Source organism: Synechococcus sp. WH 5701 (assembly GCF_000153045.1).
GTDB classification, from domain to species: domain Bacteria; phylum Cyanobacteriota; class Cyanobacteriia; order PCC-6307; family Cyanobiaceae; genus Regnicoccus_A; species Regnicoccus_A antarcticus.
The window spans coordinates 616594-662168 of record NZ_CH724159.1 but is presented as its reverse complement, the minus strand read 5'-3'; the positions used below and the strand labels follow the sequence as shown (position 1 = coordinate 662168).

The following is a 45575-nucleotide window of genomic DNA, read 5'->3' as shown; positions in this document are numbered from 1 at the left end:
TGACGACGGGCCTGACGCCGGTTGGTTCTTGGTTTGTGGCCAAACACATCACGCACTTGCTTGTGCATCTCATCAATCAGCTTCTCTGTCGTTTCGCGGGCTTCATTGAGAAGAGAGAGATCAGTGGGATAGCGAATATCGCTGGGCACGCATGTGGCGTCAATCAGAAGGATTCCTTGATGCCTCTTGGGCGCCTTCGCATCTTGGCTGGGGCGTTCAAGAGCGGCAGGCACTGATCCGTCACCATCATCAGGATCATCATTGTCGCCTTGTTTATTCTGTGCAATTTGTTGTTTGCCATGCCGGACGATCCGCTCGTTGCAGTCATTGATGGTCTTCTCTGGCAGCCGACGACGGAAATACACCATCATCGAGGGATCAAACGGTGCCTCGAACTGGAAGCCTTCCAAGCCAAGAAAGAACTGAAGATAGGGATTTTCCTTGATCTGCTCAACGAGCTCTTCGTCGGTGACCTGCAAGCGCTCCTTGATGATCAAGGCACCAAGGGCCATGCGAAAAGGCTTGGCAGGCGCTCCGAACCCCTTTGAAAACTGCGAGGCGTAGTGATGCTCCAGCTCATCCCAAGGGATCAGATCCGCCAACTTCACCCAGCGGTTATCCCCCGAGAGCTTCCCGCCGAATGGGAGGAAGAAATCATCAAAGGAGAGCTGATTGCCTTCCTTGCGGCGGTACATGTGGAAAACTTGGTGCAGCTTTTCGGCTCAATCCAGCCGATTTGCGCACATTATACCGCCATAGAAGTGCCCAGATCCACTGCACTGCAAGCGGTCTGGAGATCTTCAGGAAGCCCTATGTGGGCCTGGGACGCATCCTTGGCCCCGTTAGCGGGGAGCCGGAGCACTTCCGGGTACGCCACTGGAGCCCCAGCCAGGGAGACTTCAGCGGCCCTGAAGATGTGGTGCGTGTGCCCCAGCAGCCGCGTGATCGCTACGGCCGCTGGATCTCCACTCCCCGGGGGCTCAGCTCCAATCCCGTGGGCGCCCAGGGGTGGTACCTCTACGGCGCCCCCGACGCCGAGGGGCTGTTCACGGTGCAGGCCATCAAGCCAAGGGCCCTGCACCTGCTCCGCCCCGATGCCGTGCTGCCCGCGGCCCGCCAGGGGATCCCTTACATCCTGCGCGGCAACTGGGCCGACACCCCCCGGCAACGGGGGCGGATCAAGCGGGTGCTGCTGGGCGAGCGCTGGCGGCTGGGGGATCGGGCCCTGCTGATCCACAGCTTCGGCGGCATCGGTGGGCCGGAGGGTGAACGGATCAGCGGCTTCACCGTGACCGGCCACTTCGCCTTCGGGGAAGCGCGGGTGGTGAGCGATGCCATCACCGGCGAGCCGCGCTTCGATCTGCACTATCACCAGATCTATGCCAACAACCCCAACGGCATCGTTGCGGGAACCCAGGACTGGACCGCCTTCAGCGGTGATCTGCAGCGGGGCTGGCTGGGCTCACGGCCGATCTCCGATGTGCTGATCAAGCTGAAGCCCTTCGACGACCTGACGGTGGACGGGCAGCCCCTCTCGCTGCTGCGGGAGCTGGCGATCCAGGCGGAGGTGCTGATGGCTCGCTACCGCAGTGGTGACGGCAGCGGGGTCTCCACGGTGACTCCGTCCACCTCGTGCGTGCAGGATTCGAGCCAGGCGCTCTACATCACCATCGATCGCCTGCGCCGCCGGGCAGCGGACGACCCTGGGCTGCGCCGTTGGCTCAAGGCCCACCCCCAGGAGAACGCCAGCCAGGCCTTCCGCCAGTTGGCGCGCCTCTCCTCCTCCCTCGACCAGCTGCTCACCCCCTTCGGCACAGTGCGCCCGGATTGGCGACACAACGCCGCGGTGGTGGCGGGCGAAGCGTTCGTGCGGGGCGAAACGGGGCTCGATGCCCTGCTGAGCTGGCGCTCGATGCTGCCCCGCCGCGCCCACGACGACATGGCGCGGGTGTTCCTGCAGCACGGCGCCAGCCTCTGGTTCCTGCGCAGCAACCAGCTGGCGGGAGGGGACACCACGATCGAGCCCCTGGCACCCACCCTGCTGCTGGGTCAGATCCCGATTCTCTCCACCCTGCTTCGGCGTCTCAGCGATGCCCTGTTCGCGCCCCTGGGTCCAGCCGCCCTGGGCCGAGCTCTGGCGATCCTGGCGGTCTACGCGGCGCTGGCCCTGCCGCTGGGCTGGCGGTCGGGCTTTCTCAGCCCCTGGAGGCTGGAGGCGCTCGGTCCGGCGCTGCTGGCCATTCCGGGCCTGCTGCTGATGCCGGCCCTGGGCGAGGAACTTCTGTTCCGTGTGGCCCTGCTGCCCCATCCGCTCGAGGGGGATTCCCTGGCTGGGGCAGTGGCCTGGGGAGCCCTGAGCGTGGGCCTGTTCGTGCTGTATCACCCTGTGGCGGCCCGCTGCTGGTACCCACCGGGGCGAGGGGTGTTCCGCGACGGGCGCTTCCTGAGCCAGTGCACCCTGCTGGGGATGGCCTGTGTGCTGGCCTACGGAGCCACCGGCTCCCTCTGGCCGCCGGTCCTTCTGCATGGGCTGGCTGTAACGCTTTGGCTCTGGGGCCTGGGGGGCAGGGCGAGGATGCAGGGACTGCCGCAGCTGACCCCGCGTGACCCTTGATCGCTTCAAGCAGGCCCTGGCGGCCTTGATGGAGAAGGCACCGGCGGATCCGCTCGAGCGGGATGAATTCTTCGAAGTCACCCCCCTGCCGGCCGAGGACGGCCCCTTCGAGGTGGTGGTGGTAGACGAGGAAGCCGCGATCTTTGCGGTGCTTTACCTGGATCGACTCTTTCCAGAGGAAGAGAGCGAGGGACAGCAGGAGGTGGAAGCCCTGGTGCCGGAGTACCTGAGCTCACACTTCCAGCTGGAGGCTGGAGAATGGGCTTCGACCGCGCCGTTTGATCTCGGCTGGAGAAGCCGCGACTTCCTCTGGTTCCAGGAATTCACGGTGCCGGGGCTGACCCCGGCCTGCCGTTACGACTGAGCCGGGGCTGTGGTGATCCTCGGTTTCCTTTCCGCCTGACAATCAGCGGCGACCGTTGACGATCACCGGCGTGCCGCCACCCACCGTGCCGGGCAGGGCCGGAACGACGGAGGTCTGCCCGTCCCATTTGTCGAGGAAGAGCTTGAAGAGCACCTGATCATCCAGGCTGGAGTTGAGGATCTGGTAACGCTTGGCTTCCTGCTCAGCGATCTTCACTTCGGTCTGGGCGCGCAAGAGCCGTTGATCGGCGATCTGTTTCTGCTCAATGGCCGAGCGATATTCCTCGGCGATCTGCAATCCGGTGAGGTCAAGTCCCTGCACCTTCACGTAGTCGAACTTGCTCAGTTCCTGGGCCACCATGTCCTGAACAAGCTCAGAGATGCTGTTCCACTCGGTGGCGATGGTCACCAGCTCGTACTGGGAGAACACAGATTTAAGTGCTTTCAGCAGCGATGGCTGAATGATTCGCGGATAGATCTGCTGGTTTTCGGTGGCGATCGTCTCGAAGATCCGACCTGCTTCCTGCGGCTTGATCGAGTACTTCACCGTGGCGGTGGCTTCGATCACCTGCAGATCCTTGGTGAGGGTGGAGAACTGCTCAGGTCGAACCTGGGTGCGCACATCGAAAAAGGACGTGGCCTGAATCAGCGGCACCTTGATGTTGGGGCCCGGGCTGCGCTGACCGCCCGTCACCCGACCAAGGGTAGTGACGACGGCCACGGTGCCGGCGGGGACGATGAAGATGGTTTGAGTGAGCAGGATCAGCAGCGCCACGGCCACGGCTGCGATCAGTTGAAAGCCAGCTCCTGGTCCATCACCTCCGGCCGGTCGCATCGAGCTCTGCATCAAGGAGTTGGGACTGGGGGCCCAAACCCTAGGGCCATGGCCTCGTGAGCTGCGCAGCGGCAATGCTGCGGCAGCACCGATCTAGGCTTGGGTCACGGCCGACCACCCCATGCAACCCCTGGATCTGATCGACCACCCAGAAGGGGGCCGGTTCCGAGAAGTGTTTCGATCAGGCAATCGCGTGAGCACCCCCACAGAGGATGATCGCCGCGCTCTCACCCACATCTATTTCGAGCTCCGGACGGGTGAACGCAGCCTGTTTCATCAGGTGGCCTCTGATGAGGTCTGGAACCTCTACCGGGGCAGGGGGCTGAATCTCTACAGCTGGGATGGCACAAGCCAGGCCCCCAGCTGCATCACGCTTTCAGCTGAAGCCAACACCTTCTGCCATGTGATTCCAGCCGGACACTGGCAGGCGGCGGAACCGATCAGCGAGGCTGTCCTGGTGGGGTGCAGCGTGGCGCCGGGCTTCGAATTCGCTGATTTCCAGCTGCTTCAGCCCGACTCCGCCCAAGCCCGGGCACTGGTGGGGTGCGATCCGGCTCTGACCCGGTTTCTTCCTGATTGCGATGGGACTGATGCTCTTCCGTCCCAGGAGCCTGGCGGGAGGAGAGCCCCTTGACATGCAGCGAGGCCGAAGCGACCGACGGAACGTATCTTGAAACTGACGGAGCGTACCTTGAAATGGACGAAGCGTACCTAGTGTCCTGTCCCGGAGATTTGTGCACAAAGCCGCTGGAGCTTCTCCAGGATTGAATCCGCTGTTGCCGTCCAGTTGAACGGTACCTTGGTCTTGTTGTAGGCGGCCACGAACTGCTCGATCTTGGCGATCAGCTCCTTGACGCTGGAGAAGCTGCCGCGTCGGATCGCCCGCTGCGTGATGATCCCAAACCAGCGCTCGACCTGGTTGAGCCAGGAGGCGTAGGTGGGGGTGTAGTGCACGTGGAAGCGGGGCCGCTGGGCAAGCCAGGCACGGACCTTGACGTGCTTGTGGGTGCAGTAGTTGTCCACGATCAGGTGCACGTCCAGATCCTCGGGGACGGACTTCTCGATCTGCCTGAGGAACCCCAGGAACTCCTGGTGCCGGTGGCGGGGTTTGCACTGGGTGATCACTTCTCCTGTGCCCACGTCCAAAGCCGCGAACAGGGTGGTGGTGCCGTGGCGGATGTAGTCGTGGGTGACGCCTTCCACGTAGCCCAGGCCCATGGGCAGCAGCGGCTGGGTGCGGTCGAGAGCCTGGATCTGTGTCTTTTCGTCGACGCAGAGCACCATCGCCTTGTCGGGCGGGTTCAGGTACAGGCCAACGATGTCGCGGACCTTTTCGACAAAGAACGGATCCGTCGACAGCTTGAAGTGCTTTTGCCGGTGGGGCTGCACCGAGAAGGTCTGCAGCCAGCGGTGAACCGTGGTCTTGGAGATGCCAGTCGCTGCAGCCAAAGTCCGAGCACTCCAGTGGGTGCTGCCATCGGTTGGCTTGGTCTGCAGGGCCCGGTTGATCACCTCGGCCACCCTGTCGTCCTCGTAGGTGCGAGGTCGGCCAGGCCTGAGCTCGTCGTGCAGTCCCTCGATGCCCAGATCGAGGTAGCGCTGGCGCCACTTGCCCACCGTTGAGCCCCTGACGCAGAAGCGTTCTGCCACGGCTGTATTGGTCTCACCAGCAGCACAGGCCAAAACGATCTGGGCGCGCTGAACGATCGAATGCGGCAAGGTCCGCGATCCAGCGAGGCTCTTGAGTTGACTCACCTCGTCTGCCGACAGCTCCAGCGGAGCCATGGGGCGACCCACAGGCATGGAACTACTCCCAGAGGAGACACTCCATATTCTACCGGCTATTTCCGGGACGGAACACTAGAAATGGACGGAATATCTGGTCGTGGTTGCTTGAAAAGCTTCGTCTTCATCATCTGCGCCGTCGTGACAGCAACAGGATTGCCTGCGACCGCACAGACTCAGGAGTGCATCCAGCGTTCAGAGCAGCTCTTGAAGCAACTCGGCAGTGCCCCCGCCCGATCGACGGATGCCATAGCTGAGAAACATCGCCAGGACCTCCGCTCAGACAACTGCGACCCACAGAGAACTGGGTACGACCTTGGGGTCGAGAGCATGAAGCTGAACCAGGAACTGGGGACCAGACCCGATGAGAAGACGCCCTTCCGCTTCGACCAACTGATCCGTATTCAGTATTGAGAGACCCCAGCAGCCCTCAACCACGCCTCAACCAAGGCCTATAGCTGGACGGACATCGATGCTCTGGAGGATGGCGATGAAGGACCCAGGAGCATCAATCCAGGCCCGGGCCCTGGAGCTGCTGGCGGAGCTCACCACGGCCGAGAAGCTGGAGCTGCTCGACGGTGACACCCCATTCTGGTCCGGCATGGCGGACATCGCCCTCCATCAGGCCTCCCACCGCCATCCGTGGCCGGCGGGGCAGGTGCCCCGTCTTGGCCTGTCCGGGCTTCAGTTCGTCGATGGCCCCCGCGGCGTGGTGCTGGAGGGTGGGGCCACCACCTTTCCCGTGCCGATGGCCCGGGGTGCCTGCTGGGATCCCGATCTGGAGGAACGCATCGGTGAGGCCATCGGCCGCGAGGCCCGTTCCTTCAAGGCCAACTGGGTGGCCGGGGTGTGCATCAACCTCCTCCGCCACCCCGGCTGGGGGAGGGCCCAGGAGACCTACGGGGAGGACCCGGTGCACGTGGGCGCCATGGGGGCCGCCATGACCCGGGGGCTGGAACGCCATGCCGTGGCCTGCGTCAAGCACTTCGCCCTCAACTCGATCGACAGCTCCCGTTTCCTAGTCGACGTACAGGTCAGCGAGCGCGTGCTGCATGAGCTCTATCTCCCCCACTTCCGCGACTGCGTGGACGCCGGCGCCGGCTCAATGATGAGCGCCTACAACCAGGTCAACGGCCTCTGGTGCGGCCAGCATGCACAACTGCTGCGGCGGATCCTCAAGGAGCGCTGGGGATTCGGCGGCTTCGTGGTCAGCGATTTCATCTTCGGCGTGCGTGATGGCGTCGCCGCAATGCTGGCCGGGCAAGACCTGGAAATGCCCTTCCGCATGGTCTTTGCCGGGTGCCTGCCCGAGGCCGTGGCCGACGGCCGTGTGCCGATGCAGTGTGTCGACGAGGCCGTGCTGCGGCTGCTGCAGGTGCAGCTGGGCGTGCCCCCCGGGACGTACCCCGCATCGCTCCGCTCCTGCGAGGCGCATCGGGCCCTGGCCCGCGAAGCGGCCACCAACTCGATCGTGTTGCTGCGCAACGAGGGGCAGGTGCTGCCCTTCACCGGCCTGACCTCACTGGCCGTGATCGGCAGCCTGGCGTCGATGGCCAACCTGGGGGATCGGGGATCCTCAGACACCAGACCCCTGCCCGGAGCGGTGCTGACGCCACTGGAGGGCTTGCGGGCAGCCGCTCCGGATCTGCGGATCGAGCAGGCCAGCGGCAGCAGCCCCCAGGCAGCGGCGGAGCTGGCGGTGCACTGCGACGCCGCCGTGGTGGTGGCCGGTCTGGACTGGCGCCTGGAGGGGGAGCACATCCACCCGGGGGACATCGCGCCGATCCTGCGCCTGGTCCCGCCTCCCGACTGGATGGTGCGCTTGCTGGGGCGGCGCCGGTTGATGCCGCAGTGGCGACCAGTGGCCAACCTGCTCGCCTGGATCACCAGCTTCGCCTCAGCCCGCCAGGGTGGTGATTTTGCCGCCGGTGATCGCACCGACCTGACCCTTCCCGCGGATCAGGTGGCCCTGATCCGCCAGGTCGCCGCCGCCAATCCACGCACCGTGGTGGTGCTGATGGGCGGTGGCGCCATGCTGATCGAGGACTGGCGGCAGCTGGTTCCAGGACTGCTGATGCTCTGGTATCCGGGCGAGCAAGGGGGCGCGGCCCTGGCCGATGTGCTGCTCGGCCGGATGTCGCCGTCCGGCCGCCTGCCCTTCTCCGTGCCGTCCCAGGCCTCCCACCTGCCGCCGTTCGAGCCCCGAGCCCCAATGGTCGTCTACGACCTCTGGCATGGCTACCGGCGCCTGCAGCGTGACGGCCATCCTGCGGCGTTTCCGTTCGGCTTCGGGTTGTCCTACAGCCAGTTCATGGCGTCGCACCTGACAGCCGAGATCCAGCGCGCTGATGGCCGGATGACTCAGCTGCAGGCGTGCGTGACCATCACCAACACAGGCGACATGGAGGCGGGGGAGGTGGTCCAGCTGTACCTGGAACCACCCGCTCGGGAGGTGGAGCGTCCGGCTCGAACCCTGGTGGCGTTTCAGCGCCTGCTCCTGGCCGCCGGTGAAGCCCGCCGCATCACCCTGGCCATCCAGCTGCGCGCCTGCGCCACCTTTGATCCGGCCCAGGATGGCTTCGTGACCGAAGAAGGCGTGCACCGGCTGGTGGTGGCCAGGCACGTGGAAGACGAGGGCCTGGCGGTGGCCCTGGAGTTGGAGGCTGAGCTCGTGTGCCGTTGACGGGTGCAGCCGCTGGTCAGGGCTGCCGGCTCGAGAGGCGCTAGCTCGAGAGCCTCCTCAGGGTCCTGCAGAGGCGCAGGCGGTTGTAGCGCTGCAGCAGCAGGCACGGCAGGTTGAACAGGGTGGCGAAGATCAGGTTGATCAGCACCCCGGCCGGCGGCAGCCACAGGGCGGTGACGATCCAGGCGGGCCAGAGCGCCCAGTGCACCAGCTCCGCCCGCCTGGTCTCCAGGCTCAGCCGTTGCAGGGCCAAAGGGTCGCGACGGGCCAGGCTCGCCTTGCGGATACCCCCCGGCAGGGCATCGCCGGCATCCGGAATCCAGGGCTTCCAGACCCGGATCCCCAGCCATCGTTCGTAGATCCGCAGCGGCTCCGCACCCAGGTGATCAGACTGATGCGGGTCATGCCGGCCAAGCAGCCGATCCGGCAGCTGATTGGCGAGCGCCCCGATCACGACCGACCAGAGGAGCCACAGGCTCACTGAGGCGGCCACTGCACCGAAACCGCTGAGCGATGCCATCAGCGCGTACTGAATAGGCGACCCTTCCAGCGCACCTGGCCCCGCTTGAGGTTGAGGATCGCCATCAGGAACACCCCGAGGAAAAACAGCACCGGAATGGGGAACAGCAGGTTGATCCAGCCGAAGCGCCCAACGGGCCGGGTGATCACCAGCAGCTGAAGCACATAGGCCCCGTAGACCAGCACGTTGCTGAGCAGGGCGCGGTCACCCACCAGCGGCCAGCCCAGCAGGGAGGCCGGCAGGCACCAGGCGGCCCAGAACAGTCCGGAGAGCCAGAGCACCACCGCCAGCATCCAGCTCCAGCGCACTTCACCGGCCGCGGTGGCGAAGTTCTTGTCGAACCCCACCACCATGTCGTTCAGACCGCCCGGATACATGCGGTAAGACATCTGGCCATAGCCAAGGAAAGCACTCACCGGCAGATCGACCTTTTCATAGGCATGGGCCAGAAACCAGTCTTCGACCACCTTGCCAGCGACGGCCGCGTGACCGCCGCTGCGGTCATAGTCGGCGCGGCTGGTGGCCATCGCCGGCCCGAAGGCCACCCCACAGGCGGGTCCCAGGGGAACGGCCAGCAGCCCCACCAGGTTGAACAGCAACGAGAGCTGCTCATAGGGCTTCTCAGTGCGGTGATACGGCTGCACCGACACCAGCCCACCGAGCTGCTGATGAACCGCCACCAGCCGCTCAAGGAACTCAGGCCCGGGTTCGGTGTCGGCATCGAGGAAGACCAGCAGCTCGCCGCGGCTGGCCAGCACACCGTTGTGCAACGCCCAGGTCTTGCCGCACCAGCCTTGCGGCAACGATGGCGAGGGCAGCACACGGACGGGCAGACCAGAGCGGGGCTCGGTGGCGATGGCGGTGGTGCGATCACTGGAGTGATCGTCGATCACGATCACTTCCAGGGGCCTGAGACTCTGTCGGGCGAGACCATCGAGCAGATGCGGAAGCGTCGACTCCTCGTTGCGGGCGGGGATCAGCACCGACACCGAGAGCGGTTCAACAGGCGAGCCGGCCGGAAGAACGGGTAGGCGCAGACCCAGGACCCAGCCCAGCAGCCAGCGCACCAAGATTGAAACGGCAACCCAGCCCATCAACAGTTCAGCCGCCGTACTGATCAACGCTATTGGCGGGTGGCCTTAACAGGTCGGCATCAGGCCCGGAGCAATTCCTGGGCCAGGGGCCTGATGGCGGCCTGATCACGCAGCAGCTGGGGATGGGTCGCCACCGGCAGCTCCGTGCGAGCGCCGATCGGCAGGACGGCGCGCCATCCCGGCAGCACGGCCAGATCGATGGCGGAGTAGAAGCTGTGGCACTCGATCCGGTGGAGGGTGTCGAGGTTGCTGTTGAGGCGCTCCAGCAGGCCGCTGCCCCACTTCAGACCAGCGATGCCTTTGAACACGCGCCCAGGCCAGGGCTGAGCCGTGAGCGTTCCCTGCTGGGGACTGCCAACGCTGATGAAGCGCCGGGTGCGCTGGTGTCCCTCCAGCAGCTGGATCCAGCTGCGGGCAATGACCCCACCGATCGAAAAGCCCAGCAGGTCGATCGGCTGCTCCATCCCGAAGGTTGCCTGAATGTGGCCACCGAGCAGCTCAGCCGCCTGTTCGATCGGGGTGAGGCCAAAGCGCAGGGGAAGGGCAGGGATCAACAGATGCGGTCGTCGCTCCCCCAGCGCCTGCCGGAGCTTGTTGAACACCGCTGGGCTGTCGAGCAAGCCGTGAACCAGAACCAGGGGAGGACTCGTGATCGGGAACCGTGCTGATGCCAAGCCCAATTCAAGACCATGGCACCTCCAGGCTGCGAGGCTCGATGGGTGGATCTCCCCCCTCAGCTTTGTTCAGCCTCTTCAATGGAGCTGGCCTCCTCCTCGAGGGGACACAAGGCCCGAAAACGCAGGGCCATCAGTTCCTCATACAGGGGGTTGATCTTGCACATCGGTGGGATGTGCAGGAGCTTCCTGCCGAAGATGGCCACATCCCGCTCGAGGAGACACTGTGGGGGGATGAGGCGAATCAGAAATCGGGCGACCGACGGCTCATCAGGCTGCAGGTCGTCGAGCCAGTGTCGCAGCGGCTCCTGTCCTGCCTCGAGAACATCCCCCAACGCCTGAGCAGGGCCACTTCCTCCACGCTGAGCAGCCCATCGGAGAGCGCCACGGCCAAGGCCGTGCGAATGAAATCGTCTGTGGGAGGCATGCACGCTGCGCCAGACACGGTTTGATCACACGTTTAGGCAGGCCTGGGATCCGCCTGAGCAGGTGATTGGCCGGAATCCGCTTCTCGCTCAAGACGTCGGTGAATAGAGAGCCTCTGCGCTCCTGTTGACCTCGCATCACAACTGGGTTATTGCCCAATTTTCAAAGAGGGGATGGGATTTTTCAGCGAACTCTTAAGGAACCCCTGAAAAACCCGCTAAAATCAGTCCAGATCCAAGACTGAGACTGGAACGGATGGCCGACCCTCTCCAGCTGGGCTTCACGGACTACGAGCAGATCTACGCCAAAAAGAGGACGCGCCGCCAGCGCTTCTTGGATGAGATGGAGGCCACGGTTCCCTGGGAAGCGTTTCTGGCCTTGATTGAGCCCGTGTATCACAAGCCCTCCAGCAAAGGAGGTCGTCCGCCGATTCCTTTGGAGGTGATGCTGCGGATCCATCTGCTGCAGCAGTGGTTCACGCTTTCAGATCCATTGATGGAGGAGATGCTGATCGATACGCCCTGCTTCCGCCGCTTCGCAGGGATCGAGACGATGGATGGCCGGATCCCTGATGAGACGACGATTCTCAACTTTCGCCATCTGCTGGAAGAGCACCGGATCGCGGAGCAGATTCTTGAGGGTGTGAACCAGATGCTTAGCGAGAGAGGAGTGATGCTGAGGGAAGGAACGATCCTTGATGCCACGATAATCAATGCCCCCAGCTCCACCAAGAACAAGGCCAAGGAGAGGGATCCTGACATGCACTCAGTGGCCAAGGGCAAGCAGTGGTTCTTTGGAATGCGCTGCCACATCGGAGTTGATGCCGCATCTGGCCTGGTCCACTCTGTTGAGAGCGCCGCCGCCAATGTTCATGAGCTGAACACAGCAGCTGAACGGCTCCATGGGGATGAACGCCTCATCTACGGCGATGCCGGCCACATCGGCATCGAGAAACGAAACGACTTCCAGGACTGCGAGGCTGAGTTCAGGATTGCGATGAAGCCCGGCCAGCGCAGAGTGCTTCCAGAGACACCTGAGGGCAGGCTTCTTGATCTGATTGAGACGGCGAAAGCCCACTTCCGCGCCAAAGTGGAACATCCCTTTCGAATCATCAAATGTCAGTTCGGCTTCCGGAAGGTCTTCTACAGAGGTATCCGCAAGAACGACCTCAAGCTGAAGTTGCTCTTTGCCCTGGCAAACCTCTGGATGGTACGGGAACGGATACCTGATTCAGCGTAAAGCAAGGGTATAGTGTGTCTAAAGACCGATAATCATCCAGAAATCAAGCCAAAACGAATGGTGGGAACTGCCTGAAGTCTTTTCAAGGGCTTCTCTGAGCGAAAAGTGGGCTAAATCTGCTCAGTATCGTCTCATTGATGAGAATGAGACTAGATTATTCGGATTAAGGCGTCTTGATCAGAGGTTCCTTAAGGCGTCTTGATCAGAGGTTCCTTAAGGCGTCTTGATCAGAGGTTCCTTAAGGCGTCTTGATCAGAGGTTCCTTAAGGCCGCTGAGCTTCCGGGTGTCGCATTGACTGATCGTCGATCCCCAGCTAATATTCAATCTAGGTAGTAGCGGTTGAGTTTCCCTTTCGCCTGTCTGGCAATCCCGAACCTCGGCACTTCAATGGCATGAAGAAGCGCTTCTGAGATGTCTTTGTACGCCTCCAGCCTACTTTCAAAAGAGACTATGACATGAATTTTACCAAAGCACTTTCCACCGTTACCACTGCATTTCTCCTGACGGTCGGAGCAAATACCGCAAAAGCAGATACTTACCGATATGAAGTGAAGGCAGAAATCGATTTCAGTGGCGTCGATCCGGCGATACTGAGTCGTGCCGGCCTTGGAAGCAGCGAAACGCTCTATTTAATGATGGAGATCGACTCCCCGCAATACCCCAACACGTCCAGCACCACCCACAGCCATACCCCTGATCAGGTGAAATTCGAGATCGGTGGGAAAACGGCGAGCGCACCAGGAAGCACATTCGGAGCCGGCGGAGTGCTTGGGCTCATGGCTGTTGGAGACCAGCCACTAGGTGCATTCTACAATGATTTTCTTGGCTTCAACATTGAACCCCGCGCACTGCCCGGCCTTCCGTTCGGCGATTTAGGAAAACTCTATATCCAAACCCGATACACCAACAACACTTTCGACTCGGTGAAGTTACCGGATTCAAGTAACTTCATGGCAAACCTGATACGTACGAGTACTGGCTACAATTCCGCCCCTCATGTAGAACTCTACGTGTTCCGGAACGGGCCCGGGACGGGGTTCGACTGGGTTACCGCCCCGATCCGAGACATCGATATCTCTGTGAGGGTATCTCCGTGATTGAGAGCAGATGGAACCTGCATCTTCAGTTTGGGAAGGTCCTACAGAAGCTATCCTGACTGGAAGGTTGTGGCCGGCTCTCGCCGCCAGCCCAGCAGCCTTATCAGCCCCATGATGTCGTAGGCCAGTCATGCCCTCAGCCATCGACCAGATCCCCTCCAGCCGCAGGGCGTTGATGTTCAGGCTGAGCAGCAGGGGGCTTGATGCTGGTGCGCAGACTCGTTAAGCAGTATCGGGTCCCGTCTGCTGCCCTGCCGTTGCGGATGCTCTGGTTGCGCACGGCGATGATCTTGGCGCTTCCAGGCCACTGGTCAACCACCATCTAGGGATTCCTGGCGGCATGGCACGCAGGCGTTCGGGTTGCGGCCACTCCCCCTGACAGCGCTCAGCGGCGAGTGCCACCAGGCTGGGATCCTGCAGAAGCCGGCTGCGCGGGATCTCCCCGAGCGGTGAGTCGTTGAGAATCTCCATCACCGGCAGACCCTTCACCACCACCGTGGCCGGATCGCGGACGGTTTCAAGCAGGGCAACGGCCGACCTGAGGGGACGACGCCGCAGGGTGTGGTCAATTCTCATCGTTGGACGCCTCAGCTCGGATCCGTCGCTCATCATGACGGGCTCCAGTGCGCTCAGCTTTGGAGGCCTGCCGCTCCGCTTGGATCTGGACCGTCAGGTGCGCCGCTATGACCTCCAGCAGATGCACCGCCAGCGATGGTCCTGACCCTGATCCTCGGCGATCAGCTGCACCGCGAGTGGTTCCCCCCCTCACCGCTGCAGCTCGCTGCCGGGAGCCGAGTGCTGATGATCGAAGACCTTGCGGTGGCCTCCACCTACCGGTACCACCAGCTGCGCCTGCTCCACACCTTCGTGGCGATGCGCAGCTTCCGCGACGCCCTGGTCGAGCGGGGGCTGGCGGTGCGCTATTTCGAGCTGGCGGCTTCGGCGGGTGTTTCGTTCTGGGAGCGGCTGGCGGCGGAGCTGGGCGAAGGCGGGGAGCTGCAGGTGGCGGAGATCGCCGACCGCAGATTCGAGCAGAGGCTGCATCGCTTCTGCCGGAAGCACCTGGTGCGGCTGACCGTGCTGCCCTCACCCGCATTCCTTGAATCCGTTGCCGAGAGTCGGGCCTGGTTCGAAGGACGTCGCCGCCCCTTCATGAAGACCTTCTACGAGCGGCAGCGCCGGCGCCTGGGGCTGCTGCTCGAAGCCGACGGGACCCCCAGCGGTGGCCGCTGGAGCTTCGACGCCGAGAACCGCCGCCGACTGCCGAAGGGCTACCAGGAGCCGACCCTGCCGGCTGTGACGGCCAGCCCCCATGAACCGGCGGTGCGGCAGCTGATCACCAGCCACTTCGCCGCCCACCCCGGAGTGCTGGGGGAACTCTGGATTCCTTTCGATCACGCCGGGGCCGACGCCTGGCTGCAGCGGTTTCTCCAGGACCGGCTCGAGGGATTCGGCCCCTACGAGGACGCTCTGAGTGCGCGTCTGGGCACCCTGCACCATTCGCTGCTCTCTCCCCTGCTCAACATCGGTCTACTCAGTCCAGCTGGAGTGATCGAGGCCACCCTGGCCCACGTGCAGCGACGGCAGAACGGTGAACAGCCGGTGCCGATCGCCTCGCTGGAGGGGTTCCTGCGCCAGGTGATCGGCTGGCGTGAGTTCGTGCGCGGCATCGATCGCGTGCATGGCGAGACCCAGGCCAGCCGCAACTTCTGGAACCACCGGCGCCGGCTGGCGCCCTGCTGGACCGACGGCAGCACCGGCCTGCCTCCGCTGGATGCGGCGATCGAGCGGCTGAACCGCACGGGCTACAACCACCACATCGAGCGGCTGATGGTGATCAGCAACCTGATGCTGCTCTGCGAGATCCACCCAGCAGAAGTGCAGCGCTGGTTCATGGAGCGCTACCTGGATTCCTATGAGTGGGTGATGGGTCCGAACGTCTACGGCATGGGCCAGATGAGTGACGGCGGCATCTTTGCCACCAAGCCCTACATCTGCGGCTCCAACTACATCCTCAAGATGGGAGATTTCAAGCGCGGACCCTGGTGCGAGATCTGGGACGGCCTCTACTGGCGCTTCATCAACGGCCACCGCGCCTTCTTCCAGGCCAACCCCCGCCTCTCGATGATGGTGCGCCTGCTGGATCGGATGGACCCGCAGCGGCGGGATGCATTGAGCTCCAGCGCCGAGGCGTTTCTGGAGCGCGCCACCATGGTCCTGCCTTGACCGTCGCGTTCCCTGTGCCCAGCTCCGATCCCACGACCGCCGATCCAGCCGGCAGCGAGGCATGCCCGCCTGCACCTGCTCCCCTGCTTGAGCGGCTGACGGGAGTAGACGGGATGGGGCGTGGCCAGCGCCGACTCGTGCTGCTGCTCAGCCAGCTGGGGGATTTCGACAGCCTCGAATACGCCCAGGCCCTGGTGCCGGTCCTGCCGAAGCTGGAGTCTGCCGGCATCGCCGTGCTGGCGATCGGTATCGGCGACGAGGCGGGCCGCCAGCGCTTCTACGCCTTCACGGGGTTTCCACTCGAATGCCTCGAGGTGGACGCCGAACCCCAGCTACATCGGGCCCTGGGGCTCTACGAGGGGCTCCAGCAGATCGGCGGGCCGTGGCCGAACCTGCTGCTGATGTGCGCCGGCATCGGGTCCCCCGGCACCCTGGCCGAGGTGCTGCGTGGCTACACAGGTGATCGCAGCGCTCCCCAGCGGATCGCCGACGAGGAGACCATCCAGGCGGGACCCCTGCCGCCGATCAAGGGGTCGTTCTTCGCCAGAGCAGGCGGGACCGGGTTCCAGCGACCCTTCGAGCTGGCTACGGTGCGCCTGCGCAACATGACGGAAGTGCTGGGCCACTGGAGCACCTACGTGTCGCGCAACGACTTCCTCACCCAGCGGGGCGGCACCTTCCTGCTGGACACCGACGACACGCTGCTCTACAGCTACCGGGACCGCGGCATCCTCGGCTTTTCGGCGACCATGGCAAGGCCGCTCAGCTTCCTGGATCCATTGCTCAGCTGATGGTTCTGCTGATCGGTGGATGATCACGTGAGACAACACACGAAGGTTCTGGATAATGCGCCTCATCACGCTTGATTCATTCATGCCTCGTCCCCGTGTTCGGCTTGCGCTTGGCCTGTTTGTGGCTCTGCTGATCGGCCTGGTCAGTCATCCACAGCTGGCTGCTCAAAGCGCTGAGCCCGGAACGGTCCGGGCCGCTCCTGTGCGGGGTTCCGTGGCGATGATCAAGGGAGAGGGAGGAAATATCGGAGTGCTCACCGGCTCGGAAGGCACCCTGCTGGTGGATGCCAAGTTCGCCCGGTTGGCCACACCGGTGCGGGCGGCCGTCAGGTCTTTGGGTGGCACAGATCCGTCCTGGCTGATCAACACTCACTTCCATCACGACCACACCGACGGCAACGCAGGCTTTGCCCGCAGTGGCGCCACGATCGTGGCCCAGAAGAATGTGCGCAAGCGTCTGGCTGAGGGCTCCAGGATCCCGGCTTTCGAGAGGGTGACCCCGCCGGCTCCGCCCGAGGCCCTGCCGGTGCTGACCTTCGAGAACACTCTGCGGCTGCATCTCGATGACGAGACCATCGATCTGTTGCACCTGCCTGGCGCCCACACTGACGGAGATGCCATCGTGCACTTCAACACAGCCGACGTGATTCACACCGGTGATGTGTGGTTCAACGGCATGTACCCATTCATCGACACCGCCAATGGCGGCAGCCTCTCTGGGGCGATCGCCGGAGTGGATCGTGTGCTTGCCCTTGCAGGACCAGAGACCCGCATCATCCCGGGGCATGGGGTCGTGGGGGGAAAAGCTGAGTTGGAGAGCTATCGCACCATGCTGGCCACCTCCCGGAAGCGTCTGTCAGCCCTGAAACAGCAAGGATTGAGTGCCGAGCAGGCTGTAGCCGCTCAACCCCTGGTGGATCTGGAGGAGAGCTGGGGGAAGGGTTTGTTCACGGGCGACCGCTGGATCGCAGTGATCTGGGAGGGTGTGTGAGGTCATGCCTCATCCGGAGGAGTCCAACCGCGCTGGCGAACCCTCTGGGCTCTAGAACCTCCTGATCGAGACAGGGGCACTCTTTGGTGTTTCTTCTGATTGTGCTGTAGCTGGTCTTTCCTCTGGCATCTATCTGGCAGAGGGCAGGGCTGAAGGCACCTCGATTGGCCTGCCATGATCAGCCTTGAAGAGGCGACAGGCCGGCAGCTTACTCTGCGTCAGAGGTGTCATCACCTTTCCCGAAAGTAGGTCGGGAACAGAGAGAACTAGCTCAGATCAGCAGTCTAATCCTAAAATCAATTGCTCAACTCAAATAAAATGGAATTGTACAGCACACAGATCCTTGAAACAGTTGCCGTCTTGCTTGCCTCCGCCGTGGCAAGACGAATCATCGTCGCCGCGATCAAAGCCGCTCAGCGAAAATACTCATACGGAAATCCCAGGACCACAGTGATCGTGAAGATCCTAGACTTTCTACTCTTCTTTATAATTGTTGGCGGCTTTCTCTCAATCTGGGGCGTTGAACGATCTGAGTTGATCTTCTTCTTATCATCAATGCTGACAATTCTTGGAATCGCCTTCTTTGCGCAATGGTCAATTTTGTCAAATATTACGTCAACGACAATTATCTTCTTTGCTCATCCCGCCGGCATTGGCGATAAGGTGAAAATTCTTGATGTGGAATTTGCCGTAGAAGGCACGATCATCGATATTGGGCTATTCTTTATCATTTTACAGGGTGAAGACGGATCCGTGCTCTCAATTCCAAACAACTTATTCATGCAAAAAGCAGTTGTCAGAGAAGACAGATCGAGACCCAGTTCAAAGACGAAAGAGGCTTGAGACAAAGATTGCCTCAGTATCAGTCGATGCGGCGACGGGATCTCTCCATGACGAGAACAGCAGCGCACTCCATTAGCAAAGCAGCTGGTGTCTATGCCAGCTCCCGTCAGAAAGAGGATCAGCTCGAGGTGAACAATTTGCCCTTCGACCTTGCCAGGCCGGAGGTCTGTTCCTAGAGCAAGTGCATCTGCTGTGAATGTCCATGCAACTCCAAGCCAAAAACCTTTCCCAACGCCTCGTTCTCGGTGGTGTTGCGGCCCTGCTGTGCGCGACGTTGCCGATCCAGGCCCAGGACCGCGTGCCGGTCGAAGCGGTGCGCGCCATCAACATGGCCCGCACCCGTGCCGTGAAGATCAACGGAGGGCTCGAGGCCTACCGCCCCGCCAGTTGCATGTTCGCCACCGCGGACCCAGACAACCCCTGTCTGGTCAGCAACGACAGCGATGGTTTCATCTTCCGCTTCCTGGGCGGCCCCCCCGCCTGGCAGGAGCGGGATCTGCCTCCCACCCTGGAAACGGAGATCAAGATCTCCCCGGACGGCCGCGAGGTGGAGGAGTTGATCTATAACGGGCCACCCCGTTGATGGGGCCGCTCCTCTATAGCACCCTGCTGCCTTACTTGCGTGCTTCGAGAATCAGGTTGAACGGCGTTTCAGCGGCGCGTCGAACACGTCTGAAGCCAGCCTCCCGCAACACCTCGGACAATCGTGCCTCGCCCGCCTGGGCGCCAAGGGCCAGACCGACATCCTGCGATTTGGAACAAGGCGTGCACACCGCCGTTGACGCGGCGTAGTACAGACGACTGACCGGATTGAGATTTCAGATTGGAGTGCGAGGTCTGTGGCCGGCGGCCTGCGTTTCAGCAGGTCCCACGCCGCCTGATCGTATAGAGCAATTGAACATGGCAAGACCTGGATCATCCCGACCCACAATTTTGGCGAAGGTGGTCCACGCACTGGTACCAGTAGGGCACAATGATCTGGAGTCCCAGATTTGATCTACACCACAAGAACGGCATGCAATGGCAGACTATCGCTTCCGGTGGACACGACTTCTGACCATGACCAAGACCAAAGAGACAACGGTTGAGCCATTTCAGCCATTTTCAGGCCGTCGGATCGCTGGCCTTGGTCTGGCGGTCGCCGGCGGCCTGCTGCTGGGCTGGCCTGCCGCTGGCCTGGCCCAGGCCGAGCCCCGTTGTACCTTCCTCAACCCGATCGGGGGCAACGGCATGAGCCCGATCGTGGCCAAGTCGGTGGGACGGGGCAAGCTGTTCGGCAAGTCGAACTGGAACACTGATTTCATCGTCGACAAGCCCTTCACCAGCTTCAAGTTCTTCTTCACCGCCAACTCCTCCGACGCCGGTGCCAAGTACCCCGTGGAGGCCTTCATGAAATTCAGCGATGGCAGCTCGCTTCAAGTAGTGAATGAAACGATGAATCCTCCGATCGGCACCGGCCGCATGTTCGGCCCATTCCCAGCCATCGAGGGCAAGCAGGCCAGCCAGATGAACTTCAAGGTGGGAGCCAGCAAGGACCCCGGCGCCCTGGGGTTCAGCTACCGCATCTCCGTCCAGGGCTGCCTCTGATCCAGTCCCTGAGCATCAGCCGCATACCCTCAGGCCAACAACACAACCCCTTGATGACGTCGCCCTCGAGACGCTCCTTCCGCATCAAAGGAGCCGCCACCGCCCTTCTGGCCGTCGTGGTCACCAACCTGGGAGCCATGGCCCGCTCGGAGAGCTTCAGCCTGATCAGCCCCGAGATCAAGGCCAACGGCACCATCGCCGCAAAGCACGTGTTCAACGGCTTCGGCTGCACCGGGGAGAACATCTCCCCGGCACTGAGCTGGAGTCAGGCCCCGCCCCAGACCCAGAGCTTCGCCCTGCTGGTGCACGACAGCGATGCCCCCACAGGAGGCAGCGGTTGGTGGCACTGGCTGGTGGTGGACATCCCCGCCAGCAGCTCCAAGCTGCTGGCGGGCGCGGGCCGCGCTGACGGCATGGGTCTTCCCCAAGGCGCCCGCCAGATCCGCACCGACTACGGCAGCCCCGGCTGGGGCGGGCCATGCCCGCCGGTGGGCAACGCCCCCCACCGCTACACCTTCACCCTGCACGCCCTCAAGGTGAAGCGCCTTGAGCTGCCGCCCGACCCTTCGGCGGCCCTGGTGGGCTTCATGGTCAACAGCCAGAGCCTGGGCATGGCCTCCTTCACCGCCCTCTACGGCCGTTAGTCAGCCGAGATACCAGGCCAGCACTGCGCCCAGCTGGCCGACGATGCCCTTACCTGTGAGCCACTCGCCCACGATGGCGGCGCTGAAGCCCAGCATCGCCACCCGGCCATTGAGGAGTTCCACCCCGGCCAGGGCGGTGGTGTTCCAGGGCCGGTTGGTGGTGAACCCTTCGCCGAATTTCTCCACCGGTTCGTAACGGAAGTCGTTGCTGCTCATCGCTGGTGGCTCATCGGTTCCTGCTCACAGGTGGTCGTTCACGCCAGCCAGAGTTCTGGCCCGAGGCAGCTTATGGGGTTCGGCGCGGAACCCGCCAGCCTCAGCAGACCAGCAGCAGCAAGCGGTTGCCCTCCGGATCACACAGCCAGGCTTCAGCACCGAAGGATTCCAGCCGGGGCTCCTCCTGGGCCGTGGCCCCCAAGTCCACGGCCTTCGTCACCCAGGCTTGGAGATCGTGCAGGCGATCCTCTGCCGAGCTGGAGCGTTGCAGACAGAGGGCCAGGCGGCCTGTGCTGCGGGGCTGGGGCCGTCTCGAGGAGGGGGCATAGATCTCGAGCCGGCCGTCACCGGGCCAGGCCAGCCGCCAGTGCTGGGACTGGAGTCCTTGCTGGGCGCGGGTGTCGAGCAGGGCGGAGTAGAACCCAGCCAGGCGATCGGGCTGATCAGCCGCCAGCACCAGGGTGGTGTGGGTCTGGGCGGTGGTCATGCCGTCTGTGGTGAACGAAGGGGCCACTCTGGACCGGCAGCGGCAGCATGGAGCCGCAGCGGCAGTGACCTGACCATGGCGCCAACCCTCACCCGACGTCAGGTTCTCGGCCTGGGGGGACTGGTCCTGGGGGCGGCCGCGGCGAGCGCTGCTGGTCTGGGGTTGCCCCCCCGCGGCGACCGGCGTCTGGTGCTGATCAGTGATCTGAACGCCAGCTACGGCTCCACCAGTTACATCCCCGAGGTGGGCCAGGGGATCGCCCTGATCCCCTCCCTGCGGCCGGATCTGGTGGTCTGCGCCGGCGACATGGTGGCCGGCCAGAAGGCAAGTCTGGACACCGCCCAGCTGCAGGCCATGTGGGCCGGGTTCGATCGCCAGGTGCTCAGACCCCTGCGGCGGGCGGGCCTGCCCTTCGTGCCTGCAATGGGCAACCACGATGCCTCCAGCAGCTGGGTGGGCGGCCGCTATGCCTTCGAGCGGGAGCGGCGGGAAGCCAGCCGCTACTGGCGCCGCCAGCAGGGGGACCTCGGCCTCAGCTTTGCCGACGGCTCAGGCTTCCCCTTCTTCTATTCAGTACTCCAGGAGGAGATGTTCCTGCTGGTGCTCGACGCCTCCTCCGCCCGGATTCCATCCGAACAACTGCGCTGGGCGGAGCGGAGCCTGGCGAGCGCGGCAGCCCGCGCGGCCAAGACGCGCCTGGTGGTGGGACACCTGCCGCTGCTGGGGGTCTCCCAGGGACGCGACACGGCCGGCAACGTGCTGGCCCAGAGCCAGGAGCTGCGCCAGCTGCTCGAGCGCAACCAGGTGGAGGCCTACATCAGCGGCCATCAGCACGCCTACTACCCCGGCCGGATCGGCCAGCTCGACCTGATCCAGCTCGGCGCCCTCGGCAGCGGTCCCCGAAAGCTGCTGGGGCAGAGCACGGCACCGTTTCAGACCCTGACCGTTCTCGATTACGACTGGAACAACGGCCGGCGCCGGGACAGCACGGTCAACATGCGCAACATGCAGTGGCTGAATCCGGGACGGCTGCCGCCGCGCCTGAGCGACAGCCGCGGGCGCACCCAGATCCGGCGCCCCGCCGCTACAGCAGGTTGATGCGGTAGAGCACCTCTTCGAGGGCATCGGCCGCCAGAACCCCGGCCTGGCGCTGGGGATTCTCCGCTGTGCAGCAACTGGCCAGCGGAGCCAGCAGGGTGGAGGGCCGGGCGTGGCAGAACTGCACCACGCTCAGCCGCTCCTGAGCGGAATCGGGCGGCGCCACCACCCGGTGCAGGCCGGCGGGGATCAGGCCGTTGCTGAGCCGCTCCAGCATCAGGCCGCTGTTGATGATCACCTGCCCCTCGGGCGGCAGCGCCGGCACCCAGCCGCCGGCCACCTCCACCTCCAGGCCGGCGCCGGTGGCCCTCGGCAGGGCGGTGATCAGGTTGATATCGCCGTGGGCGGCGGCCCAGAGATGGCCAGGGCCCGGGGCGGTCGCCATGGGCGGGTAGCGGATGGCGCGGCTGAGGGTGGGGGCCTCGCTGACCATCTCCTCGAAGAAGCTCTCGGCAGCGCCGAGGCCCAGGGCGATCACCCGCAGGACGCGCCGCTGCAGATCGGCGAGCGCCCCATGGAAGCGCAGCAGCACCTCTGTGATGCCGGGCACCACCGCTTCGGGCAGCACCGGCTCGGGGTAGAGCAGCGGATAGCGGCGGCGCAGGGGGTGCGAGGCCGGGATCGGCGCCGACCAATTGAGCATCTCCTTCCAGTCGGCCCGCTCGCTGCCGGCGGCGGTTTCCACCAGCAGGCCCGTGTAGCCCGTCTGGCCGGAGGCCCCGGCAGCCGTGAAGCGGCCCTTGCTGGCACCATCGAGGGCGAAGAAACGGGCCAGCATCCCGTAGGCCGTGTCGAGCAGATCGCCGGACAGATCGCTGCTGGTGTACACGAAGCCGGTAGCCAGGCTGCGCTTCACCCCATCGACCACCGCCCGCCGGCTGCGCGCATCACCCCGCTCGAAGGCCAGCAGGTCGACATCGAGGATGGTGGACTCCATCGGGGCAAGCTACGTGCCCGGGTCGGGGTCCTTCAGGAACAATTCAGCGCCTGAGGCCAGCGCAGACACGACCTCACCGCGGCTGAAGGCCAGCCAGCGGAAGTCGCCGAGGGCGGCGGGATCCACCAGGCGCAGCAAGGCCTCGCGCCGGGCCAGCAGGGCCGCCAACCCATCGCTGCCTGGTGAGCCGGAGGCCCGGACCGCCGATGGCACCGGCTGCTGGAGGCCATGCAGCCGCTGGGCCAGACCGAGAGCAAGCAGGGCTTCCCCCTGGCGGCGCTGGCCCAGGCAACTCCAGCCGGCCGCCTCTGCGGCCTCCAGAACGCTCTCGACGCAGAGGTGGGCGGTGAGGTCCCAGTGGCCTGGCTCCAGCAGAGGATCGGAGCTGGCCCGCTGGGCGCGGTAGGCCATCAGGGTGCCGTTGCTGCGCTGGGGGGCGTAGTAGCGCCAGGCCTCGAGCGCGTAGTCGATCACCAGCAGGCGGCCCCGAGCCACGGCGGCGGCGCAGGCTGCCAGCCAGGGGGTCAGCCCGGGGTGGAGCTCGCTGCACCAGCCCTCTGGTCGCCGTGAATCGAGGGGCAGCAGCCCGAGGGGCTCCAGTCGCGCTTCATCTTCCGGCTCCAGGGGGTCGCCGGGCTCCAGCCGCAAGGTTCCCTGCTGGAGCGTCACCTGCTGACGGCGCCAGTGATCCCCGCTGCGCTCGATCCGCTCCACCGCCAGGGCATCGAGCACCTCGTGGGCGAGCACCACTCCGGTGAGCGGAGCGGCGGCCATCTCCTCAAAGCTGCTCCAGCGCAGCGGCAGCGGGCTGCCCGCGAGACGCTGGCGTTGGCGGGCCGCCATCCCGGCGTTGGGCTCCACCAGCACCAGCTCCAGCCGCTCGGTCAGCTGGGGCCAGCCGGCCGCCAGCGCCTCGGCCAGCTGCGCCGCCAGGCTGCCTTCGCCGGGGCCGGTCTCCACCAGGCTCAGGCGCTCCTGGGGGAGGTCCTGCAGCCACTGGGCGATCAGGGGGGCCAGCAAAGCGGCGAACTCCGGGCCGAGCGACGGGGCTGTGGCGAAATCTCCCCTTGGGCCGATGCTGAGGCGACCGGCGCCGTAGGCGCCGTGCTCGGGGTCGTTGAGCACCCACTCCATGTAGGTGAGGAAGGGCACGCTGCCGCCGGCCTGGAGCAGGCGCTCTTCCAGCCAGGCGGGCAGTGGCACGGGGGGGCGGCGACTCGGAGAGAATGAAGGGCCACTGAAGCAGCCGCATGGCCCCTGGCGCCAGCTCTCTCCACCGCTCCATCCTGGGTTGTCTGGCCGCCCTGGTGCTGCTGCTGGCGCCGCTGGGGGGAGCGGCGGGCGGGATGGCCCAGGCCGCCGACAATCCCTCGCTCCTGCCGGATCACCCCACCCCCGTGATCGATCTGGCCCGGGCGCTCACCGATGGTCAGCGGGCCAACCTGGAGGAGCATCTGGAGGCCTTCGAGGCCAGCAGCGGCTGGAAACTGCGGGTGCTCACCCAGTACGAGCGAACGCCCGGCCTGGCGGTGAAACAGTTCTGGGGGCTGGATGAGCGCAGCCTGCTGCTGGTGGCCGATCCCCGTGGGGGCAACCTGCTCAACTTCAACGTGGGCGATGCGCTCTTCGCCCTGATGCCGCGCACCTTCTGGGTGGAACTGCAGACCCGCTTCGGCAACCAGTACTACGTGCGCGACCACGGCGAGGATGGCGCAATCGTGGATGCGCTCACGGCAGTGGAAACGTGCCTGGACCGGGGCGGCTGCCAGGTGGTGCCGGGTCTGCCTCAGGAGCAGTGGCTGCTCACCTTCTGCACCTCGCTGCTGGGAGGTCTGATCGTGGGCTTTGCCGGCTACCCACGCAAACAAGGTGACGTGGTGGCCTGGAGCTGGGTGCTGCTGCTCTCACCGCTGTGGGTGATGTTGTTCGTGGTGTTCGGGCTGGGGCCTGTGGTGACCCGCACCTCCGACCTGCTGCCAGTGCTGCGCAACGCGCTGGGGTTTCTGGGCGGAGCCGTGGCGGCCTATCTCATCGCCCAGAAGACGATGGGTGTGCCCGGCGGCAGCGAGGGCTCAGGCAGCGGCGAGTAACGCAAGCCGCGCTGGGAAATCAGCGACCTGAGCTGGTTTCCTGCAGGGCACAGCTGAGGCTGTCGTCTGTGCAGGCGGGCCGAACTGGAGGAGCGGCCTGGGCGAGATCTGTGCGGACGTTGTCGATGGCCCGCAGGTTGGCCAGGTTCGCCTCATAGAAGGCCCTGAGTTGGCTGTAGCGCTTCACGGGCTGGCCGTAGAAGCTGCGGCCGGCGAGGGTGGGGAATGACGCCCATTCCGGCGCCAGCTTGGCGGCCAGTTCAGGGGTCAGGATGCCGCGATCGGCCAGGGCCAGGCCCCCACGGCGGTGAATCAGGAAGATCGCGGCCTGATCCTGGACCTGGGGGCCGAAACCGGTGATTCCCAGGGCACGGGTGGCCATCGACCAGGTGAACGGCATGAACTGATAGGCACCAGCGGCGGCGCTGGCATAGCCCACGGTGCGGTTGACCCGATCGGGATGGCGATCCAGAGAAGCCATCAGGCTGCCACCGAACATGATCCGGTACCCCACGTCCTCGCCGTTGGCCCAGGTGCCCTCGGCATAGCGAATGGTGTTGAGCAGGGCACGCCGCTCAGGGGTGATCTCGAAGATGGCGCGCGCACCAGGCAGATCCTGGGGTGTGGCGATCGCCAGCGACTGGGGCTGACTGGACGGGGCTGCTCCGGGCAGACGGATCTCGTCCCAGGCCGTGGCATGGGCTGGCGCGCTGATGGCGAGAACCAGAGCCGGCAGGCAGAAGCGGCTGAAACGGGATGCGATGGCGAGCAAAGGAGTTGAGGGGAGAAAGGACATTTGCAGCCGCACTGAATCCTGGTTGATCCCATCAGGAACCGGCCAGGCGAGACGTTGCTGTGCTGGAGAGAAAGATTGGGATGAGTTCGGATCCGTTCGTGACTGCTGAACGGAAGAAGAACTGCTGGGCCAAGAATGTCTGATAAAGCTGATCAGAAACTCTGATGGATGCAACCAGGTTCAGTAATCAGTGAAGAATTCAGAGGAAACCGTCGAAGCGATGGAAGAATACATCTCGGCGGGCTTGGGTTGCACGCCAATGTGTCGAACAAGCCCTTGCACGGGGATCGCATTAGTGACAGTCGCACGACCGTCCACCGGCTATCAGAATTGGTCGAGGGGTTCACATCACTGTTCAGCACAGGGTTTATTGCAGCGAAATCATTCACCACGTTGATCATCAGCTCTGCTGATTGAGGCTCATGCCGTGGTAGCGACGGACACTAGATCGCTTGCGCCGCAATGCTCCCCGGCGATCTCAGCAGTAGGCGAGCGCCTGTTGCTCCAGCCAGCCGGCGGCCTTCTCGGCCCCATCCAGTGCCAGCGGACCCACGGCAGCCGCAAGCAGGGGCTGATCAAGCTGCCAGTCGCCGCAGCGCAGCTGCTCCTGGCTCAGCAACCGGTGGCGGCCATGGCGGCGCAGGGCCTCCTCCAGCACGGGCGCCTCGGCAAAGCCCTCCCGGTGCACCAGATGAATGCCGACGTCGTGGGCCAGGGCCTCACAGAAGCTGCTGTACCCAGGCTTGGTGATCAGCCGCTCCACCAGCGGCATGAACTCCAGCAGGCGCAGCCCCTTGGGCAGCAGCCGCACATTGACCGCCCCTGCGGCCGAGGGGTCGGTGCTCACGAAAACAAGCTCGGGCCAGCGGCGGAAGGGTTCCTCCCCCAGCTCGAACCCCAGCCCACCGAAGCTGACCAGCACGCAGCGGCCGCGCTCCGGCAACTCCAGCTGTTGGCGCAAGACTTCCGCCCGCTCACGGGGCGGCGCCACGGTGAGCCCCACCCGGATCTCCGGCAGCCCCCAGTCCATCGGCATCGAGAACGGGCAGTGGATCAGGCCCTGGCCCGTGCGGTACAGCGCACGGCAGCGCTCAGCCCAGGCCAGGAAGGGGCCGCCCATCGGCTCATAGATGGCATCCCAGCCGAAATTGCCCACCCAGATCAGGGGCCAGCCACCGGCCTGAGCCAGCCGCGCCAACGCCGGTGGCACATCGCCCAGCAGCAGCACCGGGCCGCCCTGGGCCTTCAGCCAGCGCGCCTCTTCGGCGATCTGATCGGGCAGGCGCCGCTCCAGATCATTGAGGGCCAGATGGGTGGCGGCGGGGTCGGCGCCGAGGGCATCGGCCTGCACCACCCCCACATCCCAGGAGCAGGGGCGCAGCTCGAAGGGCACCACTCCAAACACCGTGCGCAGGAACACCGCGGGCAGGGAGGTGGACAGCACGAGCCGCCAGCCGGGCTGGCGCTGGGCCAGGGCCAGCAGGATGGCGCCACTGCGGGAGCCATGGCCATAGCCATGGCCGCTGATGGCGGCGTAGATCAGCACGGCAGCGCCTCGGATTGGTCGCTCACCGGCTGGTGCTCCGCCACCGGTTGCTGGTGCAGTCGCTGTTCATAGAGCAACCGCCCCGTTTCAGGGTCGTACCAGCGGTGGCTGGCATGGATCAGCTGACCCCCCTCCAGCTCCACCCACGACAGATGGCACAGCTGCCGCCCCTCACCATCGACGGCATGGCGCGGCACAAAGGCGGCATTGAGATAGGCGGTGCCGCGGCGATCGATCAGGAAGCTGCGCCGTTCCCCCCGCCCGCGCTTGAGAGCGTGATGCATGTGCCCGAAAACCACCAGGGGCAAGGGGCGCTCGGTGCGGATCTGCTCGATCGCCTGGGCCAGGTCCTGGTCGCCCCAGTCGCAGGCGGGTGATTTCCAGTCGCGGCCGCAGGGGTCGCTGGCCTCGCTGCCGAGGCCACTGGGACCGCAGTGGGCCAGTAGCACCAAGGGCAGGCGCGGGTCGGCGGAGAGGGCCGCCGCGGCGATCCGCCCAGCCGACTCGGCCAGCTCGACGGGACCCCAGAGGGCCTGCACCGCCTTGGAGAGGTGGTGGCCGCCACCGGCACTGCCTGGCCGGCCACCCACCACCGAAAGGCCGGGGGGATCAAGCCGGCGCAGAGCCCAGCCGCAGTGACGCTCCCCAAGACGATCGATCTGGCGCTGCAGCTTGCGGCCGCTGTGGTCCTTGCCGGTGTCGTGGTTGCCGAGGATGCAGGCCACCGGCAGGGGCAGATCGGCGAGGCTGGCGGCAATGCGCTGCTGACCGTCGCTGAGATCGCCGACCACCAGCAGCGCATCGGGGGCGATCTGGGTGAGCAGGGTCACGTCACGCCGGTCCCATTGCCCGTGCAGATCCCCGGCAATGGCAAGGCGCATGTGGGCCGTGACGACTGCTCCCTTCCCTAGGCTGGTTTCATCCTGCCCCAGTTGAGGTCAAGGTTGGTTTTTGCCGCCCTTGAAGCCCCCACCAACCCCCGCGACCTGCCGGCCGCGATCGATGAGCTGCGCCGAGCCCGCAAGGCCGTGATCCTGGCTCACTATTACCAGAGCCCCGAAATCCAGGATGTGGCCGATTTCATCGGCGACTCGCTAGAGCTCTCGCGCAAGGCAGCCGGCACTGATGCCGAGGTGATCGTGTTCTGCGGCGTTCACTTCATGGCCGAGACCGCCAAGATTCTCAGCCCCGGAAAAACGGTGCTGCTGCCGGATCTGGAGGCGGGCTGCTCCCTGGCCGATGCCTGCCCCGCCGATGGCTTCGCCGCCTTCCGCGCCGAGCATCCGGACCACCTGGTGGTGAGCTACATCAACTGCTCGGCGGCGGTGAAGGCCCAGAGCGACCTGATCTGCACCAGCAGCAACGCCGTGCGCCTGGTGCAGCAGCTGCCGACTGATCGGCCGATCCTGTTTGCACCGGATCAGAACCTGGGCCGCTGGGTGGCCCGCCAGAGCGGCCGGGAGCTCACCCTCTGGCCGGGAGGCTGCATCGTCCATGAAACCTTCAGCGAGCAGGCGCTGCTGCGGCTGAAGCTGGAGCACCCGCAGGCCGAGGTGATCGCCCACCCGGAGTGCCTGCCCAATCTGCTGGATCTGGCCGACTTCATCGGCTCCACCAGCCAGCTGCTGGCCCGCGCCGCCAGCAGCGAGGCCCACAGCTTCCTGGTGCTCACCGAGCCCGGCATCCTTCACCAGATGCGCCTAAAGCTGCCCCACAAAACCTTCCATGAGGTGCCCGGACAGGACGGCTGCAGCTGCAACGCCTGTCCCTACATGCGGCTGAACACCCTGGAGAAGCTGTGGCGCTGCCTGGACACGATGAGCCCGGCGATCGAACTGGATGAGGAGCTGCGCGTCAGGGCCCTGGCACCGATCCAGCGCATGCTGGAGCTGAGCCGGTAGGGGGAGGCACTCCCATCCCGTCAGGGCAGACTCGGGACCCTCTCCAAGTTGAGCGTCCATCGGTCACCGTTGGGATTGATGTCCTGCTTCCACACGGCCATGCAGACAGGGGTTGGCTGAGTCACGACGGGTGGTGATGACCCACGCGCCACACAGCGATCCCTTGCGGGGAATGTAAGCCGCCAAGGTGGTGCCATCGCCACTCAGTGAGGAGGGACCCAGCGGAAGATCGAGAGTGGTCTGAGACAACGGCGCAACCGGCTGCCCCATCCAGTCGCAGCCGTGTCATCCCCTCGGACAGCTCTCGCACCTGCTGCAAGGCGACCGTGATCAGCTCCTGTTGATCGGCACTGAAGGCCGCAGACGTCAGAACCTCCTGATCTGAACTAGACCATGCGGTTCAGCGATCATGCATCAGCCCTTCAGATCAGGAAGGGGGCCATCCGGGAGATCGTTCTGAGGAAGCCCACCCGGCTCAAGGATGACGAACGATTCGGCGATGCCCTGCTGTTGGGCCAGGTAGTCGGTGCAGGTGGATGTACCGAGACCGTCACCACCAATGGGATTACAGAAATCATCCATGGCTATGGAGCCCGAACTGGCACAGGCCGTGAGTGAAAAGGCCAGGGCCAAAACGATGGGGGCAATGAAGGCAAAGATCACTGACATCGCTAGAGCAGGCAAGGTTCAGATGGACGTGGTAAACATGTCGCGATGAACATGACATGACGCGCTGGCAGCGTCTGGGCCCCAAGAGACAGGGCAGATGATGTCAAGACCATCGCACAGCCGAATCGGCCCACGAACAGGACACACCCCCAGATTTACAAACACCTGACTCCAGGCAACGAAATGTCCCGGCGGCCGTTGATCAATGGTTCACAGGTCTGCTGGCTGCAGCGGCCGTGATCAAGGGGACCCAGTCGTGGTCATGGGAAGGCTTGCTAGAGCAGGGATGACCTGTTGACGACGTGGTGTCATGGCGTTGCCGGCCGGCAGCCTGATCCAGCTCACCCCACAGGGGCTCTATTGCCCGGCAGCCGGGGCATGGATCGACCCCTGGCGGCCGGTGGCGAAAGCCCTGATCACCCATGCCCACGCCGACCATGCCCGCTCGGGTTGCGGTTCCTACTGGGCAGTGGGCAGCGGCGAGGCGGTGCTGCGCCAGCGCCTGGGGGCCGGCATCACGCTCACCAACGTGGACTATGGCGCCGAGCTGCGGATCGGCGAGGCGGTGGTGTCGTTCCACTCCGCCGGGCATGTGCTCGGCTCAGCCCAGGTGAGGATCACCGTGGGGGGTGAAACCTGGCTGATCAGCGGCGATTACAAACGCGATGCCGACCCCAGCTGCGCCCCGTTTGAGCCGGTGTCGGCTGATGTGTTCATCACCGAGGCCACCTTCGGCCTGCCGATCTACCGCTGGCGGCCAGGCCGGGAGGTGGCGGCTGACATTCTCAGCTGGTGGAAGGGTGCACCGGAGCGGCCATCGCTGCTGTTCGCCTATGCCTTCGGCAAGGCGCAGCGGCTGCTGGCGGAACTGGCGGCACTCGGGGTCGACGAGGAGGTGCTGCTGCACGGTGCGGTGCAGACCTTGATGCCCGCCTACCGCCAGCAGGGGATCACCATGGTGCCCACCCGGCCCGTGAGCGAACTGCCGCGCAGCGAAAGCCTGGCGGGGAAGCTGGTGATCGCGCCCCCCTCAGCGCACCGGTCGGTGTGGATGAAGAGGTTCAAGGATCCCCAGACCGCCTTCGTGAGCGGCTGGATGGCCGTACGCGGTGCCAGGCGGCGGCGTGGCTTCGAGCGCGGCTTCACCCTCAGTGATCACGCCGACTGGGACGGCCTGCTCAACACGGTGAAGAAAACCGGCGCCCGCCAGGTGTACGTGACCCACGGCAACAGCGACGGCCTGGCGCGCTACCTGCGCGATGTGGAGAGCATCAACGCTGCACCCCTGGGACGGGCGTTCGAAGGGGAGCGTTCCGATGATGCGGAGATCGGCTCACCGTGAGCTGGCGCAGCAGCTGCCCCGGCGAGTTCAGCGTCGGTCAGTCCGGCGAGGGTTCACCGGTGAATTCCTCCCTCAGGTCCTGGAGTATGCGATCGGCTGATTCAGGGGGGTCCAGGTCATGGCAGGCACCGGGAGGATGGGGGGATCGGAACGATCATCCTGAACGTATCCACGATGGCCTCCTGTGGCTAGGACAGGGAAGACTCAGGGCGATGCTGTGAGCCGTTCCACCGTCAGTGAACGAGAGGTCATCGTCCAGTCGGCAGGGGCGGCACTGGCAGGCAGTCCGACGCTTCCGGATCCGGCAGCCGGGCTGCTGCTGTTGGCCCACGTTGTTCATCGTCGGAGGATGGGACGACGAGGTGCTCCAGCTGAATCGGCAGGCGGCCGCGCAGCTGATCGCCCCCCATGCCTTTCAGGTGGTGCCGGGAGCCAGCCATCTGTTCGAAGAGCCCGCAACCCTGGAGCAGGCCGCCCACCTGGCCCGCACCTGGCTTCTCCTGCACCTGAGAGGGGGCAGGACCTGAAGGCTTCGCGATCCCTCACCCCTCCTCACGACATGGCTGACCGACCTCCTCTCTGGACCAACCGCCACCAGGCGGGTCTCGCTCTGGTGGACGCCTTCGCTGATCGCCGGGGCCGCGCTCGTGACACCACCCTGCTGGCGCTGCCGAGGGGCGGTGTCCCGGTGGCGGCGGCGATGGCCTCTCGCCTGGGGCTTCCACTGGCCACCTGGTCGGTGCGCAAGGTCGCCGATCCGGCCTGGCCGGAGCTGGCGATCGGTGCGGTGGCCGCCGGTGGGGTGGTGGTCTGGCGCAACGGGGAGGGGGCGCATCTTCGGGCGACCACCGCGACCATGCATGGTTGGCTGCGGGCGCAGGAGCGGGAACTGAGGCGCCGGCAACAGCTCTTCGGAGACCCGCCGGGCGAGCAGCTGCGGGGCCGTCATCTGATCGTGGTGGACGACGGCATCGCCACCGGCATGACCATGAAAGCCGCCCTGCTCTCCCTCCGGAAGCTGGAGCCGGCCTCGCTGGACCTGGCGGTGCCGGTGGTCGATCGCGGCGTCGCCACCGAGCTGAGCCAGCTGGTGGATGGCCTGGTGGCCCTGGCCCTCGTGGACGATCTCCAGGCCGTGGGTCTGTGGTACGAGCACTTCGAGCAGCTTCACGACGAGCAGGTTCTGGCCCTGTTGAAACAGACGGCCCCTGCACGGGACCAGATCCCGCCGGGGACATGAACACTGAGCTCCGCCCCATGCCCCGACAACCGATCGTGATCCTCGGTGGCTTCCTGATCAGCCCTGAGGCCTACGCCCCGATGGTGGCCCGGCTCAAGCAGCTGAGCGGCCAGCCGGTGAAGATGGTGCCGGTGAGCAAGGCCGAATGGCTGCTCACCGTGTTCGCCTTCGCCTGGGCGCGGATCCTGGATCGAGTGGCCACGACCGTGGCCGAGCTGGCCGCGCACTCTCCCACCGGCCGGGTGACCCTGATCGGCCACAGCTCCGGCGGCATCATGCTGCGACTGCTCCTGGATGACGCGCCGTTCCAGGGCCGCAGCTACGACGGCAAGGCCCTGGCCGACACCCTGGTGATGCTCGGCAGCCCGCACACGGCGCTGAAGGCCACGGTGTTGCGCCAGATGGTGCAGCGGCGCCTGCCCGGAACGCCCTTCGCCGATCGGGTGAGCTACGTGTCGGTGGCGGGCGATCTGGACCTGGAGAGCGCCACCCCCATGGCCCGGCGCCTGGCACCCACGGCCTACCGCAACAGCACCGGTGATGCCCACGACCATGGCGACGGCCTGGTGCCGGTGGCCTCCGCCCTGCTGGAGGGCTCCACCCCGCTGGTGTTGCCGGGGGTGGCCCACGGCGGCGCCTTCGGGCCCAGCTGGTACGGCAGTCCGGAGGTGGTGGAGCGCTGGTGGGCCCTGGCTCAGGAGGCCGAGTCGAGCAGCTCCGCACGATCCGGCGCAGGGTGTCGCGGGATCGCTGAAGAACGATGACATCGCCAGCAGGCCGTGGGCGGTGGCGGGCTGGGCTGGCTATGGCTGTGCAGGGACGGCAGGACGAGCTGTACCCGGTCCGTCTCTGCTCGCTGATGCCATGGCAGCCCCGAAGAAACCCTCCGCCCGAACCCTCAGCAGCGGCGTCAAGGGCGCAGACGCCTCGGGGATCGCCGCCGCCCGCACGGTGATCTATTGCCATGGCATCTCCAACATGCCCCCCGAGGTGGTGCTGCGCTCGGAGTGGGACCGGGCCCTGTTCGGAACCGATCAGGGGGAACGCACCCGCATGGCCTACTGGGTCGACCGGGAGCGCTATCCCGAGGCAGCGGGCTTCTCCACCCGGGCCATCGGCGATGACCGGGTCCCGTTGCCATCGCAGGCGAAGGAGCTGCTGGCCGCCTCCGTAGACGACAGCGACGCACCCGAGGAGTCGGCGGCCTTCGTGGCGGCGATGACGAAGCAACTGGAGGAGGCCGCCCAGGCGGTGGCCCAGGAGGGAGCGCCGATGGGAGGGGCCGCGGCGAAGTCGATGGAAGCCAGGGGGCTGTGGAGCCCGGTGACGGCCCTGTTCACCCAGGTCTTCCTGGCTGATGTGAACGATTTCCTCTTCAACAGGGCCAAGCGCGAGCGCATGGTGCAGACGGTCAAGGACCGGGTGACCACCGGCGGTGGCCCCTTCGTGGTGATCGGCCACAGCCAGGGAAGCATGGTCACCTATCAAGCCCTGATGGAGCTCGGCGCTGAGCTGCCCGTTGATCTCTTCCTGACCATCGGCTCACCCCTGGGGCTGCCCCAGGTGACCGACGTGCTGCACAAGTGGCATGGCAAAAAGCTGCCGATTCCTGCTGGCGTCAAGCGCTGGGTGAACCTTGCCCAGGACGGCGACATTGTCTGCCTGGATCAGAGCCTGGCCGATGAGTACAGCGCCAGCGGCAAACCCGCCGTGGCCGATGAACGGGTGAAAGGCATCGTCTGGCCGCCCAGCAAGGCCCACTCCGCCAGCCGCTATCTCTCGCGCCGCTTCACCCAGGAAACGGTGATGGGGGCGGTGGACCGCTCCCGCTTCCAGCCGGTCAGCCCGATCACCGTGGCGCGCAACCTGGCCGATTCCCTCGATGCGGACGCCACAGCGCGGGTGCCCGTGTTGATCGAGCTGATCGACCGCCCCAGGTTGACCGGCAGTTCGGCAGCGGCCCCGGGAGGGCCTGAAGATTCCATTGAGAGTGCCAGGGACAAGGTGCTGGGCTGGATCAATGCAAACGTGCTGAAGGATCCGATCACAGCCGACACGGTTCACCTGGAGGATCAGCTGGATCGCTACGTGGCGGTGAATCTGACCCGCGCCGAGGTGGAAACCCTGGCCGCTTCGCTGAGCCAGCACTACGGCATCGCCTCCCCGGCGGTGTACCGGATGTTCAGCAACAGCAAGAAAAAAGCCCTGATCAGCGAGTCGATCCATACGGTGCAGGCCCGCACCGCCCAGCTGGGGTACAACGCCTATGGCCAGGGGATCACCTGGGCCGTGCTCGACACGGGCATCGACCGCCACCATCCCCATTTCCACAACCCGCTCTTCGCCCCCGGGGGAACGATCGCCGCCGAGTGGGACTGCACCGAGCGGGGGCCGGTGCTGCCCGGCAGAGGCAACGACGCCAACGGCCACGGCACCCACGTGGCCGGAGTGATCGCCGGGGGGCTGCAGGCAGTCGGCAGCCCGACGGGGCCGGACCTGCTGGCGATGGCGCCGAAGGCCCGGCTGGTGACCTACAAGGTGCTGGCCGACAACGGCAGCGGCTACGACGCCTGGATCCTCAAGGCCATCGACCACATCTGGACGCAGAACCAGAACGGCCGCCGGCTGGTGATCCAGGGGGTGAACAGAGTCTGGGGGGCGCCTTCGATCCGGCCAGCTTCGGCTGCGGCGATTCGCCCCTGTGCGCCTCCCTGCTGCGGCTGGTGCGCCAGGGGGTGCTGGTGGTGCTCGCGGCAGGCAACGAGGGCAGCGGCGACATCGTGGTCGACGGCTTCAGCTCCACCCGCTCCTTCGACCTCTCGATCGGTGATCCGGCCAACCTGGAGGAGGCGATCGCCGTTGGATCGGTGCACCCAACCCTGCCCCACCGCTACGGCACCTCGTACTTCTCCTCGCGGGGCCCCACGGCCGACGGGCGTCTGAAGCCCGACGTGGTGGGCCCTGGGGAGCGAATCCTGTCGTGCCGCAGCAGCAGCGACCCCAACCGCAGCGCCGAGCGCGACCGGGGCAAGGGCGTCGATGAGCTCTACATCGCCCTGTCGGGCACGAGCATGGCGGCGCCCCACATCTCAGGCCTGTTGGCCGCTTTCCTGTCAGTGCGCAGCGAGTTCATCGGCTACCCCGACCGGGTGAAGCAGATCCTACTGGACCACTGCACCGACCTCAAGCGCGACCGCTATCACCAGGGTGCGGGCCTGCCGAACCTCTCGAAGATGTTGCTGGAAACGTGAGTCCTTGCTGAGACTGCGGAGGATCAACCAGTCGGCACCGACAACCGCATCCCTTCTCAGCCAAAGAGGAAGGGTTTCGCAACAAGCTTGACAGCGAAGAGCCCAGATTCCGGGGTCGAAAAGTTGCTTGTCCTGCTGAATCCTGAGCAGAGGAGGAGCGAGGCATCACCTCCCTGTCAACTCAAGAATTCCAGCATGTTGCAATACAAAAGCTTATCTGATTGCCAACAGGATTCCTTTTGAATATTTTAAGGTTTCTTGGCCTGTAGATTCGTGGAACGAATTATTTCCCGGATCCTTCCCTCCATGCTGCACGTCGACATCCCCACCCGCGCCGAGATCGAAGCACTGATGCTCCATCACGGCCCGGCCCGGGTCAGCCTGGTTCTGCCCACCACACCGCTGACCCAGGAGGCCCAGGCCGACCGCATCGCCCTGAAAAACCTCGCTGGCGAGGCCATTGAGCAGCTCGCCGCCCACGACAAGCGTGAGGTGCTGGTCATCGAGGAGCTTCTCCACGACCTCATCGACGACGATGACTTCTGGGAGGTCCAGGCCAACAGTCTTGCGGTCTTTGTTTCGCCGGAAGGCCTGCGCAGCTTCCGCCTGCCCAACCACCTGAAGCCCACCGTGGAGGTCAGCGACCGCTTCCACGTCCAGCCCCTGCTGCGGGCGGTCACCGTGCCCCAGTCCGCCTACGTCCTGGCCCTGGCACAGAACAGTGTGCGGCTGGTGGCGGTCTCCTCCGACCTGCCGGCCGTCGAGATCAAGTTGAACGGCATGCCGAAGGATGTGGCCAGCTCGGCCGGGAAGGCTTCAATCAGGGACCGCTCGCCCAGCGGTCGTCTCCAGGGTTCCGAGGGCATGAAGGTTCGCCAGGCCCAGTACGCTCGCAAGATCGATCAGGCGCTGCGGCTGCTGCTGGTGGGCCGGGAAACCCCACTGATTTTGGCAGCCAGCGAACCAATGCAGTCGATCTACCGCGAAGTTCAGTCGTATCCGCACCTCGCACGGGCTGTGATCCTGGAGAATCCCGAAACGCAGAGCGATGCCGATCTGGCCGCAAGTGCCCGCGCCATCCTTGATGAGCTGTTCCGGGATGAACTGGCGGAGATCCAGTCCCTTTACACACTGCGCGCCAGTCAGGGTCGGACCACATCCGATCTGGCCCAGGCGGCCCGGGCAGCCACCTATGGCGCGATTCAACTGCTGCTGATCGACATCGACGATGTGACCCCAGGCACGATCGACGACGAAGGGACAGTGACCTTCGCCGATGGCCCCAGCGCCGAGAGCTATGGCATCGTCGATGAAATCGCCAGCCGTGCCCTGGTGATGGGCGCCAAAGTGATGGGTGTGCGCAAGGCCGACATCCCTGGTGAAGCCAGCCTGGCGGCGATCATGCGCTACCAGTTCTGAGTTTCGGCAATCCATCCAGCCCGGATGCTGTCGTGATCGGCTGTGGTGACGGTGCCGTGGGACAGCTTGATGGCAGCCACCCCCTCCGGCAATACGGGAGTGTCGGTATCCAAAGCCGTTCGCCAGGCAGGGCGAAGCTGGAGGATGTGAACATGCAGTTGATTCTGACTCCGTGCCGACGGGGGATTGATCAGCAGGGCGATGGAATCCTCACTGGGGAGATGCACCTTGGCAACAGTCCAGGCAAAAGGCCAGATGGCATCCGGACGGCTTGGATCTTCCAGCCCGGTGAGTCTCTGGCGCGGCAAGGCCAAACCAGCCACGAAACCAGGTTCACAGCCACAACTGTTGGAGTTGCGGATGGCCACAAAGCTTGGCGTCAGAGCCCAGACAACAGCTTGATCCGGCTCGCAACGATCATGACAGCAGGACAAAATGAAAGCAGGGCACTTACAGTAATTTCCCGTATTTTCTGGAGGCAAACAGGACTCAAAATCGTCCAGAGTGCATCTGAAGAAGGCCTTCCCTCCTGTGGAGCAGCAATCACCGAGGGAGGCCACGGCAAGAGAGCCACAAGTGATGAACCCACAAGACTCACCAACAGGTGCTTCACCTAGTTGGACCGGTGGGCGCAGGGTAGATCGCAGAACCGAAGCAACGTCTCACGCAGCGGCAGTTGTGTGCTCAGGGCGATCAGGGCGGGCAACTGCAAGGAGAGGAGCACCCTCACCAGCACCCGGGGTGTGAGGGGGGTGATGCCGCGGCGCAGGACGTGAACTCCCCAAGACAGTGTGTACAACGAACTGCTCGAACCGCTCCTCGGCCTGTCGGCGAAGAGTCAGTCGTTGAGCAGGTCGAAGATCGCCTTCTGCAGATCTTCCGACTGCTCCAGTTGATCGAACACCCAGGCCATCGCCGTGGCCGGTTCCTTGAACCCCAGCTCGGAGCAGAGCCTCTGGATGATGGACGAATGCTCCATATAAAGGGAGAGATCGCTCACCTTCTGCACACTGAGGTGCCGGGTGGTCAGCGATCCGGTGGTGAGATCTGAAGCCTCCATGGCAACGGCCGTCCAGGCCTCATCGGGGCAACAGGCACTCTAATTCCCGCAGCCGCTGCTCCAAGGCCTCGATTTTCTCCAGGTAGGTGAGAGCCAGGGCCATGCCGGGAGGGTTGAGCCCGAAGGTGTCCCGCAGCTTCACCGCCCTCCGCGCCTGATGGACCACCCGGGTCTGGAAGCTCCAGCCCGTGGCGCCCTCCCTGGTTTCGAACACGCCGAACTCCACCAGCTCCACCAGCTCCTCATGGGCCAGGCCTGAGGCCGCCAGCAGCTCCGCTGATTCCACCGGGCTGTCGGCGTCCACGGGGATCAGGAGATCGTCAGGCATCGGTCGTCCCTCCGGTGAACTGCGGACGGGGCTGGAAGGTGGACGCCGTCGCCAGCTCACGATAGAGCTCCTGTTCACGCTCGCTGATCTGCGTGGGCATCACGATCTGCAGCACGGCATAGAGATCCCCCGCTCCCCCGCCCCGCTTCGGCAGCCCCTTACCGGCCAGCCGCAGTTTCTGGCCCGCCTGCGCCCCTGGCTTCACCGTCACCCGCACGCGGCCATCGAGGCTGGGCAGCTCGATCTGGGAGCCGAGGGCCGCCTCCCAGGGAGTCACCGGCAGCTCCAGGTAGAGGTCATGACCCACCGGCCGGAACAGCTTGTGCGGCAGCACCTGGATGTGGAGGTACACATCGCCATCAGGGCCACCGCCGCTGCCGGGACCGCCGCGCCCAGGGATGCGCAGGCGCTCGCCATCGGTCACGCCCTGGGGGACCCGGATGCGCACACTGCCGCCGCCCGGCCGCTCCAGGGTCACCTGGCTGCCGCGGGAGACCTCGTCGAGCGTCAGCCGGGCCACGGCCTCCACGTCCTGGCCGCGGATCGGGAAGTCCACACCTCCCGCCTGGCGCCGTCGCTGGGAGCTGCGGAATCCCATCTGCTCGAACAGCTCGGAGAGGTCCACCTCCTGGTGGGCCTGGCCCTGCCAGAAGCGTGTATCCCAGTCCGCCGGCGGCCGGAACTCCTCGCCGGGGTCATGGCGGCCCAGTTCGTCGTAGGCCTGGCGCTTCTCCGGATCGGAGAGGGTCTGGTTGGCCTCGCTGATCTCCTTGAAACGCTCCTCAGCACCCGCCTCCTTGGAGATGTCGGGGTGGTACTGGCGAGCCAGACGCCTGTAGGCCTTCTTGATCTCCTCCTCACTCGCTCCCCGCTCGATGCCGAGGGTCTCGTAGTAGTCCTTGAACTTCATCGGGCTGTCACAGCGGATGGCCGCAGGGCCTTGGCCCCCATCCTCCCGCGGACGGCAGTGCGGGAGCGATCGGCCACGGCGCTTGCCAGGGTGAGGGTTGAACAGCTCGAGCGGCCGCCCATGCGCGACTTCTGCGCCCTCTATGAGCAGCTGGATCGCAGCCCCGGTACCCGTGCCCGGGTGGCGGCGGTGGAGGACTACCTGAGAACGGTGGATCCCGCCGATGGGGCCTGGGCGCTCACCCTGCTGCTCGGCAAGCGGCGCAAGCGGCTGATCACGGGCCGGCGGCTGCGGGAGATCGCTCTGGCCGTCTCAGCCCTGCCGGAGTGGTTGTTCGACGACTGCCACACCCAGGTGGGCGACAGTGCCGAGACGATCGCCCTGCTGCTGCCCCAGCTGAAACTGCCCGAGTCCGAGGTGATCGAGCGGCCGCTGGCGGAGTGGATGGGGGAGCGGCTGCCGGCGATCGCGGCGCTGGAGCCCGCCGTCCAGGCCGAAGCCGTGCTGCATGCCTGGGCCAGCCTTCCTCCGGGCCAGGCCTTCCTGTTCAACAAGCTGCTCACCGGTGGCCTCCGGGTGGGGGTGTCCACGGGCCTGGTGACCCGGGCCCTGGCCGGGGTGGCTGGGCTGGAGGAGGCCGAGATCGCCCAACGCCTGATGGGGGGCTTTGAGCCCACGCCCGACGCCTTCCGCAGCCTGCTCGCCCCTGCGGCGGAAGGGTCGGCGGTGCCTGCGAGCCGGCCCTTTCCCTTCTTCCTGGCCAGTCCGCTCGATCCGGCCCAGCTGGAGGGCTGGGATCCCAGCCACTGGCGGGCGGAGTGGAAGTGGGATGGCATCCGCGGCCAGCTGATCCGCCGCGCCGGCACCAGCTTTCTCTGGAGCCGAGGCGAGGAGCTGGTGAACGAGAGCTTTCCCGAGCTGGTGAGCCTGGGGGAGGCCCTGCCGGAGGGCACCGTGCTCGACGGCGAAGTGATCGTCTGGGATCCCAGCGAAGAGCGGCCCCACGGCTTCGCTGCCCTGCAGCGGCGTCTGGGCCGCAGGAGCGTGGGAGCGAGCCTGCGCCGCCAGTGCCCGATGGCCTTCGTGGCCTACGACCTGCTCGAATCGGCAGGTGCCGACCGGCGCGACGAACCGCTGCAGCGGCGCCTGGAGCGGCTGGAGGTGCTGCATGATGCCGTGGCCCGCAGCGATCACCCGGAGCGGCAGCGCCTGCGCGGCTCAGCGGCCGTGCCCCTGGGCAGCTGGGAGGAGCTGGAGCGGCAGCGCGGCCGCGCCCGCGACGTGGGGGCCGAGGGGCTGATGCTGAAACGGCTGGAGTCGCCTTACCGGGTAGGCCGCCGCCGGGGCGACTGGTGGAAGCTCAAGCTCGAGCCGATGGAACTCGATGCGGTGCTGCTCTACGCGCAGGCGGGTAGCGGCCGCCGCGCCAACCTCTACACCGATTACACCTTCGGCCTCTGGGACACCACCGCTGACGTGGCCAGCGTGGGCGGCAGCCCACGCCTGGTGACCTTCACCAAGGCCTACTCCGGCCTCAATGACGGCGAGATCAACGAACTCGACCGCTGGATCCGCCGCCACACCATCGAGCGCTTCGGGCCGGTGCGGTCGGTGGAGCCCCTGCAGGTGTTCAACCTCGGCTTCGAGGGCATCCAGCGCTCCTCGCGCCACAAGAGCGGCCTGGCGGTGCGCTTCCCGCGCATCCTGCACTGGCGCCGCGACAAGCCGGCGGCCGAGGCCGACAGCATTGGCAGCGCCCTGGCCCTCCTGGTGGAATCGAATCAATAGGTGGAAGGTGTCGAAGAAGGCCGCTGATCCAGTCCTGACCGTGACAGCCAACTCGATCCACGACCCTGACGATCCATGAAGCCCGTGGAAGGCGACCATCGCTGGCTACGATAGTCTCACCAGATACATCCACGTTTCCCAACATCGATTTACGGCTTAACATGCTCAAATCATTGCTCGGATCTCTGATATCTATAAATCTTGAAGAAAACATGACTACAACATCAGGACTGGAGCGTTTCATCAAATCCTTGCTCGCACAATCAGGCAATAGTCAGCTTATTCGACAACTCTTCCCCGGCCAGTCTCCAACGATCAGAATCATGCCCATGGGCGATTCGATCACGGCTGGAACAGAGCCAGGTGGCTACCGAGCCCCTCTGGAAAATCTGCTTGAACGTCAAGGCTATCAATTTGATTTTGTCGGGGAACAGATCATTGATGACGATCCTAGTCGTGACCCCAATCACTGGGGAAAATCCGGCAGAGGAATCGCCCGAACCGACGAACCACTTGCTGATAAGACATATGTTTCGCTTCAGGCCAACGAATCGAACGAGGGCTCGATTCGCGATGGACTCCTGAGTGACCTAGATCTCGCAATCTCAACCACATATTTCTCAGACGTCATCACCGATCGCAATGTTGTGCTGTTAATGCTGGGGACGAATGATCTGATTCATCAAGTCGTCGGCACCGAATTCGGAGCCTCTCCCGCTGGTGATAAGAACAATGATGCTCAAGGCGAACAACAGGACAAGCTGGCCGAGTCGGCTTTTGACCGCTTGACCTTCTTTATGAACAGAATGGATCAAGAAGCAAATGCTTCTGGACTAGAACTTGACGTCATTGTTGGCACCATCCCAACAGTTAGCGACAAATGGAAAAAGGATCCAATTAGCAATGTTACTAGAGATGAGATCCTTCAATACAATAACCTAATTAGGGATGAGCTGTCAAATCGCTCTTTCCAACAGCTAAGGAACCCCTGAAAAACCCGCTAAAATCAGTCCAGATCCAAGACTGAGACTGGAACGGATGGCCGACCCTCTCCAGCTGGGCTTCACGGACTACGAGCAGATCTACGCCAAAAAGAGGACGCGCCGCCAGCGCTTCTTGGATGAGATGGAGGCCACGGTTCCCTGGGAAGCGTTTCTGGCCTTGATTGAGCCCGTGTATCACAAGCCCTCCAGCAAAGGAGGTCGTCCGCCGATTCCTTTGGAGGTGATGCTGCGGATCCATCTGCTGCAGCAGTGGTTCACGCTTTCAGATCCATTGATGGAGGAGATGCTGATCGATACGCCCTGCTTCCGCCGCTTCGCAGGGATCGAGACGATGGATGGCCGGATCCCTGATGAGACGACGATTCTCAACTTTCGCCATCTGCTGGAAGAGCACCGGATCGCGGAGCAGATTCTTGAGGGTGTGAACCAGATGCTTAGCGAGAGAGGAGTGATGCTGAGGGAAGGAACGATCCTTGATGCCACGATAATCAATGCCCCCAGCTCCACCAAGAACAAGGCCAAGGAGAGGGATCCTGACATGCACTCAGTGGCCAAGGGCAAGCAGTGGTTCTTTGGAATGCGCTGCCACATCGGAGTTGATGCCGCATCTGGCCTGGTCCACTCTGTTGAGAGCACCGCCGCCAATGTTCATGAGCTGAACACAGCAGCTGAACGGCTCCATGGGGATGAACGCCTCATCTACGGCGATGCCGGCCACATCGGCATCGAGAAACGAAACGACTTCCAGGACTGCGAGGCTGAGTTCAGGATTGCGATGAAGCCCGGCCAGCGCAGAGTGCTTCCAGAGACACCTGAGGGCAGGCTTCTTGATCTGATTGAGACGGCGAAAGCCCACTTCCGCGCCAAAGTGGAACATCCCTTTCGAATCATCAAATGTCAGTTCGGCTTCCGGAAGGTCTTCTACAGAGGTATCCGCAAGAACGACCTCAAGCTGAAGTTGCTCTTTGCCCTGGCAAACCTCTGGATGGTACGGGAACGGATACCTGATTCAGCGTAAAGCAAGGGTATAGTGTGTCTAAAGACCGATAATCATCCAGAAATCAAGCCAAAACGAATGGTGGGAACTGCCTGAAGTCTTTTCAAGGGCTTCTCTGAGCGAAAAGTGGGCTAAATCTGCTCAGTATCGTCTCATTGATGAGAATGAGACTAGATTATTCGGATTAAGGCGTCTTGATCAGAGGTTCCCTAACGGTATCCGTTGTCGATCAGTTCACCGCAATCGGTTCATCACTTTCCGATGGTCTTCATCCCAATTCTGAGGGCTACGCCGCAATGGCCCTGACCTGGCTTAACGGGATCGAACAAGTTCTAATCACCTGAAGCCTGTTCGCGAGTTACCGGACATCACCTTCCCAGCCAAAAAACGTTAATTCACACTATTGTAATAGTGTACCACTGAAATGACATACCGATTCGCCTAGCAATTCAATTGCCGACAAGTTTTGCCATAGATGTATCGCGAATCACCGGCCTAGGTTCGCTTCAGATAGGATCACTTCAGAAAGTCTCCAATTAGCTTCCACTGCGGATAGTTCCTCTTATCGGTACACCGAGCGCCCATCCCCCGGCAGCAGCACCAGGGAAGCAGGATCCAGCTGGCGGCCAAGGGTCACTTCCGCCTCATTCTCCGTGGGCTCGAGCTCAGAGCCAGGGGCCGGTGGGCGGGAGCCGGGACTGCCCCCATCCCAGCGCTCCAGGGACAGCACCAGGCCATCGGGACCCTCGTAATCGCCGAAGCGGCAGCCGCTCATACGCCGGTTCATGGTGCGGGAGGTGGAGCTCACCGCCGCGCGGCCCTGTTCCTTGAGCCGGTAGGTGACCCCCTCCCAGGTGATCGTCCCTGGGAAGGGCAGGGGCTGACGATCCAGCTGGCGGGCCAGCTCAGCCGGGCCCTGCTCCAGCCAGCTCACCTCCAGCCAGTCGTCTTCACAGACACAGAGCCAGCGGCCCTCGCTGCCATCGCGGAGCAGATACTCGAGCCACTGAAAACCCTCCTCGTCGTAGAGCAGGCGGTCTTCCACCACCCAGTCGCGGCCGTCGGCCTGGACGATGTCGCCGGTGCGCAGGTCGAAGAGCGTGCGCTCCTGGGGTAGTGCCGCTGGGCGTCGACGTCGCTTCTGCAGCTGGCGCAGGGCCCACGCCGCCACCAGCAGCAGCACCAGCAGAACCCAGACGCCCATGGGCACGGCCTCGGCCCGGAGCCCGACGCCCGGAGGAGATCAGTCTATCGAGCAGCGCCGGGCGGGGATCAGTCCTGCCGCCAGAGGGACTGGCGCTGGTATCCATCCAGAACCGGCCGCGTCAGACGGTTCGGCAGCACCACCGCATCGCCTGGCGGACGAAGATCCCGGGGCAGCACGAACAGCGTCTCCAGCTGGGCGCGATCGAACCAGCGCCCCTCAAACGGCGGGGTTGCCACCTGCAAGGGCCGGCCGGGGCGATGGGCCAGCACGAACCCCCAGGGCCCGAAGCTGGGCACATCGACGCTGTAGGGCCGCGTGACCAGATCCAGCTCGGCCATGGTGGCCTGGATCGAGGCCATCACCTTCGGAGTGAAGAACGGAGTGGAGGCCTGGGTCACCAGTAAGCCAGCGGGCGCCAGCCGCCCCAGCAGGCGCCCATAGAACGTGACGCTGTAGAGCCGCGCCAGGGCCGGGCTGTCGGGGTCGGGGAAGTCGGCGATCACCACGTCGTAGGGGCCGGGCAGGCGACGCACCAGCTCGAAGGCATCACCGATGTGCGTCTGCACTCGCGGGTCGTCAAGGCTGGCCTGGTTCAGACGGCGCAGGAAGGGATGGGCCCGGGCCAGCTGGAGCATCTGCGGATCCAGCTCCACCAGATCAAGCCGGCGCACGCCTGGCCAACGCAGGATCTCCCGTGCCGCCAGGCCATCGCCCGCCCCCAGCAGCAGCACCCGCTCGGGCCGCCCGTGCAGGGCCAGGGCCGGATGCACCAGCGCCTCGTGGTAGCGGTATTCATCGAGGCTGGAGAACTGCAGGTTCCCATCGAGGAACAGGCGCAGATCACCGCGGCGGCTGGTGAGCACGATGCGCTGATGC

General features: G+C 64.5%; 48 protein-coding genes and 2 pseudogenes (1 of these 50 running past the window's edge). 27 read left to right on the top strand and 23 right to left on the bottom strand.

The annotated features are described in order from the left end of the window. Positions 1–695 (bottom strand): annotated as a pseudogene (locus WH5701_RS18315) (IS5-like element ISSysp4 family transposase); the annotation flags it as partial. Positions 696–736: 41 nt separating this feature from the next. On the opposite strand from WH5701_RS18315, the gene WH5701_RS04255 reads away from it, so the two are divergent. After that, entirely contained in the window at positions 737–2614 is a 1878-nt protein-coding gene (locus WH5701_RS04255; protein WP_232201778.1) for a type II CAAX prenyl endopeptidase Rce1 family protein, read from the top strand. Then, the gene (locus WH5701_RS04250) at positions 2604–2978 is read left to right on the top strand and encodes a hypothetical protein (protein WP_006170749.1); all 375 of its coding nucleotides are present in this window, start codon (positions 2604–2606) and stop codon (positions 2976–2978) included. Before WH5701_RS04255 ends, WH5701_RS04250 begins: the two co-directional genes overlap by 11 nt. A gap of 42 nt (positions 2979–3020) precedes the next feature. Here the strand turns inward: WH5701_RS04250 and WH5701_RS04245 are convergent, their stop codons facing one another. Continuing rightward, positions 3021–3824, bottom strand: coding sequence for a prohibitin family protein (locus WH5701_RS04245; protein ID WP_006170748.1), 804 nt, complete (start codon positions 3822–3824; stop codon positions 3021–3023). 109 nt (positions 3825–3933) lie between these two features. Between WH5701_RS04245 and WH5701_RS04240 the strand changes: the two genes are divergently transcribed. Continuing rightward, positions 3934–4446, top strand: a complete 513-nt coding sequence (locus WH5701_RS04240; RefSeq protein ID WP_006170744.1) for a cupin domain-containing protein — start codon at positions 3934–3936, stop codon at positions 4444–4446. A 77-nt stretch (positions 4447–4523) separates the two neighbouring features. Here the strand turns inward: WH5701_RS04240 and WH5701_RS04235 are convergent, their stop codons facing one another. Further along, a complete protein-coding gene (locus tag WH5701_RS04235) occupies positions 4524–5615 on the bottom strand; it encodes an IS630 family transposase (protein ID WP_037979344.1) in 1092 nt (363 codons plus the stop codon). A gap of 90 nt (positions 5616–5705) precedes the next feature. On the opposite strand from WH5701_RS04235, the gene WH5701_RS04230 reads away from it, so the two are divergent. After that, positions 5706–6011: a hypothetical protein gene (locus WH5701_RS04230; RefSeq protein ID WP_006170742.1), complete on the top strand. Its 306-nt coding sequence runs from the start codon at positions 5706–5708 to the stop codon at positions 6009–6011. A 76-nt stretch (positions 6012–6087) separates the two neighbouring features. Beyond that, complete coding sequence (locus WH5701_RS04225) at positions 6088–8280, top strand: beta-glucosidase (protein ID WP_232201776.1); 2193 nt, start codon at positions 6088–6090, stop codon at positions 8278–8280. Between the two features lie 40 nt (positions 8281–8320). Here WH5701_RS04225 and WH5701_RS04220 read toward each other — a convergent pair whose 3' ends face one another. From WH5701_RS04220 to WH5701_RS17960, 5 genes are read right to left on the bottom strand one after another with little or no spacing between them, the layout of a single operon-like run. Continuing rightward, positions 8321–8800 carry a hypothetical protein gene (locus tag WH5701_RS04220; RefSeq protein WP_006170738.1) on the bottom strand — a complete coding sequence of 160 codons (480 nt, stop codon included), beginning with the start codon at positions 8798–8800 and terminating at the stop codon, positions 8321–8323. Continuing rightward, positions 8800–9894 (bottom strand): glycosyltransferase family 2 protein, encoded by a 1095-nt coding sequence (locus WH5701_RS04215; RefSeq protein ID WP_006170737.1) that lies wholly within the window; start codon positions 9892–9894, stop codon positions 8800–8802. The genes WH5701_RS04220 and WH5701_RS04215 overlap by 1 nt, the downstream gene beginning before the upstream one ends. 59 nt (positions 9895–9953) lie before the next feature. Beyond that, positions 9954–10574 (bottom strand): triacylglycerol lipase, encoded by a 621-nt coding sequence (locus WH5701_RS04210; protein WP_006170736.1) that lies wholly within the window; start codon positions 10572–10574, stop codon positions 9954–9956. Between the two features lie 53 nt (positions 10575–10627). Continuing rightward, a complete protein-coding gene (locus WH5701_RS18785; RefSeq protein WP_232201844.1) occupies positions 10628–10816 on the bottom strand; it encodes a Mo-dependent nitrogenase C-terminal domain-containing protein in 189 nt (62 codons plus the stop codon). Further along, positions 10813–10995: a TerB family tellurite resistance protein gene (locus tag WH5701_RS17960; RefSeq protein WP_006170734.1), complete on the bottom strand. Its 183-nt coding sequence runs from the start codon at positions 10993–10995 to the stop codon at positions 10813–10815. Before WH5701_RS17960 ends, WH5701_RS18785 begins: the two co-directional genes overlap by 4 nt. Before the next feature lie 254 nt (positions 10996–11249). On the opposite strand from WH5701_RS17960, the gene WH5701_RS04200 reads away from it, so the two are divergent. The 9 genes from WH5701_RS04200 (at position 11250) to WH5701_RS04160 (ending at position 20413) form a co-directional block, all read left to right on the top strand. Then, complete coding sequence (locus WH5701_RS04200; protein WP_006170733.1) at positions 11250–12233, top strand: IS5 family transposase; 984 nt, start codon at positions 11250–11252, stop codon at positions 12231–12233. A 456-nt stretch (positions 12234–12689) separates the two neighbouring features. After that, entirely contained in the window at positions 12690–13331 is a 642-nt protein-coding gene (locus tag WH5701_RS04195; RefSeq protein WP_156776538.1) for a hypothetical protein, read from the top strand. A 711-nt stretch (positions 13332–14042) separates the two neighbouring features. Then, positions 14043–15557: a cryptochrome/photolyase family protein gene (locus WH5701_RS04190; RefSeq protein ID WP_006170729.1), complete on the top strand. Its 1515-nt coding sequence runs from the start codon at positions 14043–14045 to the stop codon at positions 15555–15557. Positions 15558–15670: 113 nt separating this feature from the next. Next, entirely contained in the window at positions 15671–16348 is a 678-nt protein-coding gene (locus tag WH5701_RS04185; RefSeq protein WP_006170728.1) for an AhpC/TSA family protein, read from the top strand. 82 nt (positions 16349–16430) lie between these two features. After that, positions 16431–17339, top strand: a complete 909-nt coding sequence (locus tag WH5701_RS04180) for an MBL fold metallo-hydrolase (RefSeq protein WP_156776537.1) — start codon at positions 16431–16433, stop codon at positions 17337–17339. A gap of 324 nt (positions 17340–17663) precedes the next feature. After that, a complete protein-coding gene (locus WH5701_RS04175) occupies positions 17664–18182 on the top strand; it encodes a mechanosensitive ion channel domain-containing protein (protein WP_198005129.1) in 519 nt (172 codons plus the stop codon). A gap of 202 nt (positions 18183–18384) precedes the next feature. Then, positions 18385–18765 carry a hypothetical protein gene (locus WH5701_RS04170; RefSeq protein ID WP_006170725.1) on the top strand — a complete coding sequence of 127 codons (381 nt, stop codon included), beginning with the start codon at positions 18385–18387 and terminating at the stop codon, positions 18763–18765. A gap of 476 nt (positions 18766–19241) precedes the next feature. Beyond that, entirely contained in the window at positions 19242–19769 is a 528-nt protein-coding gene (locus tag WH5701_RS04165) for a hypothetical protein (protein ID WP_006170724.1), read from the top strand. Between the two features lie 53 nt (positions 19770–19822). Next, a complete protein-coding gene (locus WH5701_RS04160) occupies positions 19823–20413 on the top strand; it encodes a YbhB/YbcL family Raf kinase inhibitor-like protein (RefSeq protein ID WP_006170723.1) in 591 nt (196 codons plus the stop codon). Here WH5701_RS04160 and WH5701_RS04155 read toward each other — a convergent pair whose 3' ends face one another. Together WH5701_RS04155 and WH5701_RS04150 are read right to left on the bottom strand one after the other, a co-directional pair. Next, positions 20414–20629 carry a chlorophyll a/b-binding protein gene (locus WH5701_RS04155; protein ID WP_006170722.1) on the bottom strand — a complete coding sequence of 72 codons (216 nt, stop codon included), beginning with the start codon at positions 20627–20629 and terminating at the stop codon, positions 20414–20416. A gap of 100 nt (positions 20630–20729) precedes the next feature. After that, the gene (locus WH5701_RS04150; protein WP_006170721.1) at positions 20730–21116 is read right to left on the bottom strand and encodes a VOC family protein; all 387 of its coding nucleotides are present in this window, start codon (positions 21114–21116) and stop codon (positions 20730–20732) included. 75 nt (positions 21117–21191) lie between these two features. On the opposite strand from WH5701_RS04150, the gene WH5701_RS04145 reads away from it, so the two are divergent. Further along, positions 21192–22214: a metallophosphoesterase gene (locus WH5701_RS04145; protein WP_006170720.1), complete on the top strand. Its 1023-nt coding sequence runs from the start codon at positions 21192–21194 to the stop codon at positions 22212–22214. Here WH5701_RS04145 and WH5701_RS04140 read toward each other — a convergent pair. Then, a complete protein-coding gene (locus WH5701_RS04140) occupies positions 22201–23151 on the bottom strand; it encodes an isopenicillin N synthase family oxygenase (RefSeq protein ID WP_006170719.1) in 951 nt (316 codons plus the stop codon). The two genes, WH5701_RS04145 and WH5701_RS04140, sit on opposite strands and share 14 nt — an antisense overlap. A 9-nt stretch (positions 23152–23160) precedes the next feature. Next, entirely contained in the window at positions 23161–24354 is a 1194-nt protein-coding gene (locus WH5701_RS04135) for a class I SAM-dependent methyltransferase (RefSeq protein WP_006170718.1), read from the bottom strand. Between the two features lie 47 nt (positions 24355–24401). Between WH5701_RS04135 and WH5701_RS04130 the strand changes: the two genes are divergently transcribed. Next, the gene (locus WH5701_RS04130; protein WP_006170717.1) at positions 24402–25241 is read left to right on the top strand and encodes a TPM domain-containing protein; all 840 of its coding nucleotides are present in this window, start codon (positions 24402–24404) and stop codon (positions 25239–25241) included. Positions 25242–25260: 19 nt separating this feature from the next. Here the strand turns inward: WH5701_RS04130 and WH5701_RS04125 are convergent, their stop codons facing one another. From WH5701_RS04125 to WH5701_RS04115, 3 genes are all read right to left on the bottom strand, one after another. After that, positions 25261–26037: a glycoside hydrolase family 104 protein gene (locus WH5701_RS04125; RefSeq protein WP_006170716.1), complete on the bottom strand. Its 777-nt coding sequence runs from the start codon at positions 26035–26037 to the stop codon at positions 25261–25263. A 478-nt stretch (positions 26038–26515) separates the two neighbouring features. Beyond that, positions 26516–27583: a hypothetical protein gene (locus WH5701_RS04120; RefSeq protein ID WP_006170715.1), complete on the bottom strand. Its 1068-nt coding sequence runs from the start codon at positions 27581–27583 to the stop codon at positions 26516–26518. After that, the gene (locus WH5701_RS04115) at positions 27577–28464 is read right to left on the bottom strand and encodes a TIGR04168 family protein (protein ID WP_006170714.1); all 888 of its coding nucleotides are present in this window, start codon (positions 28462–28464) and stop codon (positions 27577–27579) included. Before WH5701_RS04115 ends, WH5701_RS04120 begins: the two co-directional genes overlap by 7 nt. Positions 28465–28527: 63 nt before the next feature. Here WH5701_RS04115 and nadA point away from each other — a divergent pair, with 63 nt between their 5' ends. Further along, on the top strand, positions 28528–29484 hold the full coding sequence (nadA, locus tag WH5701_RS04110) for a quinolinate synthase NadA (protein WP_006170713.1): 957 nt from the start codon (positions 28528–28530) through the stop codon (positions 29482–29484). A 414-nt stretch (positions 29485–29898) separates the two neighbouring features. Here the strand turns inward: nadA and WH5701_RS04105 are convergent, their stop codons facing one another. Beyond that, positions 29899–30153, bottom strand: coding sequence for a hypothetical protein (locus WH5701_RS04105; RefSeq protein ID WP_006170712.1), 255 nt, complete (start codon positions 30151–30153; stop codon positions 29899–29901). Positions 30154–30463: 310 nt separating this feature from the next. Between WH5701_RS04105 and WH5701_RS04100 the strand changes: the two genes are divergently transcribed. The 7 genes and pseudogenes from WH5701_RS04100 (at position 30464) to WH5701_RS04075 (ending at position 37405) form a co-directional block, all read left to right on the top strand. Continuing rightward, the gene (locus tag WH5701_RS04100; protein ID WP_006170711.1) at positions 30464–31495 is read left to right on the top strand and encodes a ligase-associated DNA damage response exonuclease; all 1032 of its coding nucleotides are present in this window, start codon (positions 30464–30466) and stop codon (positions 31493–31495) included. Positions 31496–31857: 362 nt separating this feature from the next. Continuing rightward, positions 31858–32022, top strand: a complete 165-nt coding sequence (locus WH5701_RS04095; RefSeq protein ID WP_156776535.1) for a hypothetical protein — start codon at positions 31858–31860, stop codon at positions 32020–32022. Positions 32023–32054: 32 nt separating this feature from the next. Further along, the gene (locus WH5701_RS04090; protein ID WP_006170709.1) at positions 32055–32735 is read left to right on the top strand and encodes a phosphoribosyltransferase; all 681 of its coding nucleotides are present in this window, start codon (positions 32055–32057) and stop codon (positions 32733–32735) included. Between the two features lie 17 nt (positions 32736–32752). Then, complete coding sequence (locus WH5701_RS04085) at positions 32753–33499, top strand: triacylglycerol lipase (RefSeq protein WP_037980249.1); 747 nt, start codon at positions 32753–32755, stop codon at positions 33497–33499. A 100-nt stretch (positions 33500–33599) separates the two neighbouring features. Then, a pseudogene (locus WH5701_RS18780) lies at positions 33600–35291 on the top strand (S8 family serine peptidase); the annotation flags it as partial. Positions 35292–35458: 167 nt separating this feature from the next. After that, on the top strand, positions 35459–35986 hold the full coding sequence (locus tag WH5701_RS18565; RefSeq protein ID WP_369791632.1) for a S8 family serine peptidase: 528 nt from the start codon (positions 35459–35461) through the stop codon (positions 35984–35986). A gap of 306 nt (positions 35987–36292) precedes the next feature. Beyond that, the gene (locus WH5701_RS04075; protein ID WP_006170705.1) at positions 36293–37405 is read left to right on the top strand and encodes a hypothetical protein; all 1113 of its coding nucleotides are present in this window, start codon (positions 36293–36295) and stop codon (positions 37403–37405) included. On the opposite strand, the gene WH5701_RS17955 is transcribed toward WH5701_RS04075, so the two are convergent. The 5 genes from WH5701_RS17955 to WH5701_RS04055 all read right to left on the bottom strand — a co-directional run bounded on the left by WH5701_RS17955 (position 37393) and on the right by WH5701_RS04055 (position 39703). Further along, positions 37393–37773 (bottom strand): CDP-diacylglycerol diphosphatase, encoded by a 381-nt coding sequence (locus tag WH5701_RS17955; RefSeq protein ID WP_006170704.1) that lies wholly within the window; start codon positions 37771–37773, stop codon positions 37393–37395. The genes WH5701_RS04075 and WH5701_RS17955 overlap by 13 nt on opposite strands. 245 nt (positions 37774–38018) lie before the next feature. Beyond that, entirely contained in the window at positions 38019–38204 is a 186-nt protein-coding gene (locus WH5701_RS17510) for a hypothetical protein (protein ID WP_156776534.1), read from the bottom strand. A gap of 39 nt (positions 38205–38243) precedes the next feature. Beyond that, on the bottom strand, positions 38244–38465 hold the full coding sequence (locus WH5701_RS04065; protein WP_006170702.1) for a hypothetical protein: 222 nt from the start codon (positions 38463–38465) through the stop codon (positions 38244–38246). Between the two features lie 19 nt (positions 38466–38484). Continuing rightward, positions 38485–38793 carry a chaperone modulator CbpM gene (locus tag WH5701_RS04060; RefSeq protein ID WP_006170701.1) on the bottom strand — a complete coding sequence of 103 codons (309 nt, stop codon included), beginning with the start codon at positions 38791–38793 and terminating at the stop codon, positions 38485–38487. Beyond that, the gene (locus tag WH5701_RS04055) at positions 38786–39703 is read right to left on the bottom strand and encodes a DnaJ C-terminal domain-containing protein (RefSeq protein ID WP_006170700.1); all 918 of its coding nucleotides are present in this window, start codon (positions 39701–39703) and stop codon (positions 38786–38788) included. Before WH5701_RS04055 ends, WH5701_RS04060 begins: the two co-directional genes overlap by 8 nt. Positions 39704–39823: 120 nt before the next feature. Between WH5701_RS04055 and WH5701_RS04050 the strand changes: the two genes are divergently transcribed. The 3 genes from WH5701_RS04050 (at position 39824) to WH5701_RS04040 (ending at position 43513) form a co-directional block, all read left to right on the top strand. Next, a complete protein-coding gene (locus WH5701_RS04050; protein WP_006170699.1) occupies positions 39824–41491 on the top strand; it encodes an ATP-dependent DNA ligase in 1668 nt (555 codons plus the stop codon). A gap of 161 nt (positions 41492–41652) precedes the next feature. Continuing rightward, positions 41653–42483, top strand: coding sequence for a hypothetical protein (locus WH5701_RS17505; RefSeq protein WP_156776533.1), 831 nt, complete (start codon positions 41653–41655; stop codon positions 42481–42483). Positions 42484–42529: 46 nt separating this feature from the next. After that, positions 42530–43513 (top strand): IS5 family transposase, encoded by a 984-nt coding sequence (locus tag WH5701_RS04040; protein WP_006170118.1) that lies wholly within the window; start codon positions 42530–42532, stop codon positions 43511–43513. 541 nt (positions 43514–44054) lie between these two features. Here the strand turns inward: WH5701_RS04040 and WH5701_RS04035 are convergent. Beyond that, positions 44055–44696: a DUF4178 domain-containing protein gene (locus tag WH5701_RS04035; protein WP_006170695.1), complete on the bottom strand. Its 642-nt coding sequence runs from the start codon at positions 44694–44696 to the stop codon at positions 44055–44057. 68 nt (positions 44697–44764) lie between these two features. Beyond that, positions 44765–45575: the 3' portion of a polyamine aminopropyltransferase gene (locus WH5701_RS04030; protein ID WP_006170694.1), read on the bottom strand. 722 nt of this gene lie beyond the right edge of the window; the window shows 811 of its 1533 coding nt (coding positions 723–1533); its start codon lies off the right edge, out of view — the gene reads right to left on this strand; its stop codon occupies positions 44765–44767.

Excerpts from the sequence above, each read along its gene's own strand:
- WH5701_RS04160 (WP_006170723.1), top strand. The coding sequence starts at position 19,823 with ATGACGTCGCCCTCGAGACGCTCCTTCCGCATCAAAGGAGCCGCCACC.
- WH5701_RS17960 (WP_006170734.1), bottom strand. The coding sequence starts at position 10,995 with ATGCCTCCCACAGACGATTTCATTCGCACGGCCTTGGCCGTGGCGCTC.
- WH5701_RS04060 (WP_006170701.1), bottom strand. The coding sequence starts at position 38,793 with ATGCCTGACGATCTCCTGATCCCCGTGGACGCCGACAGCCCGGTGGAA.
- WH5701_RS04065 (WP_006170702.1), bottom strand. The coding sequence starts at position 38,465 with ATGGAGGCTTCAGATCTCACCACCGGATCGCTGACCACCCGGCACCTC.
- WH5701_RS04085 (WP_037980249.1), top strand. The coding sequence starts at position 32,753 with ATGCCCCGACAACCGATCGTGATCCTCGGTGGCTTCCTGATCAGCCCT.
- WH5701_RS04245 (WP_006170748.1), bottom strand. The coding sequence starts at position 3,824 with ATGCAGAGCTCGATGCGACCGGCCGGAGGTGATGGACCAGGAGCTGGC.
- WH5701_RS04050 (WP_006170699.1), top strand. The coding sequence starts at position 39,824 with ATGCGCGACTTCTGCGCCCTCTATGAGCAGCTGGATCGCAGCCCCGGT.
- WH5701_RS04040 (WP_006170118.1), top strand. The coding sequence starts at position 42,530 with ATGGCCGACCCTCTCCAGCTGGGCTTCACGGACTACGAGCAGATCTAC.
- WH5701_RS04240 (WP_006170744.1), top strand. The coding sequence starts at position 3,934 with ATGCAACCCCTGGATCTGATCGACCACCCAGAAGGGGGCCGGTTCCGA.
- WH5701_RS04225 (WP_232201776.1), top strand. The coding sequence starts at position 6,088 with ATGAAGGACCCAGGAGCATCAATCCAGGCCCGGGCCCTGGAGCTGCTG.
- WH5701_RS04075 (WP_006170705.1), top strand. The coding sequence starts at position 36,293 with ATGCTGCACGTCGACATCCCCACCCGCGCCGAGATCGAAGCACTGATG.
- WH5701_RS04100 (WP_006170711.1), top strand. The coding sequence starts at position 30,464 with ATGGCGTTGCCGGCCGGCAGCCTGATCCAGCTCACCCCACAGGGGCTC.
- WH5701_RS04185 (WP_006170728.1), top strand. The coding sequence starts at position 15,671 with ATGGGGCGTGGCCAGCGCCGACTCGTGCTGCTGCTCAGCCAGCTGGGG.
- WH5701_RS04145 (WP_006170720.1), top strand. The coding sequence starts at position 21,192 with ATGGCGCCAACCCTCACCCGACGTCAGGTTCTCGGCCTGGGGGGACTG.
- WH5701_RS04115 (WP_006170714.1), bottom strand. The coding sequence starts at position 28,464 with ATGCGCCTTGCCATTGCCGGGGATCTGCACGGGCAATGGGACCGGCGT.
- WH5701_RS04215 (WP_006170737.1), bottom strand. The coding sequence starts at position 9,894 with ATGGGCTGGGTTGCCGTTTCAATCTTGGTGCGCTGGCTGCTGGGCTGG.
- WH5701_RS04165 (WP_006170724.1), top strand. The coding sequence starts at position 19,242 with ATGACCAAGACCAAAGAGACAACGGTTGAGCCATTTCAGCCATTTTCA.
- WH5701_RS04195 (WP_156776538.1), top strand. The coding sequence starts at position 12,690 with ATGAATTTTACCAAAGCACTTTCCACCGTTACCACTGCATTTCTCCTG.
- WH5701_RS04130 (WP_006170717.1), top strand. The coding sequence starts at position 24,402 with ATGGCCCCTGGCGCCAGCTCTCTCCACCGCTCCATCCTGGGTTGTCTG.
- WH5701_RS04155 (WP_006170722.1), bottom strand. The coding sequence starts at position 20,629 with ATGAGCAGCAACGACTTCCGTTACGAACCGGTGGAGAAATTCGGCGAA.
- WH5701_RS04090 (WP_006170709.1), top strand. The coding sequence starts at position 32,055 with ATGGCTGACCGACCTCCTCTCTGGACCAACCGCCACCAGGCGGGTCTC.
- WH5701_RS04180 (WP_156776537.1), top strand. The coding sequence starts at position 16,431 with ATGCCTCGTCCCCGTGTTCGGCTTGCGCTTGGCCTGTTTGTGGCTCTG.
- WH5701_RS04220 (WP_006170738.1), bottom strand. The coding sequence starts at position 8,800 with ATGGCATCGCTCAGCGGTTTCGGTGCAGTGGCCGCCTCAGTGAGCCTG.
- WH5701_RS04170 (WP_006170725.1), top strand. The coding sequence starts at position 18,385 with ATGCAACTCCAAGCCAAAAACCTTTCCCAACGCCTCGTTCTCGGTGGT.
- WH5701_RS04055 (WP_006170700.1), bottom strand. The coding sequence starts at position 39,703 with ATGAAGTTCAAGGACTACTACGAGACCCTCGGCATCGAGCGGGGAGCG.
- WH5701_RS04105 (WP_006170712.1), bottom strand. The coding sequence starts at position 30,153 with ATGTCAGTGATCTTTGCCTTCATTGCCCCCATCGTTTTGGCCCTGGCC.
- WH5701_RS04140 (WP_006170719.1), bottom strand. The coding sequence starts at position 23,151 with ATGGAGTCCACCATCCTCGATGTCGACCTGCTGGCCTTCGAGCGGGGT.
- WH5701_RS04235 (WP_037979344.1), bottom strand. The coding sequence starts at position 5,615 with ATGCCTGTGGGTCGCCCCATGGCTCCGCTGGAGCTGTCGGCAGACGAG.
- WH5701_RS04035 (WP_006170695.1), bottom strand. The coding sequence starts at position 44,696 with ATGGGCGTCTGGGTTCTGCTGGTGCTGCTGCTGGTGGCGGCGTGGGCC.
- WH5701_RS04200 (WP_006170733.1), top strand. The coding sequence starts at position 11,250 with ATGGCCGACCCTCTCCAGCTGGGCTTCACGGACTACGAGCAGATCTAC.
- WH5701_RS04150 (WP_006170721.1), bottom strand. The coding sequence starts at position 21,116 with ATGACCACCGCCCAGACCCACACCACCCTGGTGCTGGCGGCTGATCAG.
- WH5701_RS04125 (WP_006170716.1), bottom strand. The coding sequence starts at position 26,037 with ATGTCCTTTCTCCCCTCAACTCCTTTGCTCGCCATCGCATCCCGTTTC.
- WH5701_RS17505 (WP_156776533.1), top strand. The coding sequence starts at position 41,653 with ATGCTCAAATCATTGCTCGGATCTCTGATATCTATAAATCTTGAAGAA.
- WH5701_RS04190 (WP_006170729.1), top strand. The coding sequence starts at position 14,043 with ATGGTCCTGACCCTGATCCTCGGCGATCAGCTGCACCGCGAGTGGTTC.